The 57,671-nt window shown below is 38.7% G+C and carries 49 protein-coding genes and 2 pseudogenes (1 of these 51 cut by a window edge); 32 read left to right on the top strand and 19 right to left on the bottom strand.

Annotated features, from left to right (window positions below):
- A protein-coding gene (locus ACFIKH_RS00915) for a YaiI/YqxD family protein (protein WP_375649209.1) crosses the window boundary here: on the top strand, positions 1-84 show its end. Its footprint begins 393 nt before the window's first position; 84 of the gene's 477 nt are visible here — the last part of the coding sequence; its start codon lies off the left edge, out of view; the stop codon is at positions 82-84.
- Position 85: 1 nt separating this feature from the next.
- On the opposite strand, the gene ACFIKH_RS00910 is transcribed toward ACFIKH_RS00915, so the two are convergent.
- On the bottom strand, positions 86-781 hold the full coding sequence (locus ACFIKH_RS00910) for a TlpA disulfide reductase family protein (RefSeq protein ID WP_375626052.1): 696 nt from the start codon (positions 779-781) through the stop codon (positions 86-88).
- Between the two features lie 32 nt (positions 782-813).
- On the opposite strand from ACFIKH_RS00910, the gene argH reads away from it, so the two are divergent.
- The 5 genes from argH (at position 814) to ACFIKH_RS00885 (ending at position 7,267) form a co-directional block, all read left to right on the top strand.
- Entirely contained in the window at positions 814-2,214 is a 1,401-nt protein-coding gene (argH, locus tag ACFIKH_RS00905) for an argininosuccinate lyase (RefSeq protein WP_375670764.1), read from the top strand.
- A gap of 51 nt (positions 2,215-2,265) precedes the next feature.
- Complete coding sequence (locus ACFIKH_RS00900; RefSeq protein WP_375626049.1) at positions 2,266-2,445, top strand: LPS translocon maturation chaperone LptM; 180 nt, start codon at positions 2,266-2,268, stop codon at positions 2,443-2,445.
- 9 nt (positions 2,446-2,454) lie between these two features.
- Positions 2,455-3,729, top strand: a complete 1,275-nt coding sequence (gene lysA, locus ACFIKH_RS00895; RefSeq protein ID WP_375626342.1) for a diaminopimelate decarboxylase — start codon at positions 2,455-2,457, stop codon at positions 3,727-3,729.
- 116 nt (positions 3,730-3,845) lie between these two features.
- Positions 3,846-6,275 (top strand): TIGR02302 family protein, encoded by a 2,430-nt coding sequence (locus ACFIKH_RS00890; RefSeq protein ID WP_375626045.1) that lies wholly within the window; start codon positions 3,846-3,848, stop codon positions 6,273-6,275.
- A gap of 221 nt (positions 6,276-6,496) precedes the next feature.
- Positions 6,497-7,267: a class I SAM-dependent methyltransferase gene (locus ACFIKH_RS00885; RefSeq protein WP_375626043.1), complete on the top strand. Its 771-nt coding sequence runs from the start codon at positions 6,497-6,499 to the stop codon at positions 7,265-7,267.
- A gap of 144 nt (positions 7,268-7,411) precedes the next feature.
- Here ACFIKH_RS00885 and ACFIKH_RS00880 read toward each other — a convergent pair whose 3' ends face one another.
- The 3 genes from ACFIKH_RS00880 to tsaD all read right to left on the bottom strand — a co-directional run bounded on the left by ACFIKH_RS00880 (position 7,412) and on the right by tsaD (position 10,693).
- Positions 7,412-8,092 (bottom strand): response regulator transcription factor, encoded by a 681-nt coding sequence (locus tag ACFIKH_RS00880; protein ID WP_375626042.1) that lies wholly within the window; start codon positions 8,090-8,092, stop codon positions 7,412-7,414.
- A 457-nt stretch (positions 8,093-8,549) separates the two neighbouring features.
- Complete coding sequence (locus tag ACFIKH_RS00875; RefSeq protein ID WP_375626040.1) at positions 8,550-8,984, bottom strand: EVE domain-containing protein; 435 nt, start codon at positions 8,982-8,984, stop codon at positions 8,550-8,552.
- A 614-nt stretch (positions 8,985-9,598) separates the two neighbouring features.
- Positions 9,599-10,693, bottom strand: coding sequence for a tRNA (adenosine(37)-N6)-threonylcarbamoyltransferase complex transferase subunit TsaD (gene tsaD / locus ACFIKH_RS00870; RefSeq protein ID WP_375670762.1), 1,095 nt, complete (start codon positions 10,691-10,693; stop codon positions 9,599-9,601).
- Between the two features lie 384 nt (positions 10,694-11,077).
- On the opposite strand from tsaD, the gene ACFIKH_RS00865 reads away from it, so the two are divergent.
- The 4 genes from ACFIKH_RS00865 to ACFIKH_RS00850 all read left to right on the top strand — a co-directional run bounded on the left by ACFIKH_RS00865 (position 11,078) and on the right by ACFIKH_RS00850 (position 16,204).
- Positions 11,078-12,262 carry a COG4223 family protein gene (locus tag ACFIKH_RS00865; RefSeq protein ID WP_375653482.1) on the top strand — a complete coding sequence of 395 codons (1,185 nt, stop codon included), beginning with the start codon at positions 11,078-11,080 and terminating at the stop codon, positions 12,260-12,262.
- An 11-nt stretch (positions 12,263-12,273) separates the two neighbouring features.
- On the top strand, positions 12,274-13,833 hold the full coding sequence (locus tag ACFIKH_RS00860) for a heme biosynthesis protein HemY (protein ID WP_375670761.1): 1,560 nt from the start codon (positions 12,274-12,276) through the stop codon (positions 13,831-13,833).
- Between the two features lie 146 nt (positions 13,834-13,979).
- Complete coding sequence (locus ACFIKH_RS00855; protein WP_375626031.1) at positions 13,980-14,726, top strand: glutamine amidotransferase; 747 nt, start codon at positions 13,980-13,982, stop codon at positions 14,724-14,726.
- A gap of 422 nt (positions 14,727-15,148) precedes the next feature.
- Positions 15,149-16,204, top strand: a complete 1,056-nt coding sequence (locus tag ACFIKH_RS00850; RefSeq protein WP_375626293.1) for a DUF2125 domain-containing protein — start codon at positions 15,149-15,151, stop codon at positions 16,202-16,204.
- A 1,039-nt stretch (positions 16,205-17,243) separates the two neighbouring features.
- On the opposite strand, the gene ACFIKH_RS00845 is transcribed toward ACFIKH_RS00850, so the two are convergent.
- Positions 17,244-21,953, bottom strand: a complete 4,710-nt coding sequence (locus ACFIKH_RS00845; protein ID WP_375626029.1) for an NAD-glutamate dehydrogenase — start codon at positions 21,951-21,953, stop codon at positions 17,244-17,246.
- Between the two features lie 274 nt (positions 21,954-22,227).
- Between ACFIKH_RS00845 and ACFIKH_RS00840 the strand changes: the two genes are divergently transcribed.
- The 4 genes and pseudogenes from ACFIKH_RS00840 (at position 22,228) to rpsP (ending at position 25,427) form a co-directional block, all read left to right on the top strand.
- On the top strand, positions 22,228-22,884 hold the full coding sequence (locus tag ACFIKH_RS00840) for a carbonic anhydrase (protein ID WP_375653489.1): 657 nt from the start codon (positions 22,228-22,230) through the stop codon (positions 22,882-22,884).
- Positions 22,885-23,114: 230 nt separating this feature from the next.
- Positions 23,115-24,683, top strand: a complete 1,569-nt coding sequence (gene ffh, locus ACFIKH_RS00835) for a signal recognition particle protein (RefSeq protein WP_375626291.1) — start codon at positions 23,115-23,117, stop codon at positions 24,681-24,683.
- Between the two features lie 24 nt (positions 24,684-24,707).
- A pseudogene (locus tag ACFIKH_RS00830) lies at positions 24,708-25,036 on the top strand (chorismate mutase).
- A 16-nt stretch (positions 25,037-25,052) separates the two neighbouring features.
- Positions 25,053-25,427 (top strand): 30S ribosomal protein S16, encoded by a 375-nt coding sequence (rpsP, locus tag ACFIKH_RS00825; protein ID WP_273787601.1) that lies wholly within the window; start codon positions 25,053-25,055, stop codon positions 25,425-25,427.
- Positions 25,428-25,562: 135 nt separating this feature from the next.
- Here the strand turns inward: rpsP and ACFIKH_RS00820 are convergent, their stop codons facing one another.
- Entirely contained in the window at positions 25,563-25,778 is a 216-nt protein-coding gene (locus tag ACFIKH_RS00820; protein WP_375651681.1) for a DUF1674 domain-containing protein, read from the bottom strand.
- A gap of 83 nt (positions 25,779-25,861) precedes the next feature.
- On the opposite strand from ACFIKH_RS00820, the gene htpX reads away from it, so the two are divergent.
- The 3 genes from htpX (at position 25,862) to ACFIKH_RS00805 (ending at position 30,130) form a co-directional block, all read left to right on the top strand.
- Positions 25,862-26,908 (top strand): zinc metalloprotease HtpX, encoded by a 1,047-nt coding sequence (gene htpX / locus ACFIKH_RS00815; protein ID WP_375626328.1) that lies wholly within the window; start codon positions 25,862-25,864, stop codon positions 26,906-26,908.
- 47 nt (positions 26,909-26,955) lie between these two features.
- Entirely contained in the window at positions 26,956-28,320 is a 1,365-nt protein-coding gene (locus ACFIKH_RS00810; protein ID WP_375670758.1) for an RsmB/NOP family class I SAM-dependent RNA methyltransferase, read from the top strand.
- A gap of 64 nt (positions 28,321-28,384) precedes the next feature.
- Positions 28,385-30,130 (top strand): heparinase II/III family protein, encoded by a 1,746-nt coding sequence (locus tag ACFIKH_RS00805; protein WP_375626324.1) that lies wholly within the window; start codon positions 28,385-28,387, stop codon positions 30,128-30,130.
- A 914-nt stretch (positions 30,131-31,044) separates the two neighbouring features.
- On the opposite strand, the gene ACFIKH_RS00800 is transcribed toward ACFIKH_RS00805, so the two are convergent.
- The 3 genes from ACFIKH_RS00800 to ACFIKH_RS00790 form a co-directional block, all read right to left on the bottom strand.
- Positions 31,045-31,197 (bottom strand): DUF1127 domain-containing protein, encoded by a 153-nt coding sequence (locus ACFIKH_RS00800; protein ID WP_273787606.1) that lies wholly within the window; start codon positions 31,195-31,197, stop codon positions 31,045-31,047.
- Positions 31,198-31,546: 349 nt separating this feature from the next.
- A complete protein-coding gene (purH, locus tag ACFIKH_RS00795; RefSeq protein ID WP_375670756.1) occupies positions 31,547-33,166 on the bottom strand; it encodes a bifunctional phosphoribosylaminoimidazolecarboxamide formyltransferase/IMP cyclohydrolase in 1,620 nt (539 codons plus the stop codon).
- Positions 33,167-33,840: 674 nt separating this feature from the next.
- Complete coding sequence (locus tag ACFIKH_RS00790) at positions 33,841-34,623, bottom strand: SURF1 family protein (protein WP_375670754.1); 783 nt, start codon at positions 34,621-34,623, stop codon at positions 33,841-33,843.
- Between the two features lie 298 nt (positions 34,624-34,921).
- Here ACFIKH_RS00790 and rpmB point away from each other — a divergent pair, with 298 nt between their 5' ends.
- The 7 genes and pseudogenes from rpmB (at position 34,922) to ACFIKH_RS00755 (ending at position 38,359) form a co-directional block, all read left to right on the top strand.
- A complete protein-coding gene (gene rpmB / locus ACFIKH_RS00785; RefSeq protein ID WP_273787609.1) occupies positions 34,922-35,239 on the top strand; it encodes a 50S ribosomal protein L28 in 318 nt (105 codons plus the stop codon).
- A gap of 119 nt (positions 35,240-35,358) precedes the next feature.
- Positions 35,359-36,042 (top strand): VUT family protein, encoded by a 684-nt coding sequence (locus ACFIKH_RS00780; protein ID WP_375648229.1) that lies wholly within the window; start codon positions 35,359-35,361, stop codon positions 36,040-36,042.
- A gap of 336 nt (positions 36,043-36,378) precedes the next feature.
- Positions 36,379-36,558, top strand: coding sequence for a transposase (locus ACFIKH_RS00775; protein WP_375626350.1), 180 nt, complete (start codon positions 36,379-36,381; stop codon positions 36,556-36,558).
- Between the two features lie 41 nt (positions 36,559-36,599).
- Entirely contained in the window at positions 36,600-36,779 is a 180-nt protein-coding gene (locus tag ACFIKH_RS00770; RefSeq protein ID WP_375651685.1) for a hypothetical protein, read from the top strand.
- Positions 36,780-36,791: 12 nt separating this feature from the next.
- A pseudogene (locus tag ACFIKH_RS00765) lies at positions 36,792-37,037 on the top strand (DNA adenine methylase); the annotation flags it as partial.
- A 35-nt stretch (positions 37,038-37,072) separates the two neighbouring features.
- Positions 37,073-37,330 carry a DNA adenine methylase gene (locus ACFIKH_RS00760; protein ID WP_375648231.1) on the top strand — a complete coding sequence of 86 codons (258 nt, stop codon included), beginning with the start codon at positions 37,073-37,075 and terminating at the stop codon, positions 37,328-37,330.
- Between the two features lie 426 nt (positions 37,331-37,756).
- Positions 37,757-38,359, top strand: coding sequence for a HaeIII family restriction endonuclease (locus tag ACFIKH_RS00755; protein ID WP_375670860.1), 603 nt, complete (start codon positions 37,757-37,759; stop codon positions 38,357-38,359).
- Between the two features lie 50 nt (positions 38,360-38,409).
- On the opposite strand, the gene cobT is transcribed toward ACFIKH_RS00755, so the two are convergent.
- The 3 genes from cobT to ACFIKH_RS00740 form a co-directional block, all read right to left on the bottom strand.
- Positions 38,410-40,305: a cobaltochelatase subunit CobT gene (gene cobT, locus ACFIKH_RS00750; RefSeq protein ID WP_375670752.1), complete on the bottom strand. Its 1,896-nt coding sequence runs from the start codon at positions 40,303-40,305 to the stop codon at positions 38,410-38,412.
- Positions 40,306-40,319: 14 nt separating this feature from the next.
- Positions 40,320-41,300: a cobaltochelatase subunit CobS gene (gene cobS, locus ACFIKH_RS00745; RefSeq protein WP_375648233.1), complete on the bottom strand. Its 981-nt coding sequence runs from the start codon at positions 41,298-41,300 to the stop codon at positions 40,320-40,322.
- A gap of 200 nt (positions 41,301-41,500) precedes the next feature.
- Positions 41,501-42,121, bottom strand: coding sequence for a J domain-containing protein (locus ACFIKH_RS00740; RefSeq protein ID WP_375670749.1), 621 nt, complete (start codon positions 42,119-42,121; stop codon positions 41,501-41,503).
- A 125-nt stretch (positions 42,122-42,246) separates the two neighbouring features.
- Here ACFIKH_RS00740 and ACFIKH_RS00735 point away from each other — a divergent pair, with 125 nt between their 5' ends.
- Positions 42,247-42,519, top strand: coding sequence for a BolA family transcriptional regulator (locus ACFIKH_RS00735; RefSeq protein ID WP_015857043.1), 273 nt, complete (start codon positions 42,247-42,249; stop codon positions 42,517-42,519).
- Positions 42,520-42,537: 18 nt separating this feature from the next.
- On the opposite strand, the gene ACFIKH_RS00730 is transcribed toward ACFIKH_RS00735, so the two are convergent.
- Entirely contained in the window at positions 42,538-43,506 is a 969-nt protein-coding gene (locus ACFIKH_RS00730) for a tyrosine recombinase XerC (protein WP_375670747.1), read from the bottom strand.
- Between the two features lie 3 nt (positions 43,507-43,509).
- Positions 43,510-44,331, bottom strand: a complete 822-nt coding sequence (locus ACFIKH_RS00725) for a SapC family protein (protein WP_015857041.1) — start codon at positions 44,329-44,331, stop codon at positions 43,510-43,512.
- Positions 44,332-44,463: 132 nt separating this feature from the next.
- Between ACFIKH_RS00725 and rimM the strand changes: the two genes are divergently transcribed.
- From rimM to ACFIKH_RS00690, 7 genes are all read left to right on the top strand, one after another.
- On the top strand, positions 44,464-45,021 hold the full coding sequence (gene rimM, locus ACFIKH_RS00720) for a ribosome maturation factor RimM (RefSeq protein WP_375653510.1): 558 nt from the start codon (positions 44,464-44,466) through the stop codon (positions 45,019-45,021).
- A 285-nt stretch (positions 45,022-45,306) separates the two neighbouring features.
- Positions 45,307-46,005 carry a tRNA (guanosine(37)-N1)-methyltransferase TrmD gene (trmD, locus tag ACFIKH_RS00715; protein ID WP_375626287.1) on the top strand — a complete coding sequence of 233 codons (699 nt, stop codon included), beginning with the start codon at positions 45,307-45,309 and terminating at the stop codon, positions 46,003-46,005.
- 209 nt (positions 46,006-46,214) lie between these two features.
- Positions 46,215-46,655, top strand: a complete 441-nt coding sequence (gene rplS, locus ACFIKH_RS00710; protein ID WP_375626306.1) for a 50S ribosomal protein L19 — start codon at positions 46,215-46,217, stop codon at positions 46,653-46,655.
- A gap of 474 nt (positions 46,656-47,129) precedes the next feature.
- The gene (gene sdhC / locus ACFIKH_RS00705) at positions 47,130-47,531 is read left to right on the top strand and encodes a succinate dehydrogenase, cytochrome b556 subunit (RefSeq protein ID WP_375653512.1); all 402 of its coding nucleotides are present in this window, start codon (positions 47,130-47,132) and stop codon (positions 47,529-47,531) included.
- Positions 47,532-47,549: 18 nt separating this feature from the next.
- Positions 47,550-47,936, top strand: a complete 387-nt coding sequence (gene sdhD / locus ACFIKH_RS00700) for a succinate dehydrogenase, hydrophobic membrane anchor protein (RefSeq protein ID WP_375625992.1) — start codon at positions 47,550-47,552, stop codon at positions 47,934-47,936.
- 6 nt (positions 47,937-47,942) lie between these two features.
- The gene (gene sdhA / locus ACFIKH_RS00695) at positions 47,943-49,787 is read left to right on the top strand and encodes a succinate dehydrogenase flavoprotein subunit (protein WP_375625990.1); all 1,845 of its coding nucleotides are present in this window, start codon (positions 47,943-47,945) and stop codon (positions 49,785-49,787) included.
- A 15-nt stretch (positions 49,788-49,802) separates the two neighbouring features.
- Positions 49,803-50,582 carry a succinate dehydrogenase iron-sulfur subunit gene (locus ACFIKH_RS00690; RefSeq protein ID WP_273723297.1) on the top strand — a complete coding sequence of 260 codons (780 nt, stop codon included), beginning with the start codon at positions 49,803-49,805 and terminating at the stop codon, positions 50,580-50,582.
- Between the two features lie 3,252 nt (positions 50,583-53,834).
- Here ACFIKH_RS00690 and virB11 read toward each other — a convergent pair.
- The 5 genes from virB11 to ACFIKH_RS00665 are packed head-to-tail and all read right to left on the bottom strand — an operon-like array spanning position 53,835 to position 57,671.
- Positions 53,835-54,896 (bottom strand): P-type DNA transfer ATPase VirB11, encoded by a 1,062-nt coding sequence (virB11, locus tag ACFIKH_RS00685; RefSeq protein ID WP_375625987.1) that lies wholly within the window; start codon positions 54,894-54,896, stop codon positions 53,835-53,837.
- A complete protein-coding gene (virB10, locus tag ACFIKH_RS00680; RefSeq protein WP_375625985.1) occupies positions 54,871-56,028 on the bottom strand; it encodes a type IV secretion system protein VirB10 in 1,158 nt (385 codons plus the stop codon). Before virB10 ends, virB11 begins: the two co-directional genes overlap by 26 nt.
- Positions 56,028-56,834: a P-type conjugative transfer protein VirB9 gene (virB9, locus tag ACFIKH_RS00675; RefSeq protein ID WP_375625983.1), complete on the bottom strand. Its 807-nt coding sequence runs from the start codon at positions 56,832-56,834 to the stop codon at positions 56,028-56,030. Before virB9 ends, virB10 begins: the two co-directional genes overlap by 1 nt.
- Before the next feature lie 13 nt (positions 56,835-56,847).
- Positions 56,848-57,549, bottom strand: a complete 702-nt coding sequence (locus ACFIKH_RS00670; RefSeq protein WP_375625981.1) for a virB8 family protein — start codon at positions 57,547-57,549, stop codon at positions 56,848-56,850.
- Positions 57,546-57,671 carry a TrwH protein gene (locus tag ACFIKH_RS00665; protein WP_375626285.1) on the bottom strand — a complete coding sequence of 42 codons (126 nt, stop codon included), beginning with the start codon at positions 57,669-57,671 and terminating at the stop codon, positions 57,546-57,548. The genes ACFIKH_RS00670 and ACFIKH_RS00665 overlap by 4 nt, the downstream gene beginning before the upstream one ends.

Here is a 57,671-nt window from a genome sequence, read left to right as displayed (position 1 = left end):
CGTCCTTTTTCTCGTAAAGACCGTTCTGCCTTTTTGTCAGCACTGGATCTTGTTATACAACGTTTAAAAAGAAGCGGTTATTAGGTTATAGGGCTTCTTTTATAACAGCTTTTATAAGTGCTTTGGCATCGTCATTGGCCCATGGAGCTGCACCATTGAAGGAAGCAATGAGATATCCCTCTTTATCGATGAGAAATGTAATGGGGAGTCCTAAAGCAAGCCCCTGTTTTCTAACATTGTTGAAAATATCCATTGTTTCATCGCGATAGTAAAGCAAATTATCCGCATGAATATTCTGTAAAAATTGCTGAATTTTTTCAGGAGAAGCAGTTTTATCGATATTAATAGCTATGACATCAAAGTTTTCTCCACCTAATTCATGTTTTAATTGCGCAAGTTCTGGCATTTCTGTGCGGCAAGGTGCACACCAAATAGCCCATAGATTGACCAGCATCGGTTTTCCAGTAAATTCGCTGAGTGTGCGCTCTTTTCCTCGAATGTCCTTGAAAGAGAGTTTCTTCATATCTGAGGGCGTATCAGCAAATCTTATGTGGCTAAAAAAGCCTTTTGCTGCTTTTCGGATCGCCATCATTTTTTCTGCTCGTGCTTTATCAATGTTTATTTTTTGTGCTTGTGCTGCTGAAATGAAATTGAAAAGAAAAGACTCTCTTTTGGTATCGTAGTTTATGGTTGCGTATAAACTCAATGCAATGATAAAGAAAGCAAGGGAGAATTGCCTTTTTTTATTGTTTTTTTCGCTGATGAAAATTTGAAAAATCATAATTTTGTCCTTTAAATAGGTGTTTTCAGAATATGACAGATGAGAAGTTAAAGAACCAAATGTGGGGTGGTCGGTTTGCGGCAGGTCCTGCTGCAATTATGGAAGAAATTAATGCCTCTATTGATTTTGATCAAAAACTTTATCGACAAGATATTGAAGGTTCCCTTTCTCATGCGGCTATGTTAGCGCAAACGAAAATCATTTCACAATCAGATTATGAAAAAATTGTTCATGGTTTGAAACTTATTCGCCAAGAAATTGAAGACGGTAAATTTGTTTTTTCACGAAAGCTTGAAGATATTCATATGAATATTGAAGCGCGGCTGAGCGAATTGATTGGTCCTGTAGCAGGGCGTTTGCATACGGCTCGCTCACGCAATGATCAAGTTGCTGTTGATTTTCGCTTGTGGGTGCGTGAAGCAACGCAAAAGATAGCACAAGCTTTAAAAGGATTGATAGAGCAATTGCTTATTCGAGCAGAACAACATGTTGATACCTTTATGCCAGGCTTTACGCATTTACAATCAGCACAACCGGTAACATTTGGCCATTATATGATGGCTTATGTTGAAATGTTTGGTCGCGATTTATCGCGGATGCGTGATGCTCTTGAGCGCATGAATGAATCGCCTTTAGGGGCGGCTGCTTTAGCAGGTACAGGCTTTCCAATTGACCGTTTTATGACAGCAAAAGCGTTAGGCTTTCGAGAACCTACACGCAATTCGATTGATAGTGTTTCGGATCGTGATTTTGCCTTAGAATTTTTAAGCGCTGGCGCTCTTTGTGCAACGCATCTTTCACGTTTAGCAGAAGAAATAATTCTTTGGTCAAGTGAACAGTTTTATTTTATTCGTTTATCAGATGCTTTTTCAACGGGTTCGTCTATTATGCCGCAAAAGCGAAATCCTGATGCTGCCGAACTTGTGCGGGCTAAAGTGGGACGGTTGAATGGCGCATTGATGGGGTTGTTAACGGTGATGAAAGGGTTACCCCTTGCTTATTCAAAGGATATGCAAGAAGATAAGGAATATGTGTTTGATGGGGCTTTGAGTTTGGAATTATCACTAGCAGCAATGACAGGGATGATTGCTGATTTGAAAGTTAATAAAGAAGTTATGAAACAAGCCGCTGATTCTGGCTATGCAACAGCTACAGATTTTGCTGATTGGCTTGTACGCAATTTAGGGATTCCTTTTCGCGAAGCACATCATATCACAGGGTGTGCTGTGGCATTGGCAGAAAAAAAACAGTGTCGCCTTCAGGATTTATCATTAGATGAACTTCAAGCAATTTGTCCTGATATCAATGCGACACTTTTTGATGTTTTGACCGTTGAAAAATCTGTTGAAAGTCGCAAAAGCTTTGGGGGAACAGCACCTTCAGAGGTTCTTCGGCAAATTGCGTATTGGAAAAAGTGTCTTGTGAACGCTTGAGTGATTGTATTTTAAAGGTAAAAAAGAGATCGAGATGAGGAAAGAGGACAGATGAAAATTATATTAAAGGGGTTGATGATTGTCCTTTTAGGAGGCGTTTGTGTTGCTGGGTGTGGGCGTAAAGGGTCATTGGAAATGCCTCTTACAAGTGTGGAAAAGTCTGTGCAAGGAACATCTGTTGCTCAAAGTGAAGATGATAAACCTTTTATTCTTGATCGTTTGATAAAGTAGGAGGAAAGTGTGGATTTTTTCTCTTACTATCAAGGTATGCTTCATGCTGAGGGTTGTTCACTTGCTGTTCTTGCGCAGGAGGTGGGGACTCCTTTTTATTGTTATTCCGCCAATGCATTGGTTACACGTTTTAAAGACTATAAAAAGGCTTTTCAAGGGATGCCTAGTCTGCTTGCTTATGCGGTTAAAGCCAATTCTAATCAAGCAGTTTTACGGCTTTTAGCGAACAATGGAGCGGGAGCTGATGTGGTCTCAGAAGGGGAATTACGGCGTGCCCTTGCTGTTGGTATTCCGGCACATCGTATTGTTTATTCTGGTGTTGGTAAAACCATGAGAGAGATAGATTTTGCTCTTGCACAGGATATTTATTGTTTTAACGTTGAATCAGAGCCGGAACTTGAACAGTTATCTCAACGTGCTGTTGCGCTTTCAAAGATAGCACGTGTTTCATTGCGCATTAATCCAGATGTTGATGCAAAGACCCATAAGAAAATTACAACAGGAAAATCTGAAAATAAATTTGGTATTCCATTGTTGTTGGCAAGAGAGGCTTATAAAAAAGCGGACTCTTTACCTGGATTGCAGGTTTGCGGTATTGATATGCATATTGGCAGTCAGATTTGTGATTTAAAGCCATTTGAAGAAGCATTCCTTCTTATTGCAGATTGTGTGCGTCAATTGTGGAGCGATGGCTATGCAATAACGCATATAGATATTGGTGGTGGGCTTGGTATTGCCTATGGTTGTGAACAACATACTGTACCTTCTCCTTTTGATTATGCTGCGCTGGTAAAGAAATATATTGCTCCTTTAGGGATTAATATTGTTGTGGAGCCGGGGCGGAGCATTGTGGGACAAGCTGGTGTACTGATGACATCTGTTCTCTATTTAAAAAGGGGACAAGGGCGGAATTTTGTTATTGTAGATGCGGCGATGAATGATCTGATGCGTCCAACGCTTTATGATGCTTGGCAGAATGTCGTCCTTGTGAAACAAGCAGCAAAAGATGCTCCCCTTATTCGTGCAGATATTGTTGGTTCTGTTTGTGAGACTGGCGATTATTTAGCACTAGATCGTTACTTGCCGATTTTGGCACCCGGTGATCTTTTAGCAATTACGCAAGCTGGAGCTTATGGTGCTGTGATGGCGAGTACTTATAATAGCCGACTTTTGATCCCAGAAGTTCTTGTTCAAGATACGTGTTATGCGGTTATTCGTCCACGTCTTGATTATGCTCAATTGATGGGATGTGATCATATTCCTGATTGGGTTGAGAATTCTTAAGTGTTTTTGGTCTTATTTTTACTAAACTTTGATGAAACAATTTATTTTCTAGAAATTGTCTTGTATGGGGTTTATGATCTTAATGCACCACGATAAAAGGGGATAAATGCTTGTTTATGAAAAATAAAAACATCAAAGGCTTTGCAATGAAGCTTTTGTGTGTGCGCATTTTGATGTGGGGAATCCTTTCATTTGAACGGATGTGGGTACGGTTGTTGCCATTTTTCCTCGTTGTTAGTCTCTTTTGTTCGTTTAGCTGGTTGGGACTTTTTGGCATTTTGGGCTATTGGTCACATTTGCTCTTACTTGGGGTTATACTTGTTTGTGCTGGGGCGAGTTTATTTTTTCTTGTTCGTTTTCGGTTTCCCACAATACGGGAAGTGAATTGCCGTCTTGAACGCGTCAATGATCTTAGACATCAGCCTTTGAATATTCAGACAGATCGTTTATGTTCTGAAAATGATGAAGATTTTAGTGCTGTTATTTGGCGTGAACATCAACGCCGAATGGCAAAACAATTATACCATTTAAAAACTGGATTTATCTCTCTTAATAGTGCGGATTATGATCCTTTGGCTTTGAGGGCTTTGTGTGTTCTTCTTTTTGTGTGCGCTTTTAGTTTTTCTTTTGGTTCACAAGGGGGGCGTTTGGCTGATGCCTTTGATTTTCGTCCTGTTGTTGATGAAAAATTCATGCGGATTGATGCTTGGGTAACACCACCTGCTTATACCGGTGTGGCACCGATTTATTTGACAAAAGATGAGAAAACACAACTAGAAATCCCTGAAGGGAGTAATGTTGTTGTGCGTGTTGTCAATGGGGCTGGCGTTACAGTAAAAGCAAAGTCTGTAGAAGATGGGAGGGAAGTTTCGTTTTCAGAGAAAACGGAACAAACAGCTTTGAATGATCCAATCGCTCATTTTGAAACACATTTAAAGCATTCAATGAATTTATTTGTATCATCACGTCGTAAAAAACAGCAGTGGCATTTGCAGATGATTAAGGACACGCTTCCGACAATTCATTGGCTGGAAAAACCAGGGAGGATTTTAACGGGATCATTAGAGTTACGATATGTGGTGGATGATGATTATGGTGTGACAAAGGCTTTTGTTGAAATAGAGCCTTTTCTTTCTCAGAATAAAAGTGCTTCCTCTCTTTATAATGCTCCGGAAATAGAGCTTCTTCTTCCGCGTGGTGGAAAGGGAAAAATGCGGATGGTGCAAGATATATCAGCGCATCCATGGGCAGGTTCGCAAGTCAAAATTACTTTGGTGGCAGAAGATGGTGCGGGGCAGAAAGGGCGTAGCAAAACTTTTGTTATGACATTACCGCAACACGTTTTTTCAAATCCTGTCGCGCGTGCGGTGAGTGAATTGCGTCGTTTATTAGCGCTTGATGCTTCTGCGAGAGAGCGTGTATTGGATATGCTTTCTGCTTTGCTTGTGCGTCCAGAAAAAGGTTTGCAAAATGTAAAGCATTTTCTTGTTCTACAAAGTGCGTGGACAAGACTTTCTTTAGCACAAACAGAAGATGATTTGCGTGGTGTGGTGGATTATTTATGGCAAATTGCTTTGGGTATTGAAGATAATCAGCTTGAATCCGTGCAAAAAAATTTAAAACAAGCTCAAGCTGCTTTACGTGATGCATTGCGTTACGGTGCTTCAGCGGCAGAAATTGAACGGCTTATGGCAGATTTACGTCAAGCTATGGATGAGTATATTCGTGCTTTGGCTGAAAAAGCACAAGATAGTCAAGTTTCTAAAAATTCTAAAAGCTCAAAAAGTCCTAATCTTTCTGAAGCTACATTACAAGAAAAGCTAAATTTAATTGAGGAAATGGCTAAAACGGGCTCTTCTTTAGCAGCTGAACAACTCTTAGCGGAAGTTGAACAGACGCTTGATCATTTGCATGTGCAAAAAGGCAATCAAAATGAGGGAGAAAAAAGCCAATCTGCACAAATGAAAGAAAAGATGGACCAGCTTGGAGATTTAATGCGTCGTCAGCAAGAAATTCTCAATGAAACACATCAGTTAGAGATGGAACAAAAACGCGGAGAAAATGTGCCGGAAACACAGAAAAAATCTTTAAAAAAACGTCAAGCTGAATTGCAGTCTGAATTATCAACATTAGAAAAAGAATTATCAGAACAAGGATTTGAAACAGGGGGCGCATTGAAAAGGGCAGAAGAAAAAATGAATTCTGCGGAGAATGCTCTTGATAATGGAAATCATCAGGTATCTATACAAAATCAGTCTGATGCTTTGGAATCTTTGAGGCAAGGTGCACAAAATGTTTTGAAAAAAATGCGCGAAACACTCAAAGAAACGGGAAATGATCAAAATGCTGATTCTGGTCCTAAAGATCCGTTAGGACGTCCACTTTCTTCAAAAACAGATGAAGAACAAGAAGGTGAGGCACTACCACAAAAAAGTGATCAAATGCGTACGCGGCAGATTTTGGATGAAATTCGCAAACGTCTTGGTAAAGAGCATATTCCAGAAGAAGAAAAAAACTATCTTGAAAGATTGCTTCATTTTAATTAACCAGTGTTGGCTTTTTTCTTAATTGATGTCAGAAATAGTGTATGAAGAATCTCTATGGGGTTCATCTCCAAGAAAATGATTAAAGCGCTTGTAACGCAAAATCATCCTGCTGTACTGATTTTTTGATCATTTAAGTTTAAAATATGAAATATTGAAATGTTCGCTATTGCGGAAAAAGAGCAGAAGTCCATATAAGTTTGGTATATGAAAATCTGTAATGTTTGAAATTTGTTTCTACATGGTATGTTGAGTTGGATATCGTTGCGCTGAAAGATTTTTATGCTTCTGCACTTGGGCTGCGTGTGCAAAAGACGCTGTGTGACCAATTGAATTTATGGTGGCCTGATCTTACGGATAAACGGATTATGGGGTTGGGTTATGCACTTCCTTATCTTTCTACATTGCGTGAACGTGCCCAACAATGTTTTGCTTTTATGCCATCTGCTCAGGGTGCTTTCCCTTGGCCTTGTGCTGAGCAAGTTGCTACAGCGCTTGTTTTTGAAGAAGATTTGCCGCTTCCTGATGCGTCAGTTGATTGTATTTTATTGGTACATGCATTAGAATATACAGAAAATTCATTTGAAACATTGAATGAAATATGGCGTGTTTTAGCACCCAATGGCCACTTGATCGTTATTGTACCTAATCGCTCTGGCTTTTGGGCGCGCAATATTACTACGCCCTTTGGTTATGGCGAGCCTTATAGTCGGCAACAAATTACTCGTTTGTTCGAAAAAACAAATTTTGTTTCTGGGCCAATACAAGAAATTGTACATTATATGCCCTCTACGGGTTATGTTTCGCGGTTGTTCTCATTTTTTTATGAGCCATTTGCACGCTATCTTTTGCCTTATTTTGGCGGACTCTTAATGTGTCAGGCACAAAAACGTGTTTATCAGGGGTTGCTGGTACAGCGTCGTCAATCGCGACGTGTTTTTATTCCTGCGTTATCACCACAAGTGCGAAATATTTTAATTTATAAAGATAATTAATCATTTTGCCATTGGCATAAGAACTGCAAATATAGAAGGATTTTCTTATTTTAATTTTTGCACATTATATGTGAAGGTTTTTTTCATCTCGTTTTTGTTTTCATTTAAGATATTAAAATTATTTTTGAAACAGTAAATCTCGAATTAAAGATTTAAACGATAACCATTTTGATCTGTTATGAGAATTTGTGCATTGGAGGGATCTTTTTCGATTTTTTGTCGCAAACGATAGATATGGGTTTCTAAAGTATGGGTGACAATATTTTCATTATAACCCCAAACTTGTTCTAACAATGTTTCACGGCTAACAATTTTATCATTGGCATAATAGAGACACTTAAGAATTGCTGCTTCTTTTTCTGTGAGACAGATTTTAGTGTTGCATTGATCAAGAAGAAGTTTTTGTCTCAGTTTAAAAGTATAGGGGCCAAGATGAAAGGTTGTGTCTTCATTTTGTTCATATTGGCGCAACTGTGCTCGAATTCTCGCTAATAACACCGCAAAGCGAAAGGGTTTTGTCACATAATCATTGGCGCCTGTTTCAAGATCTAAAATATTATCGCTGTCTGTATCATGATTTGTTATCATGATAATGGGGGCACGAAATCCTTGGATGCGTAATTTTTTCACGGCTTTGAAACCATCAAGATCAGGAAATTTAAGTCCCAAAATAGCGAGATCAATATTTTCTTCTTGGATTATTTTCATTCCCTCTTCTGCTGTTTTTGCTTGGAAAATTTCAAACTCTTGATGCATTTGCAATTGTTCTACTAAAACGGGGCGTAGATCATCGTCTTCAACAATTAAAAGAGTATAGTGGTTCATGTTTTTCCTTATAGGCATGTTGATGCACTGATTGGTAAAGAGTAGTTTCGTGAAAAATGAGATTTCATGCAAGAAAAATTAAAAGAGGAAAATTAAAAAAAGAGCGTTTGATTGATTCAATATAAACAGGTTGGGAATGAGATAATCCTGGGGTATGAGGGGTCTCATCCAACATGTAAAGCAATGAACACTCAATATGATGCGTGTTTTAAGCGTGAAGAGAACTGTGCAACACTTAACACATATACACTGTTTAGGAGAATTTCACGGTTATTTTTGTTTTTTCGTTGCATTTGTGTGCGAGGGGGTTTTGTGTGTGATGTTCGTGGTGTTGCTTATTATAATCGTTGAGTAAGCTTTGCCTTTAGCAATACCGAAAAGATGCATCATAAAGAGGTTTTTTGTGCAATGCTATGAAGCATCTTTTTATATGAGTTAATGAATAAAAATTATTGTTTCAAGATACAAGCATTTCCCTCTTAAGGTTGCCCATCAAACAGACTTCTTTCCATTCATCTTCTGTCACGGGTTGCACTGATAAGCGGCTGGCTTTAACCAGCACCATATTTGCTAGTTTGGGATTGGCTTTAATTTGTTTTAATGAAACAGATGTTGGCATGTCACAAAGTGCACGGATATCCACACATTCCCAGCGTGGATCAGAGCTTGTAGAATCAGGGTGTGCTTCAGCACATATTTCTACAATACCTACAATTTCTAAACCTTTATTTGAGTGATAAAAAAAACCTTTATCGCCATATTTCATGGCGCGCATATTATTACGGGCTTGATAATTTCGTACACCATCCCATTGTTCGCCATTAACTCCTTTTTTCTTTTGCATCTCCCATGACCATTTGTGGGGTTCAGATTTAAAAAGCCAATAAGCCATGAGTTCTCCTTTTTCATAGACTGTTATGCATTCATCATGTGTATTTTTATAAGCATCTTTGTAACACCATCAACGATGATTTTTAAAATGGGGTAAAGAACGGGCATAATCTGTTTTTTCTTGTTTCAAAATAACGTGTAGCAGAGAAACGCGATCCATTGATATTTCACGTTGTATAAAGGTATTTTGCTCTTTGCTTATCTTTTCAGCTATGGCTTGAAATGCGTTCACTATAAGAGTTTTTTGGAGAAAATTAAGAAAATTGATTCTAAAAAGTTTTAAGATCACAACGGCAATGAAACGAATAGATGATCAAAGATGATGAGGTCAAAGAATAGCATTCATATCTATACTTTGTGGGAGAGAGTAGATCTTATAATGCTGTAAAATACCGTCATTTGAAGTGTAATGATATAAGGCAGTTTTTTGAAACATAAAGTTTTTTAGAATGTGTGGTGAATATTTAGGTTTGCGTGTCGAGCTTTGGGTTAAGTGAATTGTGTGAGTGGGAAGCAGGTGGAATCCGCTCGATAGAGAGTTCGGACTATCCATAGACCGAATTGAGTAGAAATCTTCGTTTTTTAAGATGTGTGTGTGGGGGGACGTCAATTTTATTATGCTTTTGTTCCACGGCGTCCCATTCCGATCAAGGGCGTGGCTTTTTCATCTAATGGCCAGCGTGAGCGGGGTGCAATGTCGAGAGAGCTTGTTTCTCCTCGTGCGAGTTTTTGTGCACCGGCAAAAGCAATCATTGCAGCATTATCGGTACACAAGGAAAGAGGAGGGGCTATAAATTCAAAACCATGTTGATGGGCAAGTTCTTGCAACGTAGAACGAATGGCTTGGTTTGCGGCAACACCGCCCGCGACAACCAAAGCAGGAGAACGCTTTCCTTGATTATGAGAGAGAGGATATTGGTGGGTAAAGTGTTGTAGGGCTAGGTGAATACGATCATGTATCGTATCGGTTACGGCGGCTTGAAAACTTGCGGCAATGTCAGCAATATCATTTTCTGTAAGAGGAGCTATGGCTGTTGCGGCTTGTCGAACAGCAGTTTTTAGTCCGGAAAAAGAAAAATCTAACCGTTTTTCACCTTTTAAAGGTCGTGGAAGGGGAAAGCGATTTTTATCACCAAATAAAGCTGCTTTTTCAAGTGCTGGTCCACCAGGATAAGGAAGACCTAAAAGTTTTGCAGTTTTATCAAAGGCTTCTCCTAATGCATCATCAATGGTGGTTCCTAAACGTTGGTAGTTGCCTACTCCATGAACAATGATTGTTTGTGTATGACCCCCTGAAACTAAAAGTAATAAATAAGGAAAGCTGACATTGTGCGTTAAGACAGCTGTTAAAGCATGTCCCTCTAAGTGATTTACCGCAATAAATGGTTTGCCAGTGGCAAGAGAGAGTGCTTTTGCGCTCATAACGCCTACCAACAATCCTCCTATCAAACCAGGTCCACTGGTGGCTGCAATGCCATCAATATCTTTTAATTTTGTGTTTGCTTCTGTTAGTGTTTGCAGAATTAAATGATCAAGAACTTCAACATGGGCACGAGCAGCAATTTCAGGAACAACACCACCGTAAGGTGCATGGTGATCAATTTGGCTCCAAACAACATTGGAAAGAATTCGGCTGTTTGATTCATTGTTATATTCAATGACAGCCGCTGCCGTTTCATCACAACTTGTTTCTATTCCTAGAAGACGCATTTTAAACAAAACCTTATATTGAAGCTTCTTTCCTGTGTGCGTATCATGAACAGAAAAAGATGCAAAGTATTTCTCTTAGAATTGATTTTTCTATGAAAAATATGTGTTTTGGTATTTTCTTTGAATTTCATGATATTGTTGATTAAAAAATAAAGCTGTATTTTTGAGTACAAAATGCAAATGTGTTTTTAAAAACTTGTCTATTAAAGTCTATAATTGTAAATATTATTGAGAAAAATGAGATTTGGAAAATTTTTATAAAGTTATACTCTTTATAAAAAGAATGTAAAGCAAACGAAGATATTTGAGAAAAGCTTCATTTTTAAAACTTTTTTCATTTTATTATTTTATCATTAAAAAAAGTGTGCACAAAAAGTGACAGAGATGGTCGATTCTTCAAAACCAAAAGTTAAACCACATTATGCTGGTACGCGCCGTAAGAAACCAGTTATTGAACATGAAGCTGTTCTCCATGATTCAGAGGAAAAAATCCACAATTCTGTAGAATCTCATGCGCGAGAAAAACAGAATATACAAGGTCAGGATAAAAGTACCTCTAGTACAACTTGGCTTTTCTTGTCCCTTTCTGGGATTTTGGGAGGATTCATTGCTTTGGGAATTTTTATGGGGCTTCAATGGGCTGGTTTTTTTCCTTCTCCTTTTGTGGCAAATTCTGTTGGGGGGGGAAAAGCTTTGCAGATTGCTGAAGCCGCAAAAAGTCAAGGTGAAGACACAAAGGAACAATTGAGGCGGGTACTTCAAGAAATCGATATGTTAAAAACAGAGTTTTCTTCTTTCTCAGCACAACAGTTTAAAACAACGAAAAATGATGAACTATCGAAAGAAGAAAGCAAAAAAGCTTTTGCAATTTTAGAGGAAAAAGTAAAAGCTCTTGAAGAAACTGTACAAACTTTTGTTAGAGAGTCGAAAGAAATAGAGACGGCTTTGTCTGTTGGGCAGAGCAATGCAAATGATCTTGCTGCGTTAAAACAAAAGTTAGAAGCTATCCAAGAAGAAACTGCTGTTAAAAATAGTGAGAAAAAAGAAATAGATACCGCGCTCTTTACCGCAATTAGTTCATTAAAAAATGCTGTAGAGCGTGGTGGATCTTATAATAATGAATTAAAGCTGTTACAGCAATTATCGCCTTCGATTGATGGACTTGATGTGTTGCAAAAGACAGCTACTGTGGGTCTTCCAAGTTCAGCACAACTTTCAGTTGATTTTGCTCATGTTGCCGATGCAATTGTTGGTACGCAAAATCTTGTTGCGTCAGATGCTGGTTTTTTTGACCGAATTTTAGCATGGATAAAAGGGCTCATTGTTTCGCGACCGATTGGAAATGTTGAAGGGATGACGCTTGGGGCTATTGCGGCACGCATGGAAGTTGCCATTCAAGCTGGTGATTACGAAAAGGCTTTGAGCGAATGGCAATCATTGCCTCAAAGTGCAAAAGATGTTTCAATGGATTTTGTTAAGCAGCTTGAAAGACATATTGCTATTCAACAGTTGTTGCAGCAATTGTTATTGTCTGTGCAACAAGGATCTTTTAAAGCAACAAAGATGTAAATAGGCCCAAGATGATACGTGTTTTTATTTATATTTGTGTTGTTTGTATCCTCGGTTTAGCTTTCACGTGGGTTGCTAATCACAATGGTATTTTTGTTCTCACATTTTTGCATTTCAGATTTTCTGCTTCATTTCTTACAGTGTTAAGTGTGCTTATTTTGTTTTTTGTAACGCTGGTGCTTTTATGGTGGTTATTGTCTTTCTTTTTTTCCATACCGAGTGCTCTTTCCAATTATTTTTATAAACGCCATCAAAAGCGTGGTTATGAAGCTCTTTCAAAGGGGATTCTTGCAACTTTTGCTGGTGATAGTATGGTTGCGCAAAAAATGGAAGCACGGGTTGCTAAATATCTTGCAGGAAAACAAGAGCCATTGGTAAAATTCTTACAAGCGCAAACCTTGTCTTTACAAAATAACTCTGTTCGGGCCATCGGTCTTTATGAGGAGATGAGAAAGGAAGATCCAACAAAACTGGTTGGACTTTATGGTTTGTTTCGTGAAGCGATGAAGAGTAAAGCTTATGAGGCAGCGCAACAATATGCCGAAGAGGCACTGACTTTATCGCCAGCACTTTTATGGGCGCATCAGGCGGTGCTTGATCGGTTAAGTACTGAGGGTAAATGGGATAAGGCACTTACTATTTTTGAGAGAACGCAAAAAGCTCTCCCGCGTTCTGTTCGCGCGACTCCAGAGCGGCAGCATATACAGGTTTTACTATTAAGTGGGCAGGCACTTTCTTTGTTTGATACACATCCTGTACAAGCACGTGAAGCCATTTTGAAAGCCCATAAATTGGCGCCTGATTTTGTTCCAGTAATAGTTATTGCTGCTGATATTCTTTATAAGTTAAATGAAACGCGTAAAGCGGATAAAATGATTATAGCGGCTTGGCAAAAGAATCCTCATCCTGATTTGGGGACGCTTTATCTTGAAAGAGAAGAAGGAGCCATTGGGCGATTAAAAAGGGCTAAGACACTTGCTTCTTATAATAAAGATGCATTTGAATCGGCTTTCCTTATTGCTAAAGCAGCTTTAGATGCTGGTGAAACAGCATTAGCGAGAGAGCAGGCAAAAAAAGCATTACAGTATCATCCACGGGAAAGTGTTTATTTATTGTTGGCAGATATTGAAGAGGCACAGGGAAACAATCAAGGTGCTGTGCGTCAATGGCTTTCTTTAGCACTTCGTGCTGAACGTGATCCAGTATGGATGTGTGATGGGTCCATTTTTTCTTCTTGGTCAGCGGTTTCTCCAATCAGTGGACGTTTGGGCTGTTTTGAATGGAAGGCGCCTCCCTGTATGCCTTCTCTCACATTAGAGGCGGACAATATTGTGCCGAAAAAGCAAGACAAAGAGTATGTTATGGGGAAAAGTGATGGTGTTGAAGATAAGAAGCTTAAAAAATTAACACCTATAGACGATTCTCTTTTGCATAATGCGCAGGTGGAGAAACAAGATATAAAAGAACAAGATGTAAAAATGTTCAGTCAAACTCACTTAAATGTTGATGATCCAGGGGTGAAAACAGAAGAAGAAACATCTTTATCGAGGAAAAAATTTCGTTTATTTTAAATTGCACCAATGTGATAATACAAATGTTTTCTCAGAAGAAACAATTGACCTAGAAGAAAAAATATCGTTAGTCTTGTCCAATAAAATTATTCTCTTATGCTTTAAAAATGAAGTTTTGCTTGGTTGCAGAGGTGATTGGTTAAAAAATGTTTTTACATCAGAGATGTCTTGATAAAAAACAAAAAAATAACAAACCAAGGATTGCTGTTGTTATTCATCGGCGGTCTACCTATACTGGTCGTTTAGGAAAATTTTTACAACAAAATGGTTTTGTTCTTGATATTTATCGTCCTATTTTTGGACAAAAACTCCCTGATACATTAGAGCATTATGCCGGTGTTGTTATTTTAGGGGGGCCGATGAGTGTGAATGACAGCGAAGCCTATATTGGTGAGGAAATTGATTGGATTTCGTTATCACTGAAGGAAAATAAGCCTTTTTTGGGTATTTGTCTTGGAGCGCAAATGTTAGCGCGAAATCTAGGGGGGCGCGTTGGTACAAGAAGTGATGGGACTGTTGAAGTCGGCTGGTATCCACTAGAAGCAACCCCTCAAGGGAAGGAATTGATGAATTGGCCAGAAATGGTCTATCATTTTCATGATGAAGGTATTTATGATTTACCGAAAGAGGCAATGCTTTTGGCAACAGGGCATACATATCCTACACAAGCTTTTCGTTATGGAAACAATGCATGGGGTTTGCAATTTCATGCTGAGTTTACACGTGCTATGATGCGACGGTTAGTCGTGCGTTCGGCACATAAATTGACTGAAAAAGGTGCTCAACCTGCTTGTGCACATTTGAAAGGTCGTTTAATTTATGATCAAGCTTTAAGTCAATGGTTTGAAGGTGCATTACACCAGATTTTTTGTGTACCGACCGCATTTGTGTGAGTGTTAGAAACACTATTTATTATCGTTCTTGTTGTGCTGTAAAACAGTATCGTTTAAGGCAGAGATAGAAAACTCATGTAAAACTTTACACATGAGGTATTTTTTGTTAGAAAGTGTAATGGATTTTCTTAAAAAGATCTTGGTGGGTGGACTTATGAGATACTGTACTTTAGAACGATGTATAGGAACTCCTTGAAGTGATCAGTAGATAAAATCCGGTCGATTAAGAAGTTGGATTGTTTATAAACTGACTGTGGTTAAGAATCTTTGTCCTTTTTAGGGTGGGGAGGAAGTTAAGAGATAAAGAAAGTTTTAATGTTGTCTAAATCCTTTCAAATACCGTCATCACAAAAGAGATTTTCTTTGAGCTATTTAATTTGTGGGCTCCTTTGTCTTGCTCTGATATTTATTTATAGCGCACTCTGGTTTTTTTTTCACGTAAAATAGAAGAGCAAGTTTCTGATATATTTGCAAAAGCGTCTTCCTATAATATGGCGGCGGTATGTGAGAATGTGCGCAAGGATGGTTATCCTTTACGTATCGGTGTTGTTTGCGACAATTTTCAATTTTCTTGGCCTTTACATGGGGTTTCTGTATCGACGGGGCGTTTGACAGCTGGTGCACCAATTTATGCACCTCATTTGGTCGAGTTTAATGTTCATTCTCCTGCATCAATTGTTTTTTCCGGACAAACTTCCATAGTATCGCGTTGGCGCAATTTGGTTATTGAAACAGAACCTTATTGGAAAACGGGTAAAACATTGAAGTTTATAGCTGAAGGGCTTGAAATTTCACCTCTTTCCTCTTCCCTTGAAGATCAAAAGCCTCAAGAAGCATTAGGAGAACAAACAACAGATAAAAAAACGACACAGGAAAATGTAGAAGATCAAGCATCTTTGCAAAATACGCATGACATGATTACTCAGCCGTTAGAGACAAAAGATATGCCTCAAAAAATAACGGCAGAATTTTTGCGCTTTGATCTGAAACATGAAAAGAATGATTTGTTGGGAAATATAACTTTTGACGGTTTTGATGTTTCTCTAGTTTTTACATCTTCTTTTGTTGATGTCCCAAAAATTGATGGTAACTTGAAAGTGATTTTAAATGACATCTCTTTTTTGTCTGAAGATGAAGGGAAAAATTGGCAACAGCGACTGTATGGAAAAAGTGGGCTTTTAAAGCAAGGTGAATTGACTTTTCATACAGGTGGTGGGTTACGTATTAGTGGACCTTTTTCTTTTGATGAAGAAGGATATTTGACAGCAGAATTCGAACTTGTCCATATTCAGCCCATGAAGCTTCTTAACACTTTGCAGCGCTTATTTCCCGCGCAGGACAATAATCTTCAAGCGTTATTTTTTATTTTGGGTGCACTGCCTAAAAATGCCGATGGCGCTCCCGTTCTCCCCTTGCTCATTAATAATGGGTGGGTAAAATTAGGTTTTTTAAAACTTGGTCGTCTCGCTCCACTTTAGGTTTTGTACCCAAGCCTTTTTTCATTTTTACCACCAAATTTCGATTTTTTCTGATTTTTACACTTTTTTTGCAATTTTAGAGTGTCAAAATCTATTTTAACAAAATGCGTATTTAATGGTAAAAAAATAGCTGTAAAAATAAAAAATTACCACTTACTCCTAACTAATCCCACCTCTTTTCACTTAGTACAAAATCTTATGTCAAACTACATATAGCAACAGTGTTTGTGTGGAAAAAGTGGCATTTTAAAGTATGCTGAATTGCCTTTTTATACAGGTAGTGTGGTGCCGTGTTAGGAACCTTTTTTCTTTATGTATGGAATTTTGAGCATATTGCAGATGTCTGTTTAGAGTGACCTTTGAAATAGGTAAAACAGCTTAGTTGGATGAGAATATGAAGTTGTAAAGAGGAGAATGGACGTCCGTTTTTACTGTCGTTTTTTATTCGATTTCACGTATTTCAAAAGCAGTTACAGTCATATCTTTTAAATAATGGATTAAGCATATCCTTTTGTTTCTGATGTTTTTTAATGCAGCCATATGTCTTCCACGTAAAACAGAATATATTTGTATTGCATATTTACGCATTTGTTAAAAAAATATTTCTCAGTGCTTTCTATTTCACGATGTTGCCTATGAATGGTATAATGATAAAGCCATTAAGCACCACCATCTTTTCGTTTATGGAGTAAGAAGCTAGAAGGGGGCATTTAGTTCTTTCTTTAATGTTTTTTATCTATACGCTTTTCTCATTTGCAATATGCAAGGGGCAATGCGTTTAATTGATTGAATATAAACAGACTTGAAATAAGAAAAACTTAGAATATCAGCTTCTCCTTCAACATAAAAATAATAAAACTATGATTGTAAATCAATATATTATATTTTTATGTTGAAGGATATTTGACAGTAAAATTTGAATTTATTTTTTATTTTAAGTGCTTTGTCTCAAAATGCGGGATAGCGCTTCCGTTCTTCCCTTACTAATTAGTCATGTATGGATAGAACGGGAGATTGAATGGGTTGTTTTGTATCTGCTTTAGGTTTTAAAGCCAGTATTTTGAAGTTGAGAAATCAATCCTGCTGCAAAAGTAAAACGAGAAATATTGAGATCATTTTCAATAAGGGCACTAATGCGGTTTGTAATGTTGTGAATATGATTTTCTTCTGTTTTTTTCCAAGTGTCAAAAGGATCTTTTTTCTTTCCATAATTTTTGAGGATTTTCATAACGATTTGCCGTAAGCTTTCAGAAACATTTTCTTTGGCTTGGCTTAAAGCCATACTATCATAATAATCTACTACAGGAATTATACGACTTGCTTCGTTAATGCGGTTTATACGAATGATTTGTGCAAGTGAAAAATAGATCTCTGCGGTTTTAATAAGATCACTGTTGCTTTTTTTTGCAATTAAAGAAATATCACAGATTGTTGAAGCAGCTTCTAAGAGAGCTAATTGCTTCGCTAATGCTTTTGGTGCTCCCTCTTCGCTGTAGTGTAATGCTTTTTCCTCAATCTTTTGCTTAATATCGTTGTCGTGAGAATGCATAAGCTCTTTTTCAATAATGCTACGGGCTTGCTTTATTGTTTTTACGATTTCTTCTAATGGACGTGAGAGATCTATGTTGTGTAAACCCCAACTGGTTGTTTCAAAGAGCATTGGGGTCATTGCTGCGTAGAATTTGTTTTGGACAAGACCGGGTATTTTATTATCAAGCTTATCAATTTGCTCAGACAATTGAGGAATTTCAAAACCATCGCGAATGGCAATGAAAACGCGAATAATATTTTCAGCTTTTTGTTCTGTTGCATCGTGTAGTCTATTAACAAAAGTGGGGCCTCCACGATTTACAATATCGTTGGCAATCAGCGTTGCTATAATATTACGACGCAATTGATGGTTAATGACTTCCTTCTTAAAATTTTCTTGAATTTGTGTTGGAAAATAGTTCAGCAAGGTTGTATTGAAATAGTGATCATCAACAATGGGGCTATTAGCAATTTCTTCTTTTAAGGTTAATTTAGCATATGCAAAAATAACAGCGAGTTCTGGACGGAGAAGACCTTTGCCTTGGGTTGTTCTTTGTCGTAAAATTTGCTCATCAGGGAGTATTTCAACTCTACGATCTAGAAGCTTTTTTTGTTCCAAATCGTGCATAAAGCGTATTTGATAGGGCAAATCAGTAGTGCTTTGATTTTCCGCCAAAGAAAGAGCAAGGGGTTGTAGATAATTGTTGCGCAAAACGAGTTGCTCGACTTGAGGTGTCATTTTTTTCAAGAGCTTATTGCGATCTTCGCGGGTTAACGTTTTGGCACGTAGTGCTGATGCAAGAACAATTTTGAGATTGACCTCAATATCAGAACAATTCACACCAGCAGAATTGTCAATGGCATCCGTATTGCATCGACCACCATTTAAGACATATTCAATCCGTCCGCGTTGTGTAACACCAAGATTAGCCCCTTCGCCAATAATTTTTGCACGCACTTGCTCTCCGGTAATGCGTATCGCATCATTCGCACGATCACCTACTTGGGCATCATTTTCTGTTGCTGCGCGGATATAAGTACCAATGCCGCCGAACCATAAAAGATCAACAGGGGCTTTGAGAAGAGCAGATATAATTTCAAAGGGTGTTCCTGTTTGTTTTTCGAAACCAATGGCTTGTGCTGCTTCAGGTGAGAGAGTAATGGTTTTTTCTTTTCGTGAGAAGATACCACCGCCCTTTGATAATTTGCTTTGATCGTAATCTTGCCAGCTGGAGCGAGGAAGTTTAAAAAGGCGCATACGCTCTGCATAGCTTTCGTCTATGCTTGGATCTGGATCAATAAAGATATCGCGGTGATCAAAAGCGGCAATCAATTTTGTTTGTTTGGAAAGTAGCATCCCATTACCAAAGACATCGCCAGACATGTCTCCAACACCGACACAGGTGAAGGGCGTTGTTTGAATATCCTGATCAAATGTTTCTCTAAAATGTCTTTTGACAGCTTCCCATGCACCTTTGGCTGTAATACCAATGGCTTTGTGGTCGTAACCTGCTGAGCCTCCAGAGGCAAAAGCATCATCGAGCCAAAAGTGATTTGCTTGGCTGATGGCGTTGGCGGTATCAGAAAAAGTTGCTGTTCCTTTGTCTGCTGCGACAACAAAATAGGGGTCAGGGTCATCATGACAGATGACATTGGGGGGAGAACTTATTTTGCCGTTAATTAGATTGTCTGTGATTGAGAGCAAAGCTGTGATAAAGTCTGTATAAGCTTGTTGTGCTGCTTCTATAATGAGAGCACGGTCATTTGTTTGGGGAAGCCGATGGGGATAAAAACCCCCTTTTGCACCTGCAGGAACGATAACTGCATTTTTAACTTGTTGGGCTTTGACTAAGCTGAGGACTTCGGTACGATAATCTAATGCGCGGTCAGACCAACGAATGCCACCACGAGCGATAGGTCCAAAACGCAAATGTACCCCTTCAACTTCCGGTCCATAAACAAAAATTTCTCGGTAAGGGCGTGGTTCAGGCAAATCCTCAATTTGGCGCGGATTTAATTTGGTGGCTAAAATACGCCGTGGACTTCCATCGTCAAGAGGCGTAAAGGCATTCGTTCGTAAACTCGCATCGATAAGGTTGCAATAACGGCGTAAGATGAGATCATCATCTAAACCAGACACTTTCCGTAATTTTTCTCCAATACGCTTTTGAATAACCTGTTGGCTTTTTTCCCGTTCTTTTTCTGTATGGCTTTGGTGAAACTTTAAATGAAATAAAGCATAAAGATCTTGGGTAATGTCAGGATAAGCATTTAAAGTTTGGGCAACGCGATCTTGCGAATAAGGAATACCAGCTTGCTGGAGATAGCGCCCATAATGGCGCAAAATAACAATTTCATGCCAATCAAGTTCAGCTGTTTGGGTGAGTGCATTAAAAGCGTCATTATCAGCATTTTGTGCCCAAATTGCCTCAAAGGTTTCGGCGTGTTTTTGACCGTTTTTTTCAAAATCGATATAGAGCTGGAAAGTACTTTCCAGCTGCATATCATGAAGATACACAGAGTGCCCATAGCCATCTGGTAATTCAAGGGTTTGTTCGGCAATAACGCGAAACCCCATGTTTTCAAGGAGTGGTACGCGTTTGGAAAGGGCAAGAGCTTCATGGCGGTGAAAAAGCCGAAGAGAAATAGTACGTTTTTCTTTATTTTGTGTGTGATAAAAGTTCACGAAAAGGGGCTTCTCATCATGAAGATTTAAAATATGTCCTGCATCGTTAATAGCGTCTTCAGCTGAAAATAAATCACGATAGCTGTTGGGAAATTCGCTGGCTAGACGTGTTTGTTGCTCTGTTGTTTTCTGAGTAAGAGCGATGGCTTGAACGCTGTCTTCCCAACTTCGTGCAATCGAACGTACATGTTGTTCAAGTGTGGAGCGCTCGTGAAGGGGAACAGTCTCGTTTCCTTTGCGATGGATGATATAATAGACACGTATAAGGGTGCTTTCCAAAAATAGCGGATAAGATTCAAAAAAGTCGCCTTTATAGAGCTCAACAAAATGTTCGCCAACTTTTTCACGCAGGCTGCTGCTATATTGGTCACGCGGTACGTAGACAAGGATAGAAACAAAGCGCCCAAAAGAATCAGTGTGGGCAAGAACCCGTAAACGTGGGCGCTCATCTAATTGTAGAATAAGTTTAGTGTTTTCTGTCAATGTATCAACATCAGAGCGAAACATTTCATCTCTTGGATAGGTTTCTAAAGCACTGACGAGTGCTTTTCCTGAATAATCGGCGTGATTGTGTCCAAGACGTTGAATAATAGTTTGGGCTTTTTCTTTTAAGAAAGGAATTTGCAAAATAGAACGTGTATAAGCTGAGGAGGTAAAAAGCCCTACAATGCGTAATTCTCCACAGAGTTGTTTTTCTTTATCAAATATTTTAAGACCAATATAATCGAGCCAGACAGAACGGTGAATTTTGGAGCGACTGTTGGCTTTTGTCACGATAAACAGATTATCGCTTTCCATGAAGGATAAAACTTCTTGAGGAGGTTCTTTCATACTTTCATCGTCAACAATATGAATAGAAGCATCCGTGAGTATACCAAGTTCAATATTACTCGCTGTAAAGGATTTTAGGGGTTTTTGGTCTTTGATGAAGTTGTAAGTGCGCATACCAAGGAAAATGAAATTATCGTCCATTAGCCAGTGAAGAAATTCAATAGCCTTTTCACCTTCTTGTTTGTAGTGCGGGGGAAGGCTTATTTGGTAGGCATGAATATGCTTTTTAACTTCTTCAAGCATAGGTTTCCAGTCTTGTACAGCAGCATTAACCTGTTCAAGAACTAAGATGAGTTCATTTTCAAGTTTTTGTATTTGCTGTTTGTTTAATGACTCGATGTGAATTTGCATCAGACTGATGCGTTTTCCAGAAGTACAATCAAGAATAGGGTGCGCAATTAAATAGATATGGTTTTTGTGTTGATTGAAAACATTTAAAATAGAATCGAGAAGGAAGGGTTTGTTATCATTGACAAGCGTGATAGCGGTTATAGGCTTGTTATTACGGGTCAAATTTTGGTCAAAGTAGATAGTATTTTTTCCCGTCTGATGGAGATTAAAAGCTTTTACTGCGATGGCTGCGGCTTTTTGAAGTTCTTTATTTTCGTAATAAACAATATCTTCTTCATCTGTTTGAGCAAAAAGGATTTCTTCTATTTTATCTTGGGTGTTTTTTGTTTCTGTTTTTTTTTGTTGCAACACATTCACTCTCCCTTTTTGCTCTTAGGGGTCTTCTCTTCATCTTTTTAAAAGCAGACCATTATATTTTTGTATACTGTAACACCTTCTTCTTGAAGAAAATAGCTCTTTATTTGGAAAGAATGAGTTTGTTTTTGCTATTTTTTAGTAATAGTTTGTACTCTAAAGAAATATTTTGCGTCAAAGAAAGGGCACTTTTAGTATTTTTGTATGTTAATAGTTTGTTTTTTAAAATATACAAAATGAAAGTAAAAAAAGAAGCAAAAGTAAAGAGAGAATGGCGCGTTTACCAGAAAGACTTTTAAGTGGTTACCAAAACTTTATAAACAATCATTTTTTATATAAAATAGCAGATTATCAGCAATTGGCGATTGAGGGGCAGAAACCTGAAGTTTTGGTCATTGCTTGTTGTGATTCGCGTGCAGTACCAGAAATGATTTTTGATGCTAAGCCAGGGGAAATTTTCACCATGCGCAACGTGGCGAATGTGGTTCCTCCTTTTTCTCCTGATGATCAATATCACGCAACATCAGCAGCTCTTGAATATGCTGTGCAATTGCTTAAGGTGAGACATATTGTCGTTTTTGGTCATGCCCATTGTGGAGGCATTCGTACTGCTCTTAATGAGACATATAAATCTTTATCATCAAATGATTTTATTGGTCAATGGATAAGTCTCTTAGCACCAGCAGCAGAAATCGTTTTGAATAATAAGTCGCTGTCGTGGCCAGAAAAACAGACGGCATTAGAGCAGCTTTCTATTCGCCATTCGTTGAGAAATTTAGAGACGTTTCCGTGGATAAAGCTTCGCAAAGATCAAGGTTTTTTGACATTGCATGGGGTTTGGTTTGATATCTCTAGCGGAAAATTATGGAGTATAGAACAGGAAACAGGTTGTTTTATGCGTGTTGAAGTTGAAAGTTTTGAAGTATAGTATTTGCTGTTTTTATTTCTTCGTATAAAAAGACATTTTATGATAAAACTTGACAAAGCTGGGGTTTTATTGTTTGAAGGAGCAAGCTTTCAGTGACAAAATTAACTTGGAGCCACCGACTGAGACCCCAGTTTAAGGGTATAAAGAGATCTCAGAGGTCAACATCCGACGGCGCGATGCGTTCTCGGATGTTATTTTGGTTTGTTTGTTATGCAACAATGAGGTAAATGATGTTTGAATCCTTGCAAGAGCGACTTGGTTCTATTCTGTCTCATTTGACGGGACGTGGCGCTTTATCGGATCAGGATGTTGTAGAGGCGCTGCGTGAAATTCGTCGCGCTTTATTGGAAGCTGATGTTGCTCTTGATGTTGTACGCTCTTTTACCGATAGGGTTCGGGAAAAAGCTGTTGGGGCCGAAATCGTTAAATCAATTAAACCAGGCCAAATGGTGGTTAAAATTGTTCATGATGAATTGGTTCATATTCTTGGAAATGAAAGCGTTCTGAGTGATTTAAATGCACCAGCTCCAGTTGTTATCATGATGACTGGTTTGCAAGGTTCCGGAAAAACAACTACAACAGCAAAGCTTGCAAAACGTTTTACTGATAAGCATAATAAAAAAGTTCTCATGGCGTCATTAGATACACGCCGTCCCGCTGCACAGGAGCAATTGCGCCAATTGGGAGAACAGGCAAAACTTGCAAGCTTGCCTATTATTGCGGGTCAGCTGCCTGTTGATATTGCATCACGTGCCGTGCAGGCTGCTAAATTAGGTGGTTATGACGTGCTTCTTCTTGACACAGCAGGACGTAATCATATTGATGAAGCTTTGATGCTTGAATTGGCTGAAATTAAAGCATGTGCCCTTCCTCATGAGATTATGTTGGTGGCTGATAGTTTGACGGGGCAAGATGCCGTTCATCTTGCTCGTTCTTTTGATGAGCGTGTAGGGATTACAGGGATTATTTTAACACGGATGGATAGTGATGGGCGTGGTGGCGCTGCTCTTTCTATGCGTGCTGTTACAGGTAAACCAATTAAAGCAATTGGAACTGGTGAAAAAATAGATGCCTTAGAAGAATTTCATCCCAGTCGTATTGCTGATCGTATTCTGGGAATGGGGGATATTGTTTCTTTGGTTGAAAAAGCTGCTGAAACAATGGATCATGAGAAAGCTGCTGCTTTTGCAAAAAAAATGCAAGCCGGAAAATTTGATCTGAATGATCTTGCAGAACAGTTGCAGAAAATGAAAAAACTGGGTGGAATGGGCGGTATTATGGGCATGTTGCCAGGAATGGGGAAGGTCAAAGAGCAGATTGCGGCTGCGGGGTTTGATGATCGTTTGTTTGATCGTCAATTGGCCATTATTTCATCTATGACACTGCAAGAGCGGGCGAATCCAGAGCTTTTAAAACATAGCCGCAAACAGAGAATTGCTAAGGGATCTGGTACAACGGCAGCTGATATTAATAAACTTTTAAAGATGTATCGCCAAATGGCTGATATGATGAAAGCCATGGGTGGTAAAGGAAAAAGTGGTTTGATGGGAAAAATGTTGGGAGGACTTGGTTCCAAAATGGGTTTTGGTGGTATGGGAAATTTGGGGGGGGATTCTCCAGCTATGCCTGATTTGTCAGGATTGGATCCAAAGCAATTCTCAACGCTTCAAAAGCAAATTGAAAATGGTAATGGAGAGAAGTTCTTGCCCGGACTTCCCAAGCGTGGACCTATATTTCCTGGTCTTTCCAATGGCATTGCCGATAGGGGAAAATTTCCTCAGCATCCTAAGAAAAAATAAGATGTGAAGAGGGAAAGGAATATGATGCAGGAAACAGTATTAAAAGAATTAGCACATTTACGAGCATCTATTGATAATTTTGATGCAACTTTGATTCATATCTTAGCAGAGCGTTTTCGTTGTACGAAAGCTGTTGGGCGCTTAAAAGCGCGTTATGATTTGCCTAAAGTAGATCCTCTGCGTGAGCAATATCAGGTAGAGCGTTTGCGGCAATTGGCTATGGATAGTGATCTTGATCCTGATTTTGCTGAAAGATTTTTAAAATTTATTATTAAAGAAGTTGTGAGTCATCATGAAGTTATTGCTGAAGAGCAAAAAACAAAAAAGTCAATTTAAACGAAAGCCAGAGCTGACAATAGGAGATAAAATATGGCATTGAAAATTCGTTTGTCCCGTGGAGGTTCAAAAAAACGTCCTTATTATCATATCGTCGTTGCAGATGTTCGTAGTCCGCGCGATGGGCGGTTTCTTGAGCGTGTTGGTGCATGGGATCCAATGTTGCCTAAAGATGGACCGAGGGTAAAACTTAATGAAGAACGTATCCAATATTGGCTTGGGCAAGGGGCTCAACCAACAGATCGCGTTTTACGGTTTTTAGATGCAGCTGGCTTGAAAAAGCGTCCAACTCGTAATAATCCACATAAAGGTGAACCGGGTAAAAAAGCACAAGAACGTATAGCAGCAGCAAAGCAAGCGGCAGAAGAAGCAGCGGCAGCGGCTGAAGCAGAATCTGCTTCAGCATAAGAAGCATGGTTGTTTATCAACGTGTCTTTAAAAGCTTTAGAAAAATAAATATTATCCGTTTTTGTTTATCAAAAACGGATTTTCTTTAAAAAGTGGCTTGTTTAAACAGCGCTGGTTTTTTAAAAATCAATGGTTTTAAAAGTCAATAGCGCGGCCTTTAATTTCCCAGTCTCCATAGCGGGAAGGGTCTTTTCCGCCGCGTCCGCCGTTTTCTAAAGGTTGTTCTTTTTTTGCTGCGCTTTTTCGCCTTTCTTCAGCTTCTTTAAGGGCGCGTTGTGCTGCGGGAGAAAGAGATTGCTGTTTAACGACATTTGCGTTTTTTTTGCTTGTATTCTCATCTTTTTTATTCATTTTACACCTATTCCATTGAAGAAGCAGAAAGAAAACACCATCATATAATATTGATTGACTTTTATCATGGAGTTTTTTGAGTAATGAATATAATGCGTACAGCCATGCTTTTGGCTTTTTTAACTGCTCTTTTTATGGGAGTTGGTTATCTTGTTGGAGGGGGTGGTGGCATGGTCATTGCTCTTTTGATGGCAAGTGGTTTAAACTTTTTTTCTTATTGGAATTCGGATAAAATCGTTTTACGCATGTACGGGGCGCGTGAAGTTGATCAGCATTCAGCACCAGTTTATTATAAGATTGTAAGCGATTTAGCACAAAGGGCTTCTCTTCCTCAACCAAAGGTTTATGTTATTGAGAATGCACAGCCAAATGCTTTCGCGACGGGACGTAATCCGCAAAATGCTGCTGTTGCTGCAAGTACTGGGTTGTTAGAGCGGTTGAGTTCAGAGGAAATTGCCGGCGTTATGGCGCATGAGCTTGCACACATTGAGCATCGTGATACCTTAACAATGACTCTAACCGCGACGATTGCAGGGGCAATTTCAATGCTTGGTAATTTTGCTTTCTTTATGGGAGGACCGCGGAACTCTTCAGAAGATTCTCATGGCGCTGGGGCAATTGGAGGATTTATTGCATTGCTCGTGGCACCTTTTGCAGCGATGCTGGTGCAAATGGCGATTAGCCGTACGCGGGAATATGCTGCGGATCGGAGAGGGGCTGAAATATGTGGTAATCCTTTATGGTTGGCTTCGGCATTGCGTAAGATTGCTGATGGGGGACGTGGGGTATATAATGAAGAAGCAGAGCATAATCCAGCAACCGCGCATCTGTTTATTATTAATCCTTTGAGCGGTGAGGGAGCGGATAGTCTTTTTTCGACACATCCAGCAACTGCAAATCGTATTGCTGCTCTTTATCAGCAAGCAGAAGAGATGAAAGGGGCTCTTGCCAAAAGTGTGGGATGGAATAAAGAAGACGCTATACATGAAAAAAGCAGCGGGATGAGCTATGCGGATTTTCATAGTGGTCAGGCTCATACATTAGGTGAGCAAGAAAACAGTCCTTTTCAGCGTGTTACAAAGCGTCCTTCTTGGCTTCGTTATGAAAATTCAAAAAGATCTCGTTCATAGAGTTATTGAGGGATTTTTTAAGGAAATAGTGATATAAAGGTGGTGTTTTGAAACACAAAAAAGCGGGGCATGTGTCTGAAAAAAATGTTCCAGGGTTAGCTGTTCGACAGGTGTGTGTGCGTCTTTTGGGGGCGGTAGTTGATAAGTACACGCCTCTGTCTGGTTTGACGGATAATGAACACGGACATCCACAATATTTAAAGCTTTCACAGCGAGATCGTTTGTTATGTCGGGCTATTTTAACAGCTTCATTGCGTCATCGAGGGCAGATTATGGCGGCTCTTTCACGCTTTTTGGCGCGTCCTTTGCCTTCACAAGCACTTTCACTTCAGCATCTTTTGCATATCAGTGTTGCACAAATTCTTTATCTTGATATTCCCGATCATGCGGCTATTGATTTAGCTGTGCGTGTGGCGAAACTTGATCCTCGAATGCGCCGTTTTTCAGGGGTGGTGAATGCTCTTTTGCGCAATGTTGCACGTGAGGCAGAGCCTTTACGTCAACAAGTTCCTACCATTGAAGGTGTGCCAGCGTGGTTTGGACAGCTTTTAATATCAGCTTATGGAACAGAAAAGGCGCATCAGATTATAGCAATTCAAAGTGTGGAACCCCCTTTCGATTTGACAGTGAAATCTGACAGTGTTGGATGGGCTAAAAGGCTTGGCGGTGTGGTGTTGCCCAATGGTTCTGTTCGATTAAATCGTCTAGAGAGTTCTGTTTCTGATTTACCAGGCTATAGTGAAGGAACTTGGTGGGTTCAAGATTTCGCTGCAGCGTTGCCTGCTTGTTTACTAGGAACACTTCGGGGTAAACGAGTTGCTGACCTTTGTGCAAGCCCTGGGGGAAAAACAGCACAATTGGCTTTACAAGGGGCAGAGGTGACAGCAATTGAGCTTTCTGCTAACCGCGTAAAGCGTTTAAAAGAAAATATGGAACGGCTTCGTTTTTCAGTTCACATTTGGCAGGGCGATGTGAGAAATTTCCATCCCACACAGCTTTTTGATGCGGTTCTTCTCGATGCTCCTTGTTCTTCTACTGGAACGATCCGTCGTCATCCAGATATTTTATGGACGAAATCGAGGGATGATATCATCAAGTTAGCGGCGTTGCAAAATGATTTACTTGTCGCAGCAATTTCCTTGGTAAAGGTGGGGGGACGGATTATTTTTTCCAATTGTTCATTGGCAAGAGAAGAAGGTGAAGATCTTATTGAAAAAATTTTATCGACACGCAATGACATTGTTTTAGAACCTATTTATCCAGGGGAAATGGGAGCACTGGCACATTTGCTTTGTGGGGGGATGTTACGTACAACGCCTGCGGATTTTTGTCATAAAAATTTTGATGCTGAGAAAACCGCATTTTTAGGAATGGATGGTTTTTTTGCTGCGCGCTTACGAAAAATTGCTTAATTAACGCTTCATTTACAAAAATGGTCGAAATTGTATTTGAATCAGCATAAATGGAGATGAAGTTTTGGCGGTTGCGGTAAAAGCTCCTCAGGTAAAAGTGGCAGCCTGTATCGATACGATACAGAATATTATGCGGCGTTTATGGGTTGGACCATTGTTTCGTTGGCGGTTTTCAGGGTTTCGTCCTCATAAAATTTTAGCGCATCCCATGGATTTGCATGTAGCAGACCCTATGATGGCGCATGAATTTTATCATGGTCGTTTTGCTTTTGCTGGTCACATTGTTCATTCTGGTGCTGTTTCGCCGTTTGCATTGGTTCCACCAACGCTAGAATGGGAAGCAGCTCTACATGATTTTCATTGGTTGCGCCATATGGAGGCAGCAGGAAGTGATTTAGCTTCTGCACATGCACGCTCTCTTTTAGAAGATTGGTTTGACCATGCTGGAAAGAAGGTAAAAGGGCTTGCTTGGAGTGGTCCTGTTGTGGCGCGGCGCTTGATTTCATGGATTTGTCATTCGAAAATGTTGTTAGAAGGGGCAAGTGAACGGTTTGAAAAACGCTTTTTACGTGCGCTTGGTTTGCAATTTCGTTATTTGCGCGTAACAATTTGCAGTATGGAGCATGATGACCGACGTTTACAAGCAGCAGCGGCTTTGACGTTCGCATCTCTTGCTTTGCCTGTTTCTGTGGCAGTGAAAAAAAAGGTACAAACCACACTTATAAAAGAGCTTTCCCGTCAAATCCTAGTTGATGGTGGGCATATTTCTCGTAGTCCTGTTATTTTGCTGAATTTGTTATCGGATTTATTGTCGTTACGGCATCTTTTTATGCGTAGCAATGAAACAGCACCACGTATTTTGATTGATTCTGTTGAGCGTATGTTGCCAGCTTTACGATTCTTTATCCATGAGGATCAAACGTTGGCTCATTTTAATGGGGTTGGTCCCCTTGTGTCGGAACGGTTATCGTCCCTTTTGAAGCTTGATGAAACAGGAGGGCATCCTTTTAGTTATGCCCGTTATTCAGGATTTCAGCGCTTAAAAGCCAATCAAACAACAGTGCTTGCAGATACAGGAAAGTTTCCACCCCGCTTTGTAGCACAGCAGGCTTGTTCGGGGTGTTTGTCTTTTGAAATGTCTTCACAAGGGCACCGTTTTATTATCAATACTGGTGTTAATCCTGATGGTCGGGAAGATTATCGACATTTAGGGCGTGTTACTGCAGCACATTCAACAGCTACGCTTAATGATTGTTCAGTGGGTGCTTTTTATCATAAAAAGAAAAATGGCGCGCCATTTTTGTTTGATGGACCCAGGGAAGTTCAAGTGCGCCGTATAGAGGATTCAGAGAAGACGGGTTTTATTGCGAGTCATAATGGTTATGTGCGACCTTTTAATCTTATTCATGAGCGTGGTGTTATTTTGGCGACAAATGGAGATATGATCGAAGGTTTTGATCGCTTTTTTATGCCAAATAAAGGGGGAAAGAGACACAAGAGTGTGCAAAATGAACAAAATCATGTTGCTGTTCGGTTTCATCTTCATCCACAAGTTGAAGTTAACTATGATGGCAAACGTGTCTGTTTAGCCGTAAAGAACGAGAACGTGAAGAGCGAACAAGTATGGTATTTTATATCGCCTGATGCAGATATTTTTCTTGAAGATTCGATTGATTTTGCAGAATTAACAGGTCCACAACGGACACAACAGATTGTTTTATATTTTCGTCCTGCATTTCAGGAAAAAGTTCGTTGGCGTTTTATCCGTAAAGCGTTTGATAAAAAATCAGAACATTGTTCCAACCCATAGTATATTGCGTTTTATCTTCGTGTCGCAAAACATCATCGTTTATTGTGGTAATATTCTCAAAATTTGAAGATCATATAAATTTTATACATGAAGCATTTTGTTAGAGTATAGGTTGGATGTTTTTAGGCAAGGTTTGCTCATAGAATCTCATGAGGTGATGCTAAGAGAGAGGGATTGGCTCCCGAAAAAAGAGTTTTTAACAGACCATTGTTGACAGATGAGTACTGGTTAAGGATCTTCATTCTTTAAAGATGCGGAGAGAAAATAAAGCTGTTGCTTATCTTCGATAAGTTCTTAAGTGTGCTGTTGGAATCAATATTTCTCTCTGAGAGAGTTGCATTAATAGGGTTACGTTCCTCACAAAAAACAGAGCGCTATTTATTGCATATTCACGGACTTATATTAAAGAAAAATCCCTTAATACTTCCAAGCCTATTTCGCGACGATGTCTGTGATGGGTATAACGGTAAATCCATGAAGCACCTCATCTTTACGCAAGGAGCAATTCGGCACTATCACACTATTTATAGTGCCCAATATTTGTAACAAGCTCTTAGCATTAGAGATGGTTCATAAGAGGCATTTTTAGAATTTTCTTAATAGTTTTTATCCACACAGGACCCCCCGCTTGTAACGTGCAAGCGAATGGTTTTGGTTGATTCAACACACATAGATTTTGAATGGGAGAATCTTCGGTATTCGGGGTTCTAATTCAATATGAATAACGCTAAATTATTAATCAAATATTATACATCACAGAAGCACTGAAAATTCAAGAAACAATACATAGCAGCGCCCGAAAAAGACAGCCCCTCCGCTCTTTGTTATTATACTAAAAATGAAGTCATAATAACAAACCACAAAATGCGTGTTCTTTCATAGCAAAGCACTCTCTCAAATGCTTCAAATAACTTTTATAAAGATTTACGCGAATAACGCCGTGCAATCGAATCAATATCACCTCGACAAATTCCAAGATCGCTGAGTTCATATGTTGAAAGACAACTTAATGCATTAACGGTTCGACGATAACGGCGCCAATTACTATAAAAACGTAGAATATTCATATCCTCTACTCAAACTTTTCATTACACTCTTTAGTTTAAGAATAGAGCATATTACTAAAAAGAGTTGTGTTATAATATCATAACAGGTATGCATCTACATACAAAATAATACCCTTTTAACATTTTGCTCATGTGAAAGGGAAACCATTAAAAATATTAACAACGACAATATCCTATCCCTAAATAATGATTAAATTATGTGCATTTTCTGTGGTGATAAACTTCTTCACGAGTAGATTCTTTGGATTGAATAACTGCTTCCATTTCAACAGTTATCAATAGTCATATGATGATTATGAACAGTTCCTTGAAACATTTGTCTCATATGAAGAGGAAATTAGTAAAATTATTAATGGCGGAAGTGTCGTGTTCCTGTAAAAACCATCGCTAAACCCTGCGCATCAGCAGCCGTGATAACTTCTTCATCACGCATGGAGCCTCCTGGTTGAATAACTGCTGTTGCTCCTGCTTCAGCTGCTGCTAATAAACCATCTGCAAAAGGAAAAAATGCATCTGATGCAACAACCGATCCTTTTGTGAGAGTTTCTGTTAAGCCTGCTCTTTGGGCACTTTCTGCTGCTTTACTTGCAGCAATTTTTGCTGAATCGATGCGGCTCATTTGTCCGGCTCCAATTCCAACTGTTGCGCTATTTTTCGCGTATACAATAGCATTTGATTTAACGTGTTTTGCTACACGAAAAGCAAATTGAAGATCACGCATTTCATCTTGAGTTGGTGCCCGCTTTGTCACTACTTGCAATTTAAGATCATCAACCACTACGTTATCACGCGATTGCACTAAAATGCCTCCTGCAAGTGTTTTCGCAAGAAGTCCTGCACAGCGTGGATCAGGAACTCCACCTGTAATGAGCAAACGAAGATTTTTTTTCTTGGCAATAATTTCACGTGCCGCCATTGTGGCATCAGGAGCAATAATCACTTCTGTGAAAATTTTAACAATCTCTTCAGCACATTCCTCATCAAGGGGTTGATTTAAAGCAACAATTCCACCAAATGCCGATACATTATCACACATAAGAGCTTTCAAATAAGCTTCTTTCAAATTTTCTCCTTCCGCAACACCACAAGGATTGGCATGTTTAATAAGAGCGACAGCAGCGGTTTTTTGCGGATCAAATTCTGCCACAAGTTCAAAGGCTGCGTCTGTATCATTCAGATTGTTATAAGAAAGCGCTTTGCCTTGTAAAAGTTTTGCTGTTGCAATACCAAAACGTTTTTCATTATTGCGATAAAATGCTGCCTGTTGATGTGGATTTTCTCCATAGCGCATAACACTTTCAAGATGACCAGAAAAACTCTGCCACGATGGAGTTTCAATTTTTAAATCCCGTGCAAACCACGATGCTATTGCCGTATCATAAGCAGCCGTGTGTGCATAAGCGCGCATTGCTAGCTGACGACGCACAGATAAGCTTAAACACCCATTATGCTGCTTTAATTCAGCTAGAATCGAATCATAATCTTTTATCGCTGTTACAACACCGGTATAAGCATAATTTTTTGCCGCGGCGCGAATCATCGCCGGTCCACCGATATCAATATTTTCAAGAATCGTTTGTCCATCGGCTCCCGATAGGATCGTCTCTTCAAAAGGATAAAGATTCACCACCAAAAGATCAATTCCATGAATGCTGTTCTTTTCCATAGCTTCTCTATGGCTAGGATCTTCTCTTACCCCTAACAAAGCACCATGAATCAAAGGATGGAGTGTTTTTACACGCCCATCCATTATTTCAGGAAATCCAGTAACTTCAGCAACATCTTTTACGGGTAAACCAGCCGCTATGAGGGTTTTGGCTGTTCCTCCTGTTGAGATTAATTCAACATTGTAAGTCGCATGGAGGGCTTGTGCAAAAGCAACCACACCCGTTTTATCAGACACAGAAAAGAGAACACGACGAACCCGATGAAGATCAGGTATGGGAAAATTTTTGGCAACAACACCCATAACAGAAGCCTTAAAAATTAAAGAGTTAAAATTCTAGTAAAACACGCTTATACATTTATAGCATAAGCCTTTAGCAAAATACACTGAAAGGATAAACTGTCTTTTTAGAATATAGGATGACTCATCTTTTTTATTATCCTGTAAAAACACTCTCATTTGAGGTGTGGTGGTGGGTGTAAAGTCTCATTGAGACATTAAATGTTTTTTTGTTGCTTATAACTCAACATCTCATCTTCATAGCAGTTTTGAAACAAAAAATGCATCCGTATATTCTCTGCTATATTAGCTTTTATACTAGATGAAGGCGAAAGTATTGCGTATATCAGTTGGAGTAATCTCTGAAATGGGAAACAATCTAATGAAGCAAGAATATAAAATTATAAAAGCAAAAATGAGTGCCTATCTTTCCTATCATTTTTAAATTTGGCTTTATGTTTTTCAAAAGCGTTTATGACAATGTTTTTGAGAGTGAATTTTTTTATAGAGTGGAGATAATGCGTTGTTTCACATTTTTAATGAATCATCCCTCGTTTTATGATGGTTTTTTAAAGAGTGTCGCGTAAATCTTTTGTGAATGGTATAAAGATCCATTGTATGCCTATGATCTTTATTTAACAAAGGCGCAAGTTAGTAGATTCTATTCTCTTTATCACTTGAGATAGAAGAGATCTTTTTTAGTTTTTTTGCCGTAGCAGAAAAAGAAAAGCTCCTAACACACCAGCAGCTAAAATAAACCACGTGATTGCATAAACGAGATGATTATTTCGAAAATGTATAATCGTAAGACCAACGACGGGAAGGTTTGCTTGTGGAGATGTTTTTCTGGCATCAATGAAATAAGGGGCAACAGTGGACAAACCAAGTTTTTGTGCCATAGCGGGGAGATCACGCGTATACCATAAATTTTTGTCCGGATTATTTTTACGCGGGAAAAAACCATTTTTTTCGCTCATGCGTAATAAACCTATAATCGTTGTTGGTTCTGTGTCCGTGGTAGAATTTTGCTGAGATGAGGCATTTGTATGCGATTGCTCTGGGTTTTGAAAATTGTTACGTTCATCCATGGGGATAAAGCCACGGTTGATAAAGATCAGTGCATTATCAGTAGTCTGTAAAGGAGTCAAAACCCAATAGCCTGTAGTATTTTGAGCGGCAGCAGTGACTAAAATATTTTTGTCTGTTAAAAATTTTCCTGTTATAACAACAGGTTGATATTCATTTTTTTCAAAAGTAATATCTGACCATTGATTTTTTAGGGGGGCTTTTATGGGGGGCAAATGAATGCGCTGATTGGCACTGGTGATAAGATTTGTTTTCCAGTTTAACCGTTGTACTTGCCATATACCTAATGCGCTAAAGAGAAGAAAAAAACAAATACATAAAGTCCCAAACAAAAAAGAAGAAAAACAGCAAGAATTTCCCTGAAGCTTTGTCATGGGGGGCTCTTTTTTGCTCATGATTTATGCTTCCTTTCGGGACAATAGGCTTTTATTCTAACATGGTATGTATTTAAAAAAAACATTTTGTACCCTTTTTGGCAGAATTTGCACGCCTTAATTGAGAAAAAAGATGAAGAATGAGCCCGTAAGAGATGAAAAAGGTTTTATAAAAGACTTGACCTTTTGTTGTCGACCCCCTATTAGAAAGAAACTTCCCAATGATGCCCGTTTAAGGTTGCATTGTGCGTGTTTTGCGTTCATTGTGTCTTTTGGGTATGGGAATTTGAAAGTTTCTTAGAGTTTAAGGGTGAAGTTTATGTCTCGTGCATGTGAATTGACAGGGAAGACGGTTCTGTATGGTAATAATGTTAGCCATGCAAATAATAAGACTCGGCGTCGTTTTTTACCAAATCTTTGCAATGTGACATTGATTTCAGAAGTGTTACAGCAAAGTTACCGCTTGCGCATTTCAGCAAGTGCGTTGCGTTCTGTTGAGCATCGTGGTGGACTTGATGGTTTTTTGGTCAAAGCAGACGATAAAGAGTTGTCGCAACGTGCGCGTTTGCTAAAACGCCAAATCATTAAGAAAAAAGCTGAGCAAGAAGGTGAGCAAAAGGCTGAACAAGCAGCGTAATTGCTATCGTCATTCTTTTTTGTTTATTGACGCTTTTATTCCGGTTTTCTGTTCTAGACGTTAAGTTTTTTGCAGGTTGATCGTTTTATTTTATTGGTCCCGTATCCTAGGTTTAAAAAATGCCCTCAAGCAGTCTTTTACGAGAACAGCAAAAGAAAAGGTATATTGTTTTTTCTATTTTAGCAATGTGCCTTGCTGTCACTGCTTCTAATATTTTTGTTCAATATCCTGTTTATTGGTTTGATTTAAATGAGCTGTTGACTTATGGGGCTTTTACCTATCCATTTGCTTTTCTGATCAATGATTTGACCAATCGTTTTTATGGTCCATCTGCTGCGCGGCGTGTGGTTTATGCTGGTTTTTTTGCGGGGGTCTTTGTTTCTTGGATATTGGCGACGCCACGGCTTGCCCTTGCTTCTAGTTTTGCATTTTTATTTGGACAACTCCTTGATATTGTTGTTTTTACTCCTTTACGACGTAAAACATGGTGGAAAGCACCTTTAGCAGCAGCGTTGGTTGGTTCGGCTTTGGATACAGTGCTGTTTTTTGCTCTTGCTTTTTCTAGCTCTTTTGCTGTTCTTGATAAGATAACAGGGTACGCTGATAGTTCACTGGTGGAGAGTACTGTTTTGGGAGGGATAGGCATGCCAGTTTGGCTCTCGCTTGCTTTTGGTGATTTTTCGGTAAAAATTATTATGAGCCTGTTTATGTTGATTCCCTATGGAACAATTCTTAATATTGTAAAGCTTCCTCTTTATCAAAGTCATTCAAAGAATGATTCTTCTTTTGTTTGTAACAAATAATGATCTTTGTCTTTTTGTTTTGCTAAAGAAGAGAAGGTTGTGCGTTATGCTTCTGCGAACAGAATTTGAGTGGATTCAAAAAAGGGATTTTGATTCTTTTCTCAAGTTGTATTTATCCATACATCATTTATGCTTATGATGTGTAAGGAAGTGCTTTTGACTGATTCAGTATGAGATAAGAGCATCTTATCAGTATTAAAAACAGATAATCAAGCTCTTATAAAGGATCAAAAATGTCTTGTTAAGAATTGTGATTTCTTACTTATGATTATTTGAGTTATAAGAAACTTGGTTCTTATAAAGGAAAAAACATTTCGATATACATTTGGGTAGTATATAAATAGAAAAATAAATACCAATGGTATCAAGTCCTTTTTGACAGTTTTAAAATTGGGTTATACTGGTATTTATCATTATTTTAGTAACAAATGTTTGTGCAGATATGTTAATGAATTTACAATTTGTTATAATGCGATCTCTGTAGAATTTGGCAAACGCTTCGAGTATTTATTTTAGACAATTGTAGGTTAGAAAATGCGATACTTGGAGCTGATAGTATGAATAAAATGATAAATCAAACAGATCATACAGAGGCTTTATTTGATAATTTTGTATTAACTTCCTTGAAAAAACAGAGAGAGACTAGGGAGTTGCCTATTGTAAAATCACCTCTTCGTTATCCGGGAGGGAAAAATCGTGCTGTTCCTATAATTATTAATAACTATATAAGGAAATAAAAAACTTTATGTTCTCCTTTTGTAGGAGGGGGGACAATTGAATTAACCTTAGCAAAAAGAGGAACAAAGGTTTATGCTTATGATGCTTTTAAGCCGCTTGTTATTTTTTGGCAGATGCTTTTGAAAGCTGCTTCAGCTCTTGCAGAAAAAGTAAGAGAATATGAAGATATGACTCCCGTAATGTTTTATAATCTCCAAAAAACTTTTGGGAATATTAAAAATCAATTAGAGATTACTGCTGTTTTTTCTTACTCTTAATTGCTCTTTTTTCCGGAAAAATACTTTCTGGCGGTATGTCTCCAGGACATCCTCGATACAATTATCGTTCTATTGAATGGCTTAAAGATTTTAAGATTGAAAATTTCACAATGGAACACAGAGATTTTACAGAAAGTATTCCTAAACACTCTAACGATTTTCTTTATTGTGATCCTCCGTACCTTATTAATCAAAAACTTTATGGTCAAAAAGGCGATAAACATCATCCTTTTGATCATCAATCTCTTGCTGAGCTTTTAAGAAAGCGTCACAGATGGGGTTTTATCTTATAATGATTGTCTGGAAATTAGAGAACTTTATAAAGGACATACAATACTTAAATCCTGAATGGACTTACGGTATGGGAAACAATAAAAAATCAAATGAACTCGTAATTTTGAGTAAGGATCTTTAGGAAATTGCATGAAACAGGTAAGAAAATGGAAAAGCCTTTGAATATGCTTTGGCTATGGGTTTTAAAAAAGCAACAAAGGCTTCTATAGAGTTTAACTCGTCTTTTCAAATAGCGGTGTCTTTTTATAATTTATTTAATAATACTGAAAAAAAGGCTTTTAAATCTTGCTTCTATTGAAGCAGCCGTTTTTTTACAGTTACATGATAAAAATATTAGAAACACGAAAACTTTTGTTCTTTAGGAAGATTTTGTTGGGATCAAAGGAGATGTCCGTGATATTATTTAAAAAGTTCCTGAAAATCACATTGGTATTTCTGCAAAACATAATCATAGCGCTATCAAACATCCTCGCCTTTCTGGTAAAATAGATTTTGGTAAAGAATGGACGGGTTATTCTTGTAGCAGCGTTTATTTCAATGAAGTTAGGCCTATTTTTGATTATTTAGCAGAGCTTAGAGATAAGAAGATGTTCTTTAGAGATATAGAGGATAAAGACAGCAGAGTTTATCTTCCAATCCTAGAAGCTTTTTCTAAAGAACTTCAAAGGCTTTGTTTAGATTATCAAGATAAATTTGTGAAGCTATTGTTTCAGTATGTTATAGGTTCTTATGATTTTTATAAGATTATGATAGATACAAGATCTAAACAAAAACGGGTTATTATTCAGTCTTTTAATTTGAATGGCACTCTGGGATATGGTCGTAAATGGAAAATTCCAAGCAAAATTTTATCAGTTGCACTAAAACCAGAAAGTAAAAACAAACTTATTATAATTTTTGAAGATGGTTGGAGCATTTCTTTTAGAATTCATAATGCATCCAGTAAAGTAGAAGCTTCTTTAAAGTTCGATATTCAGTTTGTGGGATTATCTTCTCAGGTTGTTAGTCATCAAATTCCGATGGTTTAATGATAGAGATAATTTTTTAAGATGTAATTGTTGGCTGTTTCAAGGTAAGTTTATTTCTTATGAATATGAGGCTTTTTATCACTAAAAAGTATTTCTAATTGTTTTGTTATGGCGTCGGCGAGTTCTTCAGCATTCATAATTGTTACAGCACGTTGATAATAACGTGTGACGTCATGACCAATTCCAATGGCAATGAGTTCGATGGGGGAGTGTGTTTGGATTTCTTGAATCACTGCGCGTAAGTGTTTTTCTAGATAATTGCTGGAGTTGACCGATAGTGTCGAATCATCAACAGGAGCACCATCAGAAATGACCATGAGGATACGACGTTGTTCACGCCGCGATAAAAGACGTTGATGAGCCCAAATTAAAGCTTCTCCGTCGATATTTTCTTTTAATAATCCTTCTTGCATCATCAAACCTAAATTGCGTCGTGCGCGACGCCATGGGGTATCAGCACTTTTATAGATGATATGGCATAAATCATTGAGGCGTCCAGGATTGTGGGATTTGTTTTGGGTAAGCCATTGTTCTCGCGATTTTCCTCCTTTCCACGTTTTAGTGGTAAAACCTAAAATTTCAACTTTGACACCACAACGTTCAAGAGTTTGTGCCAAAATATCAGCACAGCTTGCGGCAACGCTAATGGGGCGTCCGCGCATTGAGCCAGAATTATCAATGAGAAGTGAAACAACCGTGTCCCGAAATTTGGTGTTGCTTTCCATTTTAAAAGAAAGGGGTTGCATGGGATCAATAATTAGACGTGGAAGCCGTGCTGTATCAAGATACCCTTCTTCAAGGTCAAAGCTCCAGTTGCGATTTTGTTGCGCCATCAAGCGGCGCTGGAGACGGTTTGCTAAACGGCCAACGATGTTTTGAAGATGATTGATTTGCTTATCAAGATAACGGCGTAAGTGATCTAACTCGTTTTCAGAACAAAAATCTGTTGCTTCCAAAATTTCATCAAATTGACGGGTGAAGATTTTATAATCACCAAGTCTTTCCATTTGTTCCGAATCGGAAAAAAGGCGTTTGGCTCTTCTTGGCTTTTCTTGCCAAGGTTCATTTTTTTGTTCGCCGTCAGCTTGATCATTGTTGTTTGATTGTGTCGCTTGTGTTTTTCCGTCGTCTTGCACATCACTTTCTTGTTCAGTGCTGGTTTGTTCTTCACTTTGAGCGTGTTTTTTGTTTTTACTCTCTTCTTCTTCTTGGTCTTGAGGTTCACATTCGTTTTTTAATTTTTTATTGTTTTCACTGTTAGAAGCTTCAGCTTGTTGCACTGTCATTTTGAGTGTAGCAAGCATTTGGCGAACAATCTGTGCAAAAGTTTGTTGGTTGTAAATATGATGAGTGAGTTCATCGAGTTCTGCTGCTGCTTTTTGTTCGAGTTCTTGACGCCACAATTCTAAGACAGGACCTGCTTCTCTTGGAGCTGTGCGCTTTGTTATTTTTTCACGCAATAAAAGTGCAATCGCTTCTTGGATGGGGGCTTCACTTTGGTTGCTAATCTTATGATAATGGGCTCTTTTGTATTTATCGGCGAGCATGACATCAAGATTTTTTGCAAGCCCCTCCATGGCTAAAGTACCAATTGCTTCAACACGTGTTTGTTCTAAGGCATCAAAGACAGCACGTGCTTCTGATTCTAGTGGAGAAAATTGCATGTGAATGCGGTTATCATGCCATGCTTTGCGCAGAGCCATGGAATCACCTAATCCGCGGGTAATGGTGATGTCTTTATTCGTTGCGTATTGAGGTAATTCTGGTAAACGCGCACAACTTTCGCTTAAAGATGGTCGGTTATGACTAAAGGAAACTTCAAGGTTTTTTGTGCCTGCAATTGCACGCATACAGGTGGAAAGTGCTTTTTTAAAAGCTTCAATATTAAGAGTGTTGTTGGAAGAATCTTTTGCCGGATTTTTGTTGTCGCCAATATCGGTAGCCATGAGTGACAGATTCCTTAAGGCGAAACACCATGAATGAGTGATTCGGGAAGCTCTTGTCCAAAGGCGCGTTGATAAAATTCTGCAACAGTGGCACGTTCGAGTTCATCACATTTATTGAGAAAGGTTAATCGGAAGGCAAAGCCGACATCTTGAAAAATTGTTGTATTTTCTGCCCAAGTAATGACGGTACGTGGACTCATGACAGTTGAAAGATCTCCATTGATAAAAGATTGGCGTACCATATCAGCAACATGAACCATTTGTGAAATTATCTTTTTTCCTTCAGTCGTTTGAAAGGATTTGACCTTTGAACAAATGATATTAACTTCTTTATCATGGGGTAAATAATTGAGTATTGTAACAATAGACCAACGGTCCATTTGAGCTTGATTGATCTGTTGGGTACCATGATAGAGACCGGTTGTATCACCAAGACCAATGGTGTTTGCTGTTGCAAAAAGACGAAAGGCTGGATGTGGAGAGATGACACGGCTTTGATCAAGTAAGCTCAGTTTTCCAGAGGTTTCAAGAACGCGTTGGATGACAAACATAACATCGGGACGCCCCGCGTCATATTCGTCGAAAACAAGAGCAATATTATTTTGATAAGCCCATGGCAAAATGCCTTCTTTAAATTCAGTGATTTGTAAGCCATCTTTTAAAACGATAGCGTCTTTTCCTACAAGATCGATACGACTTACATGACTATCGAGATTAATGCGGACACAAGGCCAGTTGAGGCGTGCAGCAACTTGTTCAATATGTGTTGATTTCCCTGTACCGTGATAGCCAGAAACCATTACACGACGGTTAAAGGTAAAACCTGCGAGAATCGCTAAAGTTGTTTGCTGATCAAAAAGATAATCAGGATCAATATCAGGGACATGGGGGGTTTTTGTGCTAAAAGCAGGAACTTTCAGATCTGTTTCAATATGAAATAGATCGCGAGCAAAAAGTGTAATATCGGGCAAATTTTCAACGGTAAGATTTGTCATTGTGTTTCTGGAAGGGAGAGGACGCTATTTATTCATTAGAAACGATACAAGAGTTAGAGTATTTATGCAATGCTCTATAATGAGAGCCTTAGATATTGAAGGAAGATTTTTTGCGTATTCTATAATGTTTTGAAAAAAAATAATATCTTGCGCAAATAATGGTGGTCTAAATGAAAATAGGCTCATATAAGCGCGTATTTTTAGCACAAACCAGACTTTTTTAGCAAATTATAAGCATGTAAAACATCACGAAAGCGCTCTTCTGAGGCACGATTACCACCATTGGAATCAGGATGGTGCTTTTTTACCAACTCTTTATATTTCATTTTGATGTCTTCTGCTGAAGCGTTTGCCTGTAGTCCCAGTGTATCAAAAGCTTTTGCTTCTAAGGGCTTTAATTTTCGTGAGAAATTATTGCTTGAATGCCGCTCCGTAAAAAGCGTGAAGGGATCGCGCATGCGATTTTGATAGGCAGCTGTTCCAGAGCGAATCTTTGCATAATTAGAAGCTGTTTTTTTCGTTGTACCATTGCTTAGATCTGTAGGCCATGTCGGACGATGTCCTGTAAGAGCATCCTTTTGAAATTTTGCGATATCTTTATTGCTAAGACCAGAGAAGTAATTAAAATTTTTATTATAGGCGCGTACGTGTTCAATACAAAAATATAAATATTGTCCTTCGTGATTTCGACCTGCTGGTGCTTTATGGGATCCTGTTTTTTCACAACCTTCCCACTGGCACTGTTGCGCTTCTGGCTCAGCTTTTTGTTTTTTATTTGAGCTTATGCGAATTGAATCGAATAATTTAGATGTTATTGTCATATTCTTGGTTTATGCAAAATTGATTAATTTTACAAGAATTGACTTTTGAAAAATTTGTTTTCACACTTAATTTTATTATGAAAAAGGTGTATTTTTGCACGTTCATTTTGTTTGAGGAATGAAAAATGTTTATAGAAACAATAATCAAGAGAAAGCTTCAGGATGCTTTTCATCCGCAAAAGCTTGAAGTGATTAACGAAAGTCATCTTCATGAGGGGCATCCTCATAATGAACATGCTTTTGATGGTAAAGGAGAAACACATTTTCGAGTGAAAATTTTATCTTCTTCTTTTTCCAATATGACACGCGTAGAAATACATCGAGCGATTTATAAAGTTTTACAAGAAGAGTTAGCTACTTGTGTCCATGCTTTGGCACTTGAGGTTGAAACACTCTAATTTTTTGATGAGACGTTTTTAGGAACGGGGATGGGCCTTTTGATAAATTTTTAACAAATGGTCTGTATCGACATGGGTATAGATTTGTGTGGTGGAAAGACTAGCGTGCCCAAGAAGTTCTTGAATCGTGCGCAAATCTCCTCCCCGTGATAAAAGATGGGTGGCAAAAGAATGGCGCAGTGTGTGAGGCGTTGCAGTTTCTGGTAAACCAAGACTTGCTCGTAAGTTGCGTACAGTTTTCTGAATAATGGCCGGTTGTAGGGGACCGCCTCGCGCTCCGCGAAATATGGGTTGGTTATCTCTTAAAGGATATGGGCAACATTTGAGATAATTTTGTACAGCTTCGTAAACAATTTTGATGAGAGGAACAAGGCGTGTTTTTCCGCCTTTTCCTGTTATAAATAAACTTGTTTTTTCAGGATCAGAAAATTGTTCTGGTGTGAGACTTAAGGCTTCTGATATTCGCATTCCACAGCCATAGAGAAGCATGAGGACAGCCGCATTACGAGCGCTAATCCAAGGTTCATTTTCTAGCTGGTTTTCTTGTTTGACTATGTGAAGTGCTGATTTGATCGCTAAAGGTTTTGGGAGCGATCTTGGGTGTTTGGGGCTTCGGATAAGTTGAGCCGAGGGAACATTGACTATACCTTCGCGTGATAGGTACTTGAAAAAAGAACGTATGCCTGCCACTCCGCGGCTTAAAGAGCGAGCACTTACATTTTTTGTACGCCGATAAGCAAGATAAGCACGCAAGTCACTGATGCGTAAATGAGTAAGATCCGTAAGGGTTGGTGTATGGCTTAAGTGTTGACAGAGAAAAGACAAAAATTGCCGCGTATCACGTTCATAGGCTTGCATTGTTTGTGCCGACATACGACGTGTTTGGACGAGACACTCTAACCAATTTTTCCTTGCGTTTAAAATTGCATGGTCTGCTGGAATGAGAGGAATATTTTTATCTTTTCTCTTGTCGTTTTTTATAGGCATTATCTAGTTGAGAGTTTCTTTCTTTTTAGATTTTTCATCGTTAGAATGACCATTCTTGTTTTGGGGTTGCTCTTCACGATTGATAAGTTGCTTTTCACCTTTGAGAGAGAGTATTTTTAAGAGATTGTGTGTTGACATCAAATGCGCAAAAATTAATCCTAAAAAGCCATTTTTATGAAGTTTGGCAAGTTGGCTTGCTGATAATTTATTCAATTTTTCTTCATCAACAACCCAAAAATGTTCTAACTGCGCTGAGAGACCTTTATCGTTTTTCACATTGATGGATTTTTGGCTTAGAAGATCCATTTCCACAAGAGCATCAATAAACTCAGAGGTTTTTTCCATGGCTATTTTAAAACTTTCAAGAAAACGAATACGTTCTTCCATAAAAGGAGAAATAGAGCCGTCGGAATTAAAAAGTTCTGTTCCTGCAACTTCATTAAACATACCTGACTGTTGATCAAAGCAAACAGAAAGTTCTTTTTCATTGCTAATTTGCGCCAGAACAAAAGGATAGCGACGGACAAAAGCAGGGACATAAGTATTGGTTTTCCAACTTTTATCAGAAGCGATATAGTCATTTTCGTCATTAGAAAGACCGACAAGAGCCGCGGATGTGTAGTGCCGTTTTTTTTGTTCATCTTCGGCGCACATAAATAAAATAGGATAGTCTAGTGCTGCTTGAAAATATTCAGTACTTGCTAAAGGAACCCAGTGAGTATCCTTGGCAAAAGACATATCACTTGGAGGAGCAAATTTTAGATTTTTATGGGAAACTTTGTTGATTGGTGTGATATCTTTGTAAAATAGCATAATATTTGCCATAAGACTTTCTCCTTTATTAATTTGTTTTTTGTTACCAAGAAAGGTCTTTTAGAAGATTGTCTCATATGGCAACAAGATTGAATAGAAAACTATAAGATTGAAGGGTTCATTTTTGAGAGATAATATTTTCGCATGAAGTATAATAAAGAAAAGCTTAAAAATAAAGTCTATCTTGCCATTATTGGTATGCCTCATGGTATAAAAGGAGATGTTTTTGTTAAAATTCTAAGTGCTGAGCCACAGCGTTTCAAGTTTTACAGCACTCTTTATGATGATATGGGGCGTTCTTATGAAATTGTAACTCTTCGCATACAAAAAAATAAGGCGATTGTACGTTTTAAAGGGGTAGAAAATCGTAATGTTGCTGAGTCTTTAAAAGGTATTCGCCTTTATGTGATGCGTGATCAATTAATTGATGATCTGGATGAGGATGAGTTTTATCAAGTTGATTTAATAGGCTTTCGTGTTCAAGACTGTGGGGGAAAAATCTTGGGGGAAGTGTGTGGTTTCTTTAATTTCGGGGCTGGTGATTTGCTTGAAATACGTTTGAATACGGGTAAAAGAGTTCTTATTCCCTTTAGTAAGGTGGCGGTACCAGAAATTTGTATGGATTCTGGTTTTCTTGTTGTTGATCCCATGGCAGCTGGTTTAAGTGATGGGGGAGACAATGATAAAAAGGAAATAGCTTGAATCTAAAAATAAAGATGAAGGTAAAAAATAACCGATTAATTTCGTCAATAAAAAGTGGAAAGTGTGGAAATATTAAAAATGCACTTTTGAGCAGATATTGTAAGCACTTTATCTCGAGACAGTCCTGAATTTTTAGAGTCTTTTTTTAGTGCAAGTATTTAGAAGGATCGTATTGAATATGGCGCATATCAAGGAGATTCAATTTAACGTTATAGCGTTAAATATTTTGTTTGTGCTATTTTTGCTATTAAGAGTCTGTTTAAGAAAATAAGGATGAGAAATAAAATGAAGTTTCAGGCGCGCGTTTTAACCCTTTATCCTGAAATGTTTCCTGGTTTTTTAGGGTATTCTTTAGCAGGGCAAGCTTTAGAGCGCGGAATTTGGTCACTGGAGACAGTACAGATTAGGGATTTTGCTATGGATAAACACCATAGCGTTGATGATACACCTGCTGGTGGGGGGGCTGGTATGGTAATGCGGGCGGATGTATTGGCGGCTGCTCTTGACTGTTGTCCACAGGATTCGCCAAGATTGTTGATGAGTCCACGTGGGCGCCCTTTTGACCAAGCTTACGCGCATAGCTTGGCTCGTGATACGGGTGTAACATTAGTTTGTGGACGTTTTGAAGGGGTTGATGAGCGAGTCATAGAAGCACGAGAATTAGAAGAAGTCTCTATTGGTGATTATATTCTTTCAGGGGGTGAAACAGCCGCATTGGTTATCTTAGATGCTGTTATACGTCTTCTTCCTGGAGTGATGGGGAATGCAGCTTCTGCAAAGTGTGAAAGTTTTGAAAATGGCTTACTGGAACATCCGCAATATACACGTCCTTCTCTTTTCGAAGGGCGGGGTATCCCGCCTGTGTTGCTCTCAGGTCATCACAAAGCGATCGCAGATTGGCGTCAAAGGCAAGCCGAATTGTTAACACGTCAACGTCGCCCTGATCTTTATGCGCGTTATGATAAAAATCATCAGAAAACTTGATTCATATGATAAGGTGGTGTATTGCATGGCTCTCTTTTTAGAGAGTTTTTTATAAAAGGTTTTCTGTAGTTCCAAAATTAAAATGAAGGAATGGTGTATTCGCTCCTGTGTAAGGCATAGCCTAAAGAGCTTCTTATTCTTAATAAAGGCTTTTTTGGTAAGAGTTGAGCGCTCTGACTGTTCGATAAAGAACATGAAGGATAAAAGAAATGAATATTATCGCACAACTTGAAGCTGAACAATGTGCAAAAATTGAAGAAAAACGCCAATTTCCAGCCTTTCAGCCAGGGGATACAGTCCGTGTCATGGTGCGTGTGACGGAAGGTACGCGAACGCGTGTTCAGGCTTATGAAGGTGTTTGTATTGCGCGTTCAGGCGGTGGGTTGAATGAGACCTTTACAGTACGCAAGATTTCTTATGGTGAAGGGGTGGAACGGGTGTTTCCTGTTTATTCTCCGTTGGTTGAAGGTGTTGAGCTGGTGCGCCGTGGTAAAGTGCGCCGTGCAAAACTCTATTATCTTCGTGGTTTGAGAGGTAAAGCTGCACGTATCGCTGAAAAGAGAGATTATCGGAAAAAAGCTGAAAAGGTTGTTGCGAAAGTAGAAGCAGCAGCTGTAAGCACAGGTGTTGAAAAGCAAGTTGCTGAGTAAAGATTATATCGGCTAAACTTTATGCAAAAGCGGCTTTTATGCCGCTTTTTTGTGTCTTTTGTGATTCGTTTTGTCTTTTAAAAGGCTTGGAGGGGACATAAAAATGTTTAATCTATCAATTTTTGCCTCTTTTTATTCTTAATAACGGGTGAATTTAGATATCATTGCATATATCGTGGATACTCAAAAAGATCAGTTTAATCTGAAAAAATGCCTATTTATATCTGAGAAAAGATGTTAGACCTTTGACGTGAAGATAAAATTGTATTAGATTAAGGCGAGTTTTGCGGATTATATCCGTGGAGTAATCGGTTTTTTTTATGCGTGACCTTTAATCCGTTATTTGAGACAACCGACCTGTAATATTGGTATCTTGAGATGCCAAACAAGTAAAAACGAGATAATATATTTAGTCGTTTTATGCGGACTTTCTCGTTCATTGCGGTTGCAGTAAAAACCAGGTCAGGATATTTTATGACAGAGACAACTAGGATAAAAGAGCGCCCTCGTTCCCCTCATATAAGTATTTATCGTTGGACAATTACTATGGCTATGTCCATTGCGCATCGCATTACGGGTATGGCACTTTATGTTGGAATGGTCTTTCTTGCTGTTTGGTTGATTGCTATTGCTTGTGGGGAGGAGACATTCAGAACGGTTCACGAGATTTATAGTTCTTGGTTTGGATTGTGTATCTTGTTTCTTTATACTTTGGCAGGGGTTCATCACATGGTTGGTGGTATTCGCCACATTGTTTGGGATATGATGCCTTGCCTTTTGGCAAAAGAAAAGGCAACAGTCACTGCTTGGGCGACAGTGTTTATCTCTCTTATTGTTACTTTTGCGATTTGGATTATTGGATATACCGTTGTTTAGCTGGGGGTGAAAAGAGATATGAAAAAAGATTTTCGAACGGAACTTGGGAAAGTACGGGGGCGTGGGAGTGCTCATGAAGGAACAGAGCATTTTTGGCTAGAACGTTTGACAGGGTTTATCAATCTACCACTTTTGATATTTTTTATTGTTCTTATTCTTTCGCTTGTGGGAAAGGACTATAGCATTGTGCGTGCAAGACTTGCACATCCTATTGTTGCTATTTTGATGGGATTGATGACTTTTTCGGTCCTTTATTATATGAAACTTGGTATGCAGGTGGTGATTGAAGATTATATTCCACGTGAAGGTTTCCGGATATTCTTTTTGACGTTAAATATTTCATTTTGTTTTCTCATAGGTGGTATCATTATTTTTTCTCTTTTGAAAATTGCATTAGGGGGTTAAACAAGTATGGCGGGTACAGGATCATCTCTGGGCGCTAAAGCAGGTAACGCCCCTTATCGCACTGTAGATCATAAATTTGATGTTGTTGTTGTTGGGGCAGGTGGTGCAGGATTACGTGCAACGCTTGGTATGGCGGAACAAGGATTAAAGACAGCTTGTATCACGAAGGTTTTTCCAACTCGCTCGCACACGGTTGCAGCACAAGGGGGGATTGCTGCATCGCTTTCAAATATGGGACCTGACAATTGGCAGTGGCATTTATATGATACCGTGAAAGGTTCTGATTGGTTGGGTGATACCGATGCAATGGAGTATTTGGTGCGTAATGCACCTGCTGCTGTCTATGAATTAGAACATTATGGCGTTCCTTTTTCGCGGACGCAAGAAGGCAAAATTTATCAACGTCCTTTTGGTGGACATACGACACAATTTGGTGAAGGTCCACCTGTTCAGCGTACTTGTGCAGCAGCTGATCGTACAGGCCATGCCATTTTGCATACGCTTTATGGACAAAGCTTAAAGCATAATGCGCAATTTTTTATTGAATATTTTGCACTCGATCTCATCATGACGGATGGGGTTTGTACGGGGGTTGTGGCATGGAATCTCGATGATGGTACAATACATCGTTTTTCTGCCAAAATGGTTGTTCTTGCAACCGGTGGTTATGGACGAGCTTATTTTTCCGCGACATCGGCGCATACCTGTACGGGTGATGGTGGTGGAATGATCGCACGCGCTGGATTGCCACTTCAGGATATGGAGTTTGTACAATTTCATCCTACAGGGATTTACGGTTCTGGCTGCTTAATTACAGAAGGAGCTCGTGGTGAAGGAGGCTATTTAATCAATTCTGAAGGTGAACGCTTTATGGAGCGCTATGCACCCTCCTTTAAGGATTTGGCTTCACGTGACTTGGTTTCACGTTGTATCACACTTGAAATTCGTGAAGGACGTGGCGTTGGACCTAAGAAGGACCATATTCATTTGGTTCTCAATCATATTGATCCTGCAATCTTGCACGAACGTTTACCGGGAATTTCGGAATCAGCACGGATTTTTGCAGGTGTGGATGTAACAAAAGAGCCTATCCCCATCTTGCCAACGGTTCATTATAATATGGGTGGGATTCCTACCAATTACTACGGGGAAGTTCTCAACCCAACGGCTGATTCGCCTGATCGTATTCAACCAGGGCTGATGGCGGTAGGAGAAGCAGGATGTGCTTCTGTTCATGGAGCTAATCGCTTGGGGTCAAATTCATTAATTGATCTGGTGGTGTTTGGTCGTGCTGCTGCCATTCGCGCGGGTGAAGTTATTGATCGGAATGCAGAAATTCCACCCATCAATGAAGAAGCTGTTGACGAAATTATAGGGCGTTTTGATCGTTTACGTTTTGCACAAGGGGCGATACCGACAGCTCTATTGCGTGAAAAAATGCAACGCACGATGCAAGAAGATGCGGCAGTATTTCGTACAGAAGATTCTTTGCAACAAGGATGTCAACGGATGAATAAAATCTGGGGGGAATTGTCTGACCTCAAAGTCACAGATCGTTCTCTGATATGGAATTCTGATTTGGTTGAAACATTAGAGCTTGAAAATCTCATGGCGAATGCAATCACGACTGTTCATTCTGCACAAGCCCGTTTAGAAAGCCGTGGCGCTCATGCTCGTGAAGATTATCCAGAGCGTGATGATAAAAACTGGCGTAAACATACGCTTTCACATTTGTCAAAAGAGGGTAAGGTGACGTTATCATATCGACCTGTCCATGTGGATCCGTTAACATCTGAAGCTGATGGTGGGATCGATTTAAAGCGCATTGCACCTAAAAAACGGGTTTATTAAGGGGAGACACGAATTATGGTACAAATTAAGCTTCCCAAAAACTCTCAAGTAAAACCGGGGAAGGTTTGGCCTAAACCTGAAGGTGCGACAAAACTGACAGAATTTCATGTTTACCGTTGGTCGCCTGATGATGAGAATAATCCTCGTCTGGATACTTATTATGTGGATCGTTCTGCTTGTGGTCCAATGATTCTTGATGGGCTTTTGTTTATTAAAAACCATATTGATCCAACTTTGACACTTCGTCGATCTTGCCGTGAAGGCATCTGTGGTTCATGTGCGATGAATATTGATGGAACCAATACATTGGCTTGTACCAAAGGAATGGATGATGTAAAACACCCCATTAAAGTCTATCCTTTGCCTTCCATGCCGGTTGTTAAAGACTTGGTTCCTGACTTGAAGCGCTTTTATGCGCAACATCGAGTCATTGAGCCTTGGTTGCAAACAGTTTCTCCTGAACCTGCAAAAGAATGGTTACAAAGTCACTCCGATCGCCAAAAAATCGATGGCCTTTATGAGTGTATTTTGTGTGCGTGTTGTCAGACTTCATGTCCAAGTTATTGGTGGAACGGTGATCGTTATTTGGGCCCCGCTGTTTTGCTTCAAGCTTATCGCTGGATTGCGGATTCACGTGATGAGATGTGTGGTGAACGTCTTGATAATTTAGAAGATCCTTTCCGCCTTTATCGGTGCCATACGATTATGAATTGTGCGCAAACTTGTCCAAAGGGATTAAATCCAGCGAAAGCGATTGCTGAAATTAAAAAACTCATGGTTGAACGCCGCCTTTGAAAATTTACTGATTGATGAAAATAAAGCGCAAGGTAGAAAATTGTATCTCCTTTTAGCAATTAAATCTCTAAAAGAAGATTGGCTGCTTATGGGGGCGCAGTAGCTATAATCATTCTAAAAGCGCAGTAATCTCTAAAAACTAACCAATCCTTGTAGGAGCAATCCTTGCAATGGCTGAGCAGAAAACTCATAGTTGAATATTACTTTGAAAATTGACCGATTAACGAACAGTAAAAAGAAAAATAGAAAATTGTGCGTGTTTTTCGTGCTTCTCGAAACTTAATCTCTAAAAATTTATTGGCTTCTATGAGGCGGTTAGCATAGTTATTATCACCTTTAATAAAGGCATTAGCCTTTCGGGTAGACGATACTTTAAATAGCGTTCTATATAAAAATAATAAAATCAATATGCCATGTGTTTTTATTTTTATTAAATTCGTATCAGAATTTGCACTTTAATGCAGATTCAATTAATCATTTTTTATAAAAAAGATAACTCTGTATAAATAGAGCACAAAAAATAAATGCTGATAAAAATATTATAACGCATGTAAATTATTCAAATGAAATACAAAGGAGTAGTCATTATGACAGTTCGTCATTTTACGATACGTTTATTATAATATCGAAAACATTGCTAATATTCAGGGATTAGGAATTTTTGATAACATCATTATATATTTAAAGGTCATATTTTTTCTTTTAAAGATTGGATTGTTAATCGCATTAAAAAACAAAATTTATAGTTCTCAAAATGGAGAACGAAAAATCCCTATCTATTGTAGAGATAGAGCATACAGTTAAAGGGGCAGTAATTTAAAACTATTGTAACATCATAGATTTAAATTCATTAAAGAGCAGATAAGACGTTTTAAAAAATATCAAATTTATAGTTTTTTCTAAAAATTTAGAAAACGGTAGTGAGAATTCTAAGAACACGTGTTGCGAATGTAGAATAAGGGATGTTTGTAGGTTCGTTTGAGTTGAATAAATTCAATCATCAAAGCAAATATGTTGTATTTTGACGAGTTTCGGAGGTTTTGATTTTATATGTTTTTATCTATAAAAACATAGAGATTTCTAGGTTTAGATCTTATTTATTATGTTTTGGTATTTATTCTGTTGTGCCATAAAACACTATCGTATTTAGGATGTGGTAATTAAAGTGGTTTGAAATCTGCTAGGCGAAGGGGCGGATTGTTTGCATATTAGTTTGTGTGTTAAGAGGCTTCGTCCTTTGAGGTGTGATAGGTGGAGTCTGTTAGCCAATTACGTAAACGAGAGAGAAATCTACGTGGACAGGTTTTTAGTCTAATCTCTCTTATATATTGTGATAGGAAATTCACCTTAATAAGGACCATGACCGGTTACAGAAAAAAGAAATCATTGCGAAAAAACAAGCGTGTTTGTTTTAAAATTTTTAATGCTTCTGATCATAAGGGCACGCGAAATCTCCTGTAGTATCACGCAGACCTTTCATATTCTCGAGCCAAGAATTGTCTATATATCCTCTTCAATCTGATCTTCACGAATTGATGTAAGAGATGGGTACGAGCACCTGTAAGAATAAGCAGACGCAAAGCCAGTTGTATCATTATTTTTGCTTTGCAGAGTGCTTGATAAAAATCTAGAACATTTCTCCAATTCATTGTCGGTTTATTAATGACTTTATGGCGTTGTTTCTCTAAAAGAGCTTTTGCTGTTGCAGCTTTTACCTATCAGATGGGAGTTAAGAGTATTACTTATCTCTCTGTTGGCATAATCTCTGAAACCGGTATACAGTCTCCTAATTTTGGGGGAATATGAAGCTGTAAAGGTGTAAACCAGTTTCCATTTTAGTTCAGTTTTATGACTTTCAAAAGCGTCTAGAGTAATGTCTTTTAAATAATAGAGATTACGCATTGCTTCACGCTTTTGTTTCTCTCGTTCTTTAAAAAGATCACAAATAAGATCACAACCCTTATGCAAAACAGAACGTCCCAAACCAAATACACTTGGCTTGTCAATTTATGCGCTTGTTTTGAAAAAACCTTTCTTTAAGGTTCCCAAGCTCATTTTGCGACAGTGCTTGTAGATGGTATAATGGTAAAGTCCCGATGAACAATATACAATTTATAGAGCATCTCTATATCCACACTTCATAAAAGAACAAGCTGGGCGCCGTTATACACTTTGCTAACTCCCAATGTTGCGACAGTTTTTGGCGTTTGCGACGGTTTATAAGAGGCATTTTTAGTTCTTTTTTATACAGTTTCATTCTATACGGCTTTATTTACTTGTAATGTGCAAGAGACATAAAATGAGAGAATCTTACGGTACTAAGATCTTTTATCCAACATGCAAAACAATGAACACTCTTTATAAATTAATGTGATGCATCTTAAGAAGTGGGATTTTAGATCTGTGCTTTTAGGAGTTTTTGTTTTTTGAGGCGCAGAAAAGAGAACAGGAATATTCAGAGTAGAGCTTACCTTGTGTAATCTATGGATATCGTCTTTAGGATGGGGATATAAACCACGTGATATGGTTAGCAAAGCTTGTTTAAGAGAAACTTGATTGTTTACGAACAGCTGGAGGTTAAAAATCTTTCTTCGTCCGAAGAAGATGTTGATATGCAACTATACTTTTTATTACCAAATAGAATGTGGTTTATAGATGCTAAATCGAAATGATAGTTTATTTCGTATAAGCTTTTCCGTATCTGGAGATTTTTTGGTTAAAAAACATATTTATTAATCACTTGAAAATAGCACTTAGAATTTTTAAACGATAAGTTTTGGTCTTGATGACGATCATTATTTGTGATGATCGAAGTATCTATTTTACGAAGCTTTCATTGATAGGCGAATCAAAATTTATTCTTTTCTTTTGTTGAAATATTTATTTCGACGATCATTATTTGTGATGATCGAAGTATCTATTTTACGAAGCTTTCATTGATAGGCGAATCAAAATTTATTCTTTTCTTTTGTTGAAATATTTATTTCGCAGCTATTTTTTTTTGCATCAAACATACCTTTTCAAAAGATAAATGGAAAAAATGATCAAAGGTAAGAGAATAGAGAGAGCCTTATGTATATTTGGTTTTCTTGTAAAGTTGTTGTCTATTAACTTTTTTCTTCTTTTATTCATGAAGAGTGTAGAAAATCCATTGGAGAAGCAAAGAGAATAGGAAGAGTTAAAAAAATAGCCGTAACAATTAGTTACGGCTATTTTTTGTTTGCATCATATTATCGAGAGAGGAAGCTCCCCTTAAGCGATTTTTGATTTAGCAAAAATAGGGTCGTAAAAGACTTCAGAGAGTTTTCTATCTTTAAAAAACAACACGACGTCAACTGTTGTATAGAGAACGATTTTTATCATTTCTAACTCGAGTTGCCGACCAACTTCTGATCTTTTAATCAAAGTGGCACATCGTTCAAATGTCTGCAAAGCGCTGTTGGCATGCGTCGTTGTAATCGATCCGGGATGACCCGTGTTGAGTGAATTGAGATATTCCCACGCTTCATTACCTCGCAATTCAGCGAGAAAAATTCGGTCGGGCGACTGACGCATACACGCATCTAGGCATTCTTCAGCTGAAACACGGCCTACATTGTTACCATAAATCATATGTACATGATTGGGATGATTGGGTAGAAAAAGCTCATGAACATCTTCAATTGTGATAATACGCTCCTCTACAGGGACCTTTTCAATTAAAGAGCGAGCAAATGTTGTTTTACCAGATCCTGTCTTGCCTGCAATAATAATGTTGCGTTTATGAAGGACGCATTCTTGTAAAAATTCAAGAATTTTTCCATCACGTTTATGTTGCAAGAGTTCAACTTCAAATGGTTCCAACCTTGTGAAGTCCTGCTTCGATAACAAGTCATTTGCTTCTTTTTTTGAAGGTTTGTTAAAACTTACATCAGAGAAATCATCAAATGCACCTTCTTCTTTGAGTTCTTCTAACGTCTTAACTATAAGAGAATGTTTACGAATCACAAAGGAAAGAGCACCATCAACGACAGCTGGCGTTTGTATAATTGTACCACGTTGTCCACCAGGCAATAGCACATAATTAATACTTCTGGGAGCCATACCGTTATAAACGATAATAGCTGTAATGAGCGTTTGCAAAAAATTGGTTGTTAACTCTGGTACGCTATGTACTTGCCAACCCTTAAAGCTTTTCGTCCATACTTCGCAGGGGCGGCAAATCGATAATTCAGTGATCGATGGATCTTCTAAGAAACAATCAAGCGGTTGTAGAAGCTGAAAAACTGCTTGATCTTTCTGTATTGGGTTAACGTGTGACAAGACTGTAGACATCGCTGAAATCCAGATCACGAGCAACAAAAATATTTACTCGTTCGCCTTGGTTTTTGTAAAGTGTTGGTGTGATATTGATGGAATTTTGAAGGACATCGATTGCTATAGATTCAGCATTCTGATTACCTTTATTTTGTGAGTTCTCTTTATTTTCTTTGCTGATTTTACTAACTTTTCCTTTTACCCATTCTCCTAAATCACCGATAATGCTTACCATAATTGCACTACCAAATCTCTCCCAAAAGCGTCTATCAACCCAGCCACCAATACCCGCTTCACCCAGAGGACCTGTGCCAGGTGAGTCAAGATTGACAACAACACCAGAAGGTGTTTCGATGCGTGACCATTGCACAAACACACGCGTTTGTCCTTGTTGTATGCCACTTTGGTAAAAACCAACGACTTTAGAACCACGGTCAAGCAAAACAACACGACCACTTGTGGAATAAATATCGCGTGTTAAATGACATGTCGTCATTCCGGGTTGTGATGTAATGATCTTTGTTTCTAACGTGCAATCTATTTGTGTTCCTTGCGTAATCAAAAAGTCACGGTTACGAAGTTGCGCCGCATGTGATTGACCTAAACGCACGGGCTGAAGGTTATCAAATAATCCGCCACTACCTCTATCATTATTCGATGCTTTACTATTTGTATCTGTAGATCCTTCGCTACCACCGCTGTTAAGGCTAGAACTGAGCATACGTTTGCGTGCTAATTCTTCAGAATCTTGGAGCATGTGTGGAGGAATGGCTGTTTGAAGAAGCTTACTCAAGGCCGGTGGAATATCTAGGTTTGAATCTTCAATTTGTGCTGGTTTTTCTGCTTCTTCTACAATCTTTGGCTCTTCTATAATCCGAGGGACGTAGTTTGGTATAATTTGCTGTACTATTTGTTGTGGGTTTTCTTCCTCAACTTCCACGGTATTACGCATTTTAAAAGCTTTCCAAGTCAAGGCAATCGGTATCGTTACTATGACAATAAGTCCTACCACTAACAATGCACGGGTACCTGGAATTGTCGGACGACGTTCAGAACCTAGTTCCGATCCTCCATAAGTACCTTCAATATGTTTTTGCTCGACGTTGTCCAGTTTTGTACCTTTTCCCTCTCCTTCCTTATTGTCAAACATCATTTTCCTCCTTTATTGATACGATAAACCACCGAAGATACTGTCCCTGTTGTGTTTGGTACGCCATTGGGGTCATAGGCTTCATTAAAAACAGCTAGAGCGCGTTTACCAAGCCGTATGAGCCATTTAGGATTGACCTTATGGACGGCGATAATATCATTAGAACTGCCGATAACGGTGCGTGGTATTAAGCTTTCATTGCCTTCAGCATCTACGACATAAATCGATGGCATATCCATGTTAGCGGGAAATTTGAAGTAAGTAATACGCCCATTGTCCCAAGCATTTATCGGAGCAATATCTTGGTGACCGCTCATGGTGTAACTGAGATTATAGCCATTGACGCTTTGGTGAAAACCACGTTCAATCGCAAGGCGCCGGTTGTTTTCTTCTGACTTTTCATCATTTGAATCGGGATAATGGAAAGCTAATTCATATGTTGATCCTGCACGGTCATTTCGAAATTGTAGTCGGAATTTGTAACTCCGTTTGTCAGTTACAACGATGAGATTGGTATTAGCAAGTTCTGCTTTTGGTTTAATAAAAATATGCCGCCCTTTATGAGCAAAGGCATAGGCTTCAGAATCGCCAAAGGCATGAGTGATATACTGTTCACCTTCTTCAAGAATAATATGTGTTGCCACACCAAGAACTGTTTCAATTTGAACCACATCAGCTTCGTTATATGTTATATAGCGAATGCGGTGGTCATATTGTGAATTTGATGGACTTTTGAGCGCCTGCACAGGTACTGTATAAAGAGAAGAAAACGAAGACAATAGAACAATGAACGCAAGTTTTTTCATAACAATCAATTCCTTAATCATTTAACAGTATTTCTGGGTCAGAACGGTAACTTGTTATTTGAAAACCAAGGGGGTTAAGCAATCGATCAGATGATTTCATGGGTGCACCGACATAGGTGTAACCAATTGTCGCAATCTGGTGCTGTTTTGGTCCGGTAGTAGCACCGCTGCTGTCAAGCTGCTGAGTCGTAAAACGTACGGTTGCTTGACCTAGTCCATTAAGCTGAATTGATCGTACTTTAACTGTGATACGTGCTTTATTGGAAAGCACTTTATCCCGTGCATTTTCTCCATCATAGATTTTATAATATTCTTGTTGAACAGATGCTGCACTTAAAAGTGCTGTTGTGTCATAGTTCAGTTGAATGGTATCGTAGTCGTAATTTTCACGGTTAAGCACATATTGGTTTAGCCAATATCTATCTACAACTTCACCATAGCTGGTCTCGTGTTCACGCATGACTGAAATAACATCAACCGCACCCGTCGTGTTATCAACGCGCAATACTAAGGGAGTTGGAGCTGGTTGAGAAAATCCAATGACTCCACATATCATACCGAATAAGCCAAAAAGACCAACAGTACTCGCTACACGCCATGCCGTTCTGCGCGACCTTATAAATTCATTGATAAGATCACGTTCTAAGCCACGGCTTTCTTCGTAATAACTGCTAAGTTTTTCGGCTTTTACTGGTTTTACTTGTTTTGTTTTCATCTGTCTCCTCGCTTGATTTCGGCAGGGATTGTTTTATTAATAGGCACACGGTTCCTATCATTGGGCTGTTTTAGCTTTGGTGCTAATGCACAAGCTGATAAAATGTTTGCAATCAAAATTAT

The sequence above is a fragment of the Bartonella sp. SD1336NMGDW genome, assembly GCF_042193565.1.
Classification (GTDB): Bacteria; Pseudomonadota; Alphaproteobacteria; order Rhizobiales; family Rhizobiaceae; genus Bartonella; species Bartonella grahamii.
The sequence above is the reverse complement of the archived record's forward strand: the minus strand, read 5'-3'. Positions and strand labels throughout refer to the sequence as shown.

Coding starts and splice junctions, on each gene's coding strand:
- ACFIKH_RS00910 (WP_375626052.1), bottom strand. CDS start 781: ATGATTTTTCAAATTTTCATCAGCGAAAAAAACAATAAAAAAAGGCAA.
- argH (WP_375670764.1), top strand. CDS start 814: ATGACAGATGAGAAGTTAAAGAACCAAATGTGGGGTGGTCGGTTTGCG.
- ACFIKH_RS00900 (WP_375626049.1), top strand. CDS start 2,266: ATGAAAATTATATTAAAGGGGTTGATGATTGTCCTTTTAGGAGGCGTT.
- ACFIKH_RS00890 (WP_375626045.1), top strand. CDS start 3,846: ATGAAAAATAAAAACATCAAAGGCTTTGCAATGAAGCTTTTGTGTGTG.
- ACFIKH_RS00880 (WP_375626042.1), bottom strand. CDS start 8,092: ATGAACCACTATACTCTTTTAATTGTTGAAGACGATGATCTACGCCCC.
- ACFIKH_RS00875 (WP_375626040.1), bottom strand. CDS start 8,984: ATGGCTTATTGGCTTTTTAAATCTGAACCCCACAAATGGTCATGGGAG.
- tsaD (WP_375670762.1), bottom strand. CDS start 10,693: ATGCGTCTTCTAGGAATAGAAACAAGTTGTGATGAAACGGCAGCGGCT.
- ACFIKH_RS00865 (WP_375653482.1), top strand. CDS start 11,078: ATGGTCGATTCTTCAAAACCAAAAGTTAAACCACATTATGCTGGTACG.
- ACFIKH_RS00860 (WP_375670761.1), top strand. CDS start 12,274: ATGATACGTGTTTTTATTTATATTTGTGTTGTTTGTATCCTCGGTTTA.
- ACFIKH_RS00855 (WP_375626031.1), top strand. CDS start 13,980: ATGTTTTTACATCAGAGATGTCTTGATAAAAAACAAAAAAATAACAAA.
- ACFIKH_RS00840 (WP_375653489.1), top strand. CDS start 22,228: ATGGCGCGTTTACCAGAAAGACTTTTAAGTGGTTACCAAAACTTTATA.
- ffh (WP_375626291.1), top strand. CDS start 23,115: ATGTTTGAATCCTTGCAAGAGCGACTTGGTTCTATTCTGTCTCATTTG.
- rpsP (WP_273787601.1), top strand. CDS start 25,053: ATGGCATTGAAAATTCGTTTGTCCCGTGGAGGTTCAAAAAAACGTCCT.
- ACFIKH_RS00820 (WP_375651681.1), bottom strand. CDS start 25,778: ATGAATAAAAAAGATGAGAATACAAGCAAAAAAAACGCAAATGTCGTT.
- htpX (WP_375626328.1), top strand. CDS start 25,862: ATGAATATAATGCGTACAGCCATGCTTTTGGCTTTTTTAACTGCTCTT.
- ACFIKH_RS00800 (WP_273787606.1), bottom strand. CDS start 31,197: ATGAATATTCTACGTTTTTATAGTAATTGGCGCCGTTATCGTCGAACC.
- purH (WP_375670756.1), bottom strand. CDS start 33,166: ATGGGTGTTGTTGCCAAAAATTTTCCCATACCTGATCTTCATCGGGTT.
- ACFIKH_RS00790 (WP_375670754.1), bottom strand. CDS start 34,623: ATGAGCAAAAAAGAGCCCCCCATGACAAAGCTTCAGGGAAATTCTTGC.
- rpmB (WP_273787609.1), top strand. CDS start 34,922: ATGTCTCGTGCATGTGAATTGACAGGGAAGACGGTTCTGTATGGTAAT.
- ACFIKH_RS00780 (WP_375648229.1), top strand. CDS start 35,359: ATGCCCTCAAGCAGTCTTTTACGAGAACAGCAAAAGAAAAGGTATATT.
- ACFIKH_RS00770 (WP_375651685.1), top strand. CDS start 36,600: ATGAATAAAATGATAAATCAAACAGATCATACAGAGGCTTTATTTGAT.
- ACFIKH_RS00760 (WP_375648231.1), top strand. CDS start 37,073: ATGTCTCCAGGACATCCTCGATACAATTATCGTTCTATTGAATGGCTT.
- cobT (WP_375670752.1), bottom strand. CDS start 40,305: ATGGCTACCGATATTGGCGACAACAAAAATCCGGCAAAAGATTCTTCC.
- cobS (WP_375648233.1), bottom strand. CDS start 41,300: ATGACAAATCTTACCGTTGAAAATTTGCCCGATATTACACTTTTTGCT.
- ACFIKH_RS00740 (WP_375670749.1), bottom strand. CDS start 42,121: ATGACAATAACATCTAAATTATTCGATTCAATTCGCATAAGCTCAAAT.
- ACFIKH_RS00735 (WP_015857043.1), top strand. CDS start 42,247: ATGTTTATAGAAACAATAATCAAGAGAAAGCTTCAGGATGCTTTTCAT.
- ACFIKH_RS00730 (WP_375670747.1), bottom strand. CDS start 43,506: ATGCCTATAAAAAACGACAAGAGAAAAGATAAAAATATTCCTCTCATT.
- ACFIKH_RS00725 (WP_015857041.1), bottom strand. CDS start 44,331: ATGGCAAATATTATGCTATTTTACAAAGATATCACACCAATCAACAAA.
- rimM (WP_375653510.1), top strand. CDS start 44,464: ATGAAGTATAATAAAGAAAAGCTTAAAAATAAAGTCTATCTTGCCATT.
- trmD (WP_375626287.1), top strand. CDS start 45,307: ATGAAGTTTCAGGCGCGCGTTTTAACCCTTTATCCTGAAATGTTTCCT.
- rplS (WP_375626306.1), top strand. CDS start 46,215: ATGAATATTATCGCACAACTTGAAGCTGAACAATGTGCAAAAATTGAA.
- sdhC (WP_375653512.1), top strand. CDS start 47,130: ATGACAGAGACAACTAGGATAAAAGAGCGCCCTCGTTCCCCTCATATA.
- sdhD (WP_375625992.1), top strand. CDS start 47,550: ATGAAAAAAGATTTTCGAACGGAACTTGGGAAAGTACGGGGGCGTGGG.
- sdhA (WP_375625990.1), top strand. CDS start 47,943: ATGGCGGGTACAGGATCATCTCTGGGCGCTAAAGCAGGTAACGCCCCT.
- ACFIKH_RS00690 (WP_273723297.1), top strand. CDS start 49,803: ATGGTACAAATTAAGCTTCCCAAAAACTCTCAAGTAAAACCGGGGAAG.
- virB11 (WP_375625987.1), bottom strand. CDS start 54,896: ATGTCTACAGTCTTGTCACACGTTAACCCAATACAGAAAGATCAAGCA.
- virB10 (WP_375625985.1), bottom strand. CDS start 56,028: ATGTTTGACAATAAGGAAGGAGAGGGAAAAGGTACAAAACTGGACAAC.
- virB9 (WP_375625983.1), bottom strand. CDS start 56,834: ATGAAAAAACTTGCGTTCATTGTTCTATTGTCTTCGTTTTCTTCTCTT.
- ACFIKH_RS00670 (WP_375625981.1), bottom strand. CDS start 57,549: ATGAAAACAAAACAAGTAAAACCAGTAAAAGCCGAAAAACTTAGCAGT.